This is a genomic window from Sporosarcina beigongshangi (assembly GCF_033485195.1).
Lineage (GTDB): Bacteria > Bacillota > Bacilli > Bacillales_A > Planococcaceae > Sporosarcina > Sporosarcina beigongshangi.
Genome location: NZ_JAWLIR010000023.1, coordinates 57,672 through 115,342, shown reverse-complemented (window position 1 = coordinate 115,342; position 57,671 = coordinate 57,672). Strand labels below are relative to the sequence as shown.

The 57,671-nt window shown below is 41.6% G+C and carries 51 protein-coding genes, 1 pseudogene, 1 riboswitch and 1 other annotated feature (1 of these 54 only partly in view); of the genes and pseudogenes, 12 read left to right on the top strand and 40 right to left on the bottom strand.

Features of this window, described 5'->3' with window-relative positions:
- The 17 genes from R2B77_RS11880 to R2B77_RS11800 all read right to left on the bottom strand — a co-directional run.
- On the bottom strand, positions 1-922 hold the 5' portion of the coding sequence (locus tag R2B77_RS11880) for a 5-methyltetrahydropteroyltriglutamate--homocysteine S-methyltransferase (protein WP_203248365.1). 191 nt of this gene lie to the left of the window's left edge; only the first 922 of its 1,113 coding nucleotides appear in the window; the start codon lies at positions 920-922; its stop codon lies beyond the left edge, outside the window.
- A 232-nt stretch (positions 923-1,154) separates the two neighbouring features.
- Positions 1,155-1,268: riboswitch (SAM riboswitch) on the bottom strand.
- 101 nt (positions 1,269-1,369) lie between these two features.
- On the bottom strand, positions 1,370-1,846 hold the full coding sequence (locus R2B77_RS11875) for an acyl-CoA thioesterase (RefSeq protein WP_203248364.1): 477 nt from the start codon (positions 1,844-1,846) through the stop codon (positions 1,370-1,372).
- 163 nt (positions 1,847-2,009) lie between these two features.
- A complete protein-coding gene (locus R2B77_RS11870; protein WP_203248363.1) occupies positions 2,010-2,816 on the bottom strand; it encodes an urease accessory protein UreD in 807 nt (268 codons plus the stop codon).
- Positions 2,809-3,423: an urease accessory protein UreG gene (gene ureG, locus R2B77_RS11865; RefSeq protein WP_203248362.1), complete on the bottom strand. Its 615-nt coding sequence runs from the start codon at positions 3,421-3,423 to the stop codon at positions 2,809-2,811. The genes R2B77_RS11870 and ureG overlap by 8 nt, the downstream gene beginning before the upstream one ends.
- An 18-nt stretch (positions 3,424-3,441) precedes the next feature.
- Positions 3,442-4,182: an urease accessory protein UreF gene (locus tag R2B77_RS11860; protein WP_203248361.1), complete on the bottom strand. Its 741-nt coding sequence runs from the start codon at positions 4,180-4,182 to the stop codon at positions 3,442-3,444.
- Positions 4,124-4,570, bottom strand: coding sequence for an urease accessory protein UreE (locus tag R2B77_RS11855; protein ID WP_203248360.1), 447 nt, complete (start codon positions 4,568-4,570; stop codon positions 4,124-4,126). The genes R2B77_RS11860 and R2B77_RS11855 overlap by 59 nt, the downstream gene beginning before the upstream one ends.
- A gap of 18 nt (positions 4,571-4,588) precedes the next feature.
- On the bottom strand, positions 4,589-6,304 hold the full coding sequence (gene ureC / locus R2B77_RS11850) for an urease subunit alpha (protein WP_203248359.1): 1,716 nt from the start codon (positions 6,302-6,304) through the stop codon (positions 4,589-4,591).
- Entirely contained in the window at positions 6,301-6,669 is a 369-nt protein-coding gene (locus R2B77_RS11845) for an urease subunit beta (RefSeq protein WP_203248358.1), read from the bottom strand. Before R2B77_RS11845 ends, ureC begins: the two co-directional genes overlap by 4 nt.
- A gap of 15 nt (positions 6,670-6,684) precedes the next feature.
- On the bottom strand, positions 6,685-6,987 hold the full coding sequence (gene ureA / locus R2B77_RS11840; RefSeq protein ID WP_203248357.1) for an urease subunit gamma: 303 nt from the start codon (positions 6,985-6,987) through the stop codon (positions 6,685-6,687).
- Between the two features lie 379 nt (positions 6,988-7,366).
- Positions 7,367-8,275: a C40 family peptidase gene (locus R2B77_RS11835; RefSeq protein WP_203248356.1), complete on the bottom strand. Its 909-nt coding sequence runs from the start codon at positions 8,273-8,275 to the stop codon at positions 7,367-7,369.
- Positions 8,276-8,385: 110 nt separating this feature from the next.
- Entirely contained in the window at positions 8,386-9,309 is a 924-nt protein-coding gene (locus tag R2B77_RS11830; RefSeq protein ID WP_203248355.1) for a S66 peptidase family protein, read from the bottom strand.
- Positions 9,310-9,526: 217 nt separating this feature from the next.
- Positions 9,527-11,377 carry an oligopeptide ABC transporter substrate-binding protein gene (gene opp4A, locus R2B77_RS11825; RefSeq protein WP_203248354.1) on the bottom strand — a complete coding sequence of 617 codons (1,851 nt, stop codon included), beginning with the start codon at positions 11,375-11,377 and terminating at the stop codon, positions 9,527-9,529.
- Positions 11,378-11,395: 18 nt separating this feature from the next.
- On the bottom strand, positions 11,396-12,298 hold the full coding sequence (locus R2B77_RS11820; protein WP_212391716.1) for an ABC transporter permease: 903 nt from the start codon (positions 12,296-12,298) through the stop codon (positions 11,396-11,398).
- 35 nt (positions 12,299-12,333) lie between these two features.
- Positions 12,334-13,299: an oligopeptide ABC transporter permease gene (gene opp4B / locus R2B77_RS11815; protein WP_203248352.1), complete on the bottom strand. Its 966-nt coding sequence runs from the start codon at positions 13,297-13,299 to the stop codon at positions 12,334-12,336.
- 5 nt (positions 13,300-13,304) lie between these two features.
- On the bottom strand, positions 13,305-14,237 hold the full coding sequence (locus tag R2B77_RS11810; RefSeq protein ID WP_203248351.1) for an ABC transporter ATP-binding protein: 933 nt from the start codon (positions 14,235-14,237) through the stop codon (positions 13,305-13,307).
- Positions 14,224-15,240 (bottom strand): ABC transporter ATP-binding protein, encoded by a 1,017-nt coding sequence (locus R2B77_RS11805; RefSeq protein WP_203248350.1) that lies wholly within the window; start codon positions 15,238-15,240, stop codon positions 14,224-14,226. The genes R2B77_RS11810 and R2B77_RS11805 overlap by 14 nt, the downstream gene beginning before the upstream one ends.
- Before the next feature lie 303 nt (positions 15,241-15,543).
- On the bottom strand, positions 15,544-16,518 hold the full coding sequence (locus R2B77_RS11800; RefSeq protein WP_203248349.1) for a DUF4003 family protein: 975 nt from the start codon (positions 16,516-16,518) through the stop codon (positions 15,544-15,546).
- Positions 16,519-16,659: 141 nt separating this feature from the next.
- Between R2B77_RS11800 and R2B77_RS11795 the strand changes: the two genes are divergently transcribed.
- Entirely contained in the window at positions 16,660-17,493 is an 834-nt protein-coding gene (locus tag R2B77_RS11795; protein ID WP_203248348.1) for an aminoglycoside N(3)-acetyltransferase, read from the top strand.
- A gap of 140 nt (positions 17,494-17,633) precedes the next feature.
- On the opposite strand, the gene trpA is transcribed toward R2B77_RS11795, so the two are convergent.
- The 6 genes from trpA to trpE are packed head-to-tail and all read right to left on the bottom strand — an operon-like array spanning position 17,634 to position 23,455.
- Positions 17,634-18,422: a tryptophan synthase subunit alpha gene (trpA, locus tag R2B77_RS11790; RefSeq protein ID WP_203248347.1), complete on the bottom strand. Its 789-nt coding sequence runs from the start codon at positions 18,420-18,422 to the stop codon at positions 17,634-17,636.
- The gene (gene trpB / locus R2B77_RS11785) at positions 18,419-19,612 is read right to left on the bottom strand and encodes a tryptophan synthase subunit beta (protein WP_203248346.1); all 1,194 of its coding nucleotides are present in this window, start codon (positions 19,610-19,612) and stop codon (positions 18,419-18,421) included. The genes trpA and trpB overlap by 4 nt, the downstream gene beginning before the upstream one ends.
- Positions 19,612-20,229 carry a phosphoribosylanthranilate isomerase gene (locus R2B77_RS11780; protein ID WP_203248345.1) on the bottom strand — a complete coding sequence of 206 codons (618 nt, stop codon included), beginning with the start codon at positions 20,227-20,229 and terminating at the stop codon, positions 19,612-19,614. The genes trpB and R2B77_RS11780 overlap by 1 nt, the downstream gene beginning before the upstream one ends.
- On the bottom strand, positions 20,226-21,014 hold the full coding sequence (gene trpC / locus R2B77_RS11775; protein WP_203248344.1) for an indole-3-glycerol phosphate synthase TrpC: 789 nt from the start codon (positions 21,012-21,014) through the stop codon (positions 20,226-20,228). Before trpC ends, R2B77_RS11780 begins: the two co-directional genes overlap by 4 nt.
- Entirely contained in the window at positions 21,011-22,042 is a 1,032-nt protein-coding gene (gene trpD / locus R2B77_RS11770; protein WP_203248343.1) for an anthranilate phosphoribosyltransferase, read from the bottom strand. Before trpD ends, trpC begins: the two co-directional genes overlap by 4 nt.
- 39 nt (positions 22,043-22,081) lie before the next feature.
- Positions 22,082-23,455: an anthranilate synthase component I gene (gene trpE / locus R2B77_RS11765; RefSeq protein ID WP_203248342.1), complete on the bottom strand. Its 1,374-nt coding sequence runs from the start codon at positions 23,453-23,455 to the stop codon at positions 22,082-22,084.
- Between the two features lie 82 nt (positions 23,456-23,537).
- Positions 23,538-23,768: a binding site (T-box leader), on the bottom strand.
- Between the two features lie 312 nt (positions 23,769-24,080).
- On the opposite strand from trpE, the gene rluF reads away from it, so the two are divergent.
- Positions 24,081-24,785, top strand: coding sequence for a 23S rRNA pseudouridine(2604) synthase RluF (gene rluF, locus R2B77_RS11760; RefSeq protein WP_203248341.1), 705 nt, complete (start codon positions 24,081-24,083; stop codon positions 24,783-24,785).
- A gap of 54 nt (positions 24,786-24,839) precedes the next feature.
- On the opposite strand, the gene dacB is transcribed toward rluF, so the two are convergent.
- The 3 genes and pseudogenes from dacB to R2B77_RS17990 all read right to left on the bottom strand — a co-directional run.
- Entirely contained in the window at positions 24,840-26,258 is a 1,419-nt protein-coding gene (dacB, locus tag R2B77_RS11755; RefSeq protein WP_203248340.1) for a D-alanyl-D-alanine carboxypeptidase/D-alanyl-D-alanine endopeptidase, read from the bottom strand.
- A gap of 219 nt (positions 26,259-26,477) precedes the next feature.
- A complete protein-coding gene (locus R2B77_RS11750; RefSeq protein ID WP_203248339.1) occupies positions 26,478-28,187 on the bottom strand; it encodes a methyl-accepting chemotaxis protein in 1,710 nt (569 codons plus the stop codon).
- Positions 28,188-28,861: 674 nt separating this feature from the next.
- Positions 28,862-28,951: pseudogene (locus tag R2B77_RS17990) on the bottom strand (LytTR family transcriptional regulator); the annotation flags it as partial.
- A gap of 114 nt (positions 28,952-29,065) precedes the next feature.
- Between R2B77_RS17990 and R2B77_RS11745 the strand changes: the two are divergent.
- Positions 29,066-29,695, top strand: a complete 630-nt coding sequence (locus R2B77_RS11745; protein WP_203248338.1) for a CBS domain-containing protein — start codon at positions 29,066-29,068, stop codon at positions 29,693-29,695.
- Positions 29,696-30,441: 746 nt separating this feature from the next.
- Here R2B77_RS11745 and R2B77_RS11740 read toward each other — a convergent pair.
- The 5 genes from R2B77_RS11740 to R2B77_RS11720 form a co-directional block, all read right to left on the bottom strand.
- A complete protein-coding gene (locus R2B77_RS11740; protein WP_203248337.1) occupies positions 30,442-31,032 on the bottom strand; it encodes a hypothetical protein in 591 nt (196 codons plus the stop codon).
- A 62-nt stretch (positions 31,033-31,094) separates the two neighbouring features.
- Positions 31,095-31,544, bottom strand: coding sequence for a GNAT family N-acetyltransferase (locus R2B77_RS11735; protein ID WP_203248336.1), 450 nt, complete (start codon positions 31,542-31,544; stop codon positions 31,095-31,097).
- 72 nt (positions 31,545-31,616) lie between these two features.
- On the bottom strand, positions 31,617-32,879 hold the full coding sequence (locus R2B77_RS11730) for an MFS transporter (protein WP_203248335.1): 1,263 nt from the start codon (positions 32,877-32,879) through the stop codon (positions 31,617-31,619).
- Between the two features lie 69 nt (positions 32,880-32,948).
- Positions 32,949-34,250, bottom strand: coding sequence for an alkaline phosphatase family protein (locus R2B77_RS11725; protein WP_203248334.1), 1,302 nt, complete (start codon positions 34,248-34,250; stop codon positions 32,949-32,951).
- A 130-nt stretch (positions 34,251-34,380) separates the two neighbouring features.
- Complete coding sequence (locus R2B77_RS11720; protein WP_203248333.1) at positions 34,381-35,667, bottom strand: RNA-binding domain-containing protein; 1,287 nt, start codon at positions 35,665-35,667, stop codon at positions 34,381-34,383.
- A 160-nt stretch (positions 35,668-35,827) separates the two neighbouring features.
- Here R2B77_RS11720 and R2B77_RS11715 point away from each other — a divergent pair, with 160 nt between their 5' ends.
- On the top strand, positions 35,828-36,742 hold the full coding sequence (locus R2B77_RS11715; RefSeq protein WP_322555699.1) for an AraC family transcriptional regulator: 915 nt from the start codon (positions 35,828-35,830) through the stop codon (positions 36,740-36,742).
- 1 nt (position 36,743) lies between these two features.
- Here the strand turns inward: R2B77_RS11715 and R2B77_RS11710 are convergent, their stop codons facing one another.
- The 3 genes from R2B77_RS11710 to R2B77_RS11700 form a co-directional block, all read right to left on the bottom strand.
- Positions 36,744-37,976, bottom strand: coding sequence for an MFS transporter (locus R2B77_RS11710; RefSeq protein WP_203248331.1), 1,233 nt, complete (start codon positions 37,974-37,976; stop codon positions 36,744-36,746).
- A 180-nt stretch (positions 37,977-38,156) separates the two neighbouring features.
- The gene (locus R2B77_RS11705) at positions 38,157-38,897 is read right to left on the bottom strand and encodes a pirin family protein (RefSeq protein WP_232843494.1); all 741 of its coding nucleotides are present in this window, start codon (positions 38,895-38,897) and stop codon (positions 38,157-38,159) included.
- A 75-nt stretch (positions 38,898-38,972) separates the two neighbouring features.
- The gene (locus tag R2B77_RS11700) at positions 38,973-39,149 is read right to left on the bottom strand and encodes a hypothetical protein (protein ID WP_203248329.1); all 177 of its coding nucleotides are present in this window, start codon (positions 39,147-39,149) and stop codon (positions 38,973-38,975) included.
- Positions 39,150-39,268: 119 nt separating this feature from the next.
- Between R2B77_RS11700 and R2B77_RS11695 the strand changes: the two genes are divergently transcribed.
- Both R2B77_RS11695 and R2B77_RS11690 read left to right on the top strand, forming a co-directional pair.
- On the top strand, positions 39,269-41,209 hold the full coding sequence (locus tag R2B77_RS11695) for a GTP-binding protein (protein ID WP_203248328.1): 1,941 nt from the start codon (positions 39,269-39,271) through the stop codon (positions 41,207-41,209).
- A gap of 420 nt (positions 41,210-41,629) precedes the next feature.
- Positions 41,630-44,059, top strand: a complete 2,430-nt coding sequence (locus R2B77_RS11690; protein WP_203248327.1) for a sensor domain-containing protein — start codon at positions 41,630-41,632, stop codon at positions 44,057-44,059.
- Between the two features lie 37 nt (positions 44,060-44,096).
- Here the strand turns inward: R2B77_RS11690 and R2B77_RS11685 are convergent, their stop codons facing one another.
- Positions 44,097-44,711, bottom strand: coding sequence for a class I SAM-dependent methyltransferase (locus tag R2B77_RS11685; RefSeq protein WP_203248326.1), 615 nt, complete (start codon positions 44,709-44,711; stop codon positions 44,097-44,099).
- Positions 44,712-44,797: 86 nt separating this feature from the next.
- Complete coding sequence (locus tag R2B77_RS11680) at positions 44,798-45,658, bottom strand: Cof-type HAD-IIB family hydrolase (protein WP_203248325.1); 861 nt, start codon at positions 45,656-45,658, stop codon at positions 44,798-44,800.
- Between the two features lie 324 nt (positions 45,659-45,982).
- Between R2B77_RS11680 and R2B77_RS11675 the strand changes: the two genes are divergently transcribed.
- Positions 45,983-46,711 (top strand): hypothetical protein, encoded by a 729-nt coding sequence (locus tag R2B77_RS11675; RefSeq protein WP_203248324.1) that lies wholly within the window; start codon positions 45,983-45,985, stop codon positions 46,709-46,711.
- A 14-nt stretch (positions 46,712-46,725) separates the two neighbouring features.
- The gene (locus tag R2B77_RS11670) at positions 46,726-48,006 is read left to right on the top strand and encodes a polysaccharide deacetylase family protein (protein WP_203248323.1); all 1,281 of its coding nucleotides are present in this window, start codon (positions 46,726-46,728) and stop codon (positions 48,004-48,006) included.
- 45 nt (positions 48,007-48,051) lie between these two features.
- Here the strand turns inward: R2B77_RS11670 and R2B77_RS11665 are convergent, their stop codons facing one another.
- The 3 genes from R2B77_RS11665 to R2B77_RS11655 form a co-directional block, all read right to left on the bottom strand.
- Complete coding sequence (locus R2B77_RS11665) at positions 48,052-49,689, bottom strand: hypothetical protein (protein ID WP_203248322.1); 1,638 nt, start codon at positions 49,687-49,689, stop codon at positions 48,052-48,054.
- Entirely contained in the window at positions 49,682-50,482 is an 801-nt protein-coding gene (locus R2B77_RS11660; RefSeq protein ID WP_203248321.1) for an ABC transporter ATP-binding protein, read from the bottom strand. Before R2B77_RS11660 ends, R2B77_RS11665 begins: the two co-directional genes overlap by 8 nt.
- Positions 50,483-50,608: 126 nt before the next feature.
- The gene (locus tag R2B77_RS11655) at positions 50,609-51,499 is read right to left on the bottom strand and encodes a LysR family transcriptional regulator (RefSeq protein WP_203248320.1); all 891 of its coding nucleotides are present in this window, start codon (positions 51,497-51,499) and stop codon (positions 50,609-50,611) included.
- 150 nt (positions 51,500-51,649) lie between these two features.
- On the opposite strand from R2B77_RS11655, the gene R2B77_RS11650 reads away from it, so the two are divergent.
- The 4 genes from R2B77_RS11650 (at position 51,650) to R2B77_RS11635 (ending at position 54,923) form a co-directional block, all read left to right on the top strand.
- Positions 51,650-52,840 (top strand): coenzyme F420-0:L-glutamate ligase, encoded by a 1,191-nt coding sequence (locus R2B77_RS11650; protein WP_203248319.1) that lies wholly within the window; start codon positions 51,650-51,652, stop codon positions 52,838-52,840.
- Between the two features lie 144 nt (positions 52,841-52,984).
- A complete protein-coding gene (locus R2B77_RS11645) occupies positions 52,985-53,356 on the top strand; it encodes a GntR family transcriptional regulator (RefSeq protein WP_322555698.1) in 372 nt (123 codons plus the stop codon).
- Entirely contained in the window at positions 53,353-54,237 is an 885-nt protein-coding gene (locus tag R2B77_RS11640) for an ABC transporter ATP-binding protein (RefSeq protein ID WP_203248318.1), read from the top strand. The genes R2B77_RS11645 and R2B77_RS11640 overlap by 4 nt, the downstream gene beginning before the upstream one ends.
- Positions 54,237-54,923 (top strand): hypothetical protein, encoded by a 687-nt coding sequence (locus tag R2B77_RS11635; protein ID WP_203248317.1) that lies wholly within the window; start codon positions 54,237-54,239, stop codon positions 54,921-54,923. Before R2B77_RS11640 ends, R2B77_RS11635 begins: the two co-directional genes overlap by 1 nt.
- A 59-nt stretch (positions 54,924-54,982) precedes the next feature.
- Here R2B77_RS11635 and R2B77_RS11630 read toward each other — a convergent pair whose 3' ends face one another.
- Positions 54,983-57,340, bottom strand: coding sequence for a bifunctional diguanylate cyclase/phosphodiesterase (locus R2B77_RS11630; RefSeq protein ID WP_203248316.1), 2,358 nt, complete (start codon positions 57,338-57,340; stop codon positions 54,983-54,985).
- Between the last annotated feature and the right edge of the window lie 331 nt (positions 57,341-57,671).

The following is a 57,671-nucleotide window of genomic DNA, read 5'->3' as shown; positions in this document are numbered from 1 at the left end:
CGTCTTTCGATGTGACAACACCAAGGACGACATTTGCACCTCCGTTTGGTATATGGTCCAATGGTTGAAAGTCTCCTGAACGCTCATCGTCATATTCCAAGAAGAAGCCATCTACTTTTTCCTTCGCGAATAATGTTGGTGCAATCAGTCCATAGCTACCTTGGAATGCCCACGTCGATTGGTAATTTCCACGGCATAAGTGCGTTGTGACGATTAAATCTTCCGGCTTTCCTTCCAACACACCGTTGATGACACGTAAGGCTAGATCTATAAATTGTTCTCTTGTATAGCCTTGATCGCCGAACTGAAGATCAGGCGAAGAAAGTGCCGCAATGTAAACATCATCCAATTGTAAATAACGAACGCCCGCATCGTAAAAGGCTTTTAACGCATCTTGATAAGCTTTGATGATATCCACCGCATATGCTTCGTAGTCGGGATATACCGCTGCGTTGAAAATATCAGGATGGAATAATTGGTTCGGGCTCGGAATCGTTTGTTTGGCAACCGCACGACCATCGACAATTTTATTGAATTCGACAAAGTCCTTAATGAAAGGATGATCTGAATTAAATGAGATTTTTCCCGTTGTACGAATGTTGTAGCGTTCAGTTTCTACACCATCAAACTCATAGCCCGTTTCTGGCACATAACCTTCGATGCCATTTAGATGCTCCAAGAAGTCCAAATGCCACCATGTACGTCTAAATTCACCATCCGTCACAAGCTCCAAGCCGACTTCAATTTGCTTATCGACAACACGCTTAATTTCCTGCGTTTCAACTTCACGTAATTGTTGTGCTGTAAGCGTACCTTCTTTGAATTCTTTTCGAGCTTGGTGCAAATTATCTGGACGTAGTAAACTTCCTACGTGATCTGCTCTGAATGGCGCTTTCGTTACAGTAGTTGATGTATTTGTCATGGTAAATTCCTTCTTTCTATTTTTAGTAGTAAATGATGATCTTATAGTAAGAGCACAAATGAGTGCTGCTACTTGCTTATCTTGGGGCAGTATCGCGAATGAGCGTACTGTTTGATTAATCCATTCGACATAAATTCCCTCCCTATTTCCTTGAAGGTAACAGTCTCCAGATAGAACAAAAAAACCTCTTCTACAATTCAAGAAGAGGTTTTGGCAATTTCGCTTTTTGCTCTTCTTATCTTCAAGCTACAAGCAAAATGCTTCGGCTTCTGGAATTAGCACAGTACTAAAAAAGTCTGTTGCTGAGGTATCAAAGGGCCAGTCCCTCCACCTCTCTGGATAAGAAAGTTACGTATTCAGTTGGTAGCTCATACTTTACATGCCCCTAAATAGAATGTCAACAGGTAAAGTGAAAACTATTTTAAATTGACATACTATTCGTTCAGATTAATGCTTCATCTCACTCCGCAATTTCCGATGTTCACGACGTGCTGGTGCCGTGTCGAACAAGCTCTTTTCAACTTCCGTTTCCGGATAAATACCCGGCACTGGCGTAGGTTTATTGTTTTCATCCATAGCAACCATCGTCAAAAAGGATTCTGTTGTCAATTTCGTTACACCCGTTAATAGATTCATTGAATGGACAGATACGAAAACCTCCATCGACGTTCTTCCCGTTGATGTGACAATTGCTTCAAGCTCTAGCACATCACCGACACGTGCAGATGACATGAAATCAACTGAATCAATTGAGGCAGTAACAACTGCCGTATTTGAGTGTTTCATTGCCGTAATTGCAGCAATTTCATCTATATAGGCGAGGACCTGTCCCCCAAAAATCGTCTGAAGGTGATTGGTATCTGGCGGTAAAACTAGTTTCGTCTGGATTGTGCGCGATTGGCCCATAGGTCTATTTTCTATCATCGAATTCTCTCCCTAGTAACATTACTTGAATACAGTATACACCTAATCAGGCATTTTCCACGAACTGAAAACTGAAAATCGATTAGGGAGCTTTTAGTAACTGTCAAGATAAATCAACATGCCTTCCACCGCCAAAAAGGACACCCTTCGCAAGGGTGTCCTTTTAAACCATATCCGCCAGCAACGCATACACGCGCTTCATTTCTTCTTGCATCTTCCACTGGTCGACCGCCAGCCATCTGCAGTGAATTGCATTGCCTTCAAGCCTCGTTATACCGGCCTTCAATCCCTCTTCAATCCGCAACGTTTCCTGCAATGCGCGCACATCAACATCCTTGGCATTCGGCGAAACAAGCCAAATGGAACCGACATACATCGCTCCCTCAAGGACACCTATGCTACCAAGGTCAACATCCTGCGGTGCAAAATGTAGCGAGTCAAAAGCGATCAACTCATCCTCAACGAAAATCTTAAAATTCGACCGAAATGATTGATAATCAAATACCTCACCACGTTTTTCACGTCCAGGCGCGACAATCTCGCCCCATAATATCGTCGCATCATCCGCAACTCGTAGCGTTGTGTCCACTTGAAATTTCGCGTCAACAAATGGAATAAGCACCTCAGGCATCCACTCCAAACGCGAACGTTCCGCAAGGTCGACCTCGATTGTAAACAGGCATATATCACCCGTATGCGACGGATAGATTTTCAACGCCGATTGCTGCGTCAACCGTACTCGACTATCTGGTCCAAGCTTCACTGTAATATCATTGCGATCCCCCGATACCATCCCGCCAGACGACTCCATAATATAGACGGTCGCAGTCGGATCTTGTCCTTCGTACAATTCCCGACTCGCCTTCAACGGAGGCTGTTGGTAAACATGCGGCATCCGTGTAAAGCCTCTCCTTAATTCGAATGCCATATCCAGTTTCCCGTGATGGATGGCGCGGGTTGGTTTAAGCACCTGCACCTTCCAACAGCATACTGTGCTTGATCCAATCGACTACTTTATCAACATTTTTCTGCGTTCGTACATCCGTGAAAATATATGGACGACCATTACGCATTTTTTTTGCATCACTATCCATCAATTCAAGATCCACGCCAACATACGGAGCTAAATCAGTTTTATTAATTAATAATAAATCTGAGCGCGTTAATGCTGGACCGCCTTTACGCGGAATATCCTGACCTTCTGCAACATCAATGACATAGATATAACCGTCAACAAGCTCAGGGCTAAACGTCGCAGACAAATTATCGCCGCCACTTTCCACAAAGATAATATCCAAGTCGGCAAAACGGTTTTTCAGTTCATCTATTGCTGCAAAGTTCATCGAAGCATCTTCACGAATGGCTGTATGCGGGCAACCTCCCGTTTCAACACCTAAAATGCGGTTCTCTTCCAACACACCACTATTTATTAAAAATTGAGCGTCTTCACGTGTGTAAATATCATTCGTAATGACCGCCACATTATAGTCTTTATGCATCACACGTGTAAGTTGGTCGACGAGCGAAGTTTTGCCCGATCCAACTGGTCCACCGATGCCAATACGTACTGGTTTCATAAAATAACTCCTTCCAAATCAAGAAATAAACAACCTCGAAAACAAATATTCATGCCGCATTGAAGCGAGCTCAATGCCAAGTGCATTATTGCTAATATCGGCTAACTTCAACGTTGACACTAATTCCGCCGCCTTCGTCACCTGTTCAATCAAAGCATATGTCACTTCCACGCCCGTCGTTTGCCCGAATGGCACCGCGCGGACTGCATTTTGAACAAGTCCATTAAGTGTGGCAAACAAATACATCATCACTGCCTGATGCATACTGACGCCAGTTGTCGCGCTATAAATCCCATAGAGAATAGCGTAATGTCCTTTAATCTCTTTCCTTTCAATCCGAGCTTGCCACTCAGCAAGAAACACATCCGTGCCAAGTGGAGACACAGTTTTAATGAACTGTCTGCCAAGATTGACACTCGCTTCGCGTGATTCCTTCGCCAGCTTCATGGCTCCGCATAATTGCTCCAAATAGAGAAGCTGCTCAACATCTTTTTTCTGAGCTGCCGCATATGCTTCCTGTATTAAAATCGCATCCCCACGCACCAAATTATGAAAGAGAAACGAGGTACAATAAGCAATCAAATCCTCTTTTGTTCGGATGATATCTTCTTGGATGTACGTCTCCATTCCATACGTCTGTGTAAAAGACCCAATTGGAAATGCAGAATCGTGAATCTGCATTAACCGTAAAAGGGCAAGATCAGTGGGAATGTCCGCGATATTTGAATGGTTGTTTGAAGCGTCTTTCCGTTGTTTCATATGCAACACCCACTTCATCTAACAATTTATTCAATGTGTGGTCTGCCCGCACAATGACTTCGTTTTCTTCAATTAATGCTGGAGTATGGCGATTTCCAAGTTCGAAAGCCGTTTTCCCCATCTCCGTCATATCTTTCGGGCTAATAACGATGACTGGCTCCATTTTTGTGCGAAGTGCGATACGACGGTCGTCGTCTTCAAATAAGATATCACCATATTGAAGTGGCTCTTCCTGGTCAATTCTCAGTGCGATATCTGTCCCTTGATCCGTTTCAGTACGCAGAATGCGCTTGCTCAATTCCTCCCAGTCAAGCTCAATCCACTCCGTCTTTTTTCCTTCAATTTCTTCGTGATGTCCCACATTACCAATTATTTTTTCAATAAGCATTTGTTAATCTCCTTTTACTTAAAATAAGAAGTATCGCTGCGCCATCGGAAGTACACTTACCGGTTCGCAAGTCGCCAAGACACCGTCAATTTTCACTTCATATGTCTCTGGATTGACGTCGATTTCAGGTGTTTCACTATTATGCTTCATGTCTGCTTTTCCTATGTTACGGCAGTTTTTCACCGTACCAATCATTCGCTGTAAACCGAGTTTTTCTGGAAGACCTTCTTCCACTGCAATTTTCGGTAAAAATGTCATTGCTGCATTTTGTGGCCCTTTACCATGAAAACCATACATACGACGACCCATCATCGGTTGCGGTGTCGGAATTGAAGCATTCGGATCACCTGTCATAGCGTACACTGCGATTCCGCCTTTAATCACAACTTCTGCTTTGACGCCAAAGAATGCCGGATCCCATAAAATAATATCCGCAAGTTTTCCTTCTTCAATAGAACCAACCTCATGACTAATGCCGTGAGCAATCGCTGGGTTAATGTTTAATTTTGCAATATAACGTTTCACACGATAATTATCATGATCTTTTCCTTCGTCTTGTGGAAGAGGACCACGCTGTTTTTTCATTTTATCAGCCGTTTGGAACGTACGAATCGTCACTTCACCGACACGGCCCATCGCTTGTGAATCTGAGGACATAATACTGAGAATCCCCATATCCTGCATGATGTCTTCCGCCGCAATTGTTTCAGGACGGATACGCGAGTCAGCAAATGCCACATCTTCTGTTACATCGTGTTTCAAATGGTGACAGACCATCAGCATGTCTAAATGCTCGTCTATCGTATTTGTCGTAAACGGTTTTGTTGGATTCGTCGATGCGGGTAAAATGTTCGAATATCCCGCCAATTTCAGCTGATCCGGTGCATGTCCGCCCCCTGCTCCTTCTGTATGGAAAATATGAATGACACGGCCGTCAATCGCCGCAATCGTATCTTCCACAAAACCTGCCTCGTTGAGCGTATCAGAGTGAAGCGCGACCTGAATATCATATTCATCCGCCACCGTTAGACTCTGATCGAGTGCAGCGGGAGTCGCACCCCAGTCTTCATGTATCTTCATGCCGATTGCACCAGCCTGAATTTGTTCAATAATCGGCTCAGGAACAGATGCACTTCCTTTACCAAGAAGACCGACGTTAACTGGTAAATCTTCAACCGCTTGCAACATCCGGTGAAGATGCCATACACCCGGCGTGACACTCGTAGCCTTCGATCCCGCTGCCGGGCCCGTCCCACCACCGATAAATGTCGTCGTTCCAGCATTCAGTGCTGTTTCAACCTGTTGAGGACTAATGAAGTGAATATGTGTATCAATGGCACCCGCTGTCGCGATTAAGCCTTCACCCGCATACACTTCCGTTCCCACGCCAATAATCATATCCTGATCAACGCCATCCATCGAATTCGGATTACCAGCCTTACCGACCCCAATGATACGACCATCTTTAATTCCAATATCTGCTTTGACAATCCCTGTGTAATCAATAATCATGACGTTCGTAATGACCGTGTCTAGCACACCTTCATCACGTGTGTTTTTACCATTCTGCCCCATCGATACACGCAGAGATTTTCCACCGCCAAAAACACCTTCATCACCGTAAGTCGTATAATCTTTTTCAATTTCAATCCACAAGTCTGTATCTGCAAGACGGATTTTGTCACCGACTGTCGGACCGAACATTTTTGCATATTGCTCATGTGTAACCTTCATTTGTCCTCCGCTCCTTTAAAACCGCCCTCTATTGCCTTGTCCAAAATTTCATCCTTATTATGCGTCGAGCCTTCCGTCAACTTATTCAACCCAAACACATGGCGTTTTCCGCCGAACTCCGTCAGCTCAACTTCCTTCTCTTCACCTGGTTCAAAACGCACGGCTGTACCAGACGGAATGTTCAAGTGCATCCCAACCGATTCCTCACGATCAAACGTCAGGTATTTATTGACCTCAACAAAGTGAAAGTGGGAACCCACCTGAATTGGGCGATCGCCTGTATTTGCGACGCGAACCGTTTTTACTGGACGCCCAACATTAATTTCAATCACGCCTTCTGCTGGCCTAATTTCTCCTGGAATCATGGATGAATCCTCCTTTTATTGAATTGGGCGATGGACCGTCACAAGCTTCGTCCCATCTGGGAATGTACACTCAATCTGCACGTCGCTAATCATATCGCCAACGCCTTCCATAACATCGTCAACCGTCAACACCTGTTTGCCTTCACTCATCAGCTGTGCAACCGTCTTACCATCGCGCGCGCCTTCCATGATGAAATGGCTAAGTAATGCCATCGATTCTGGGTAATTTAACTTAACCCCTCGTTCCTTCCGCTTAAGCGCGAGTTCTCCCGCCACGTGAAGAAGCAATTTCTCCTGTTCAACTGGTGATAGTTTCAATTCAAAGCACCTCATTTTTTTGTGTGATAAATAAACCAAACTAATTCAAATTAGACAGGCTTCCTTATTGCGTATTCCTAACTCTCTTTGTGTTTTATAATTACTGCAAGAACATACAGCGTAGGACGAGCGTCCCATCGGTTGGGGCCCATTTACAGTGGGCGGAAGAAGTTTTTTGTCGAATGATGTCGGAGGTTGTCGTTGACTATCTAATTATAAAGTATTTCATTTGTTTCTTCAACATTCCAACAATTCGAGGCGAAGTTACAAATAAATAAAGACACTAATTTTATGGATTCATACTTTATTAATCTACCCATAAGCGAAATTTTTCAAACAAAAAAAGCCATCTCTATATGCTGGAAATGGCTTCAAAAAATCATATTTCATAACGGCGAACTGCACAAAGATTACTCTCTAGGCTCGATCCTTTTAGCTTAATCACTTCCACTGATTTCCCCGTGCAATGTGAATGCAGCAATAGGCCATTTCCCGCGTAAAACCCGACGTGTCGAACATCTCCTTGTCCTTCATCAGCGAAAAAAAGAAGATCTCCCTTTACCCAACATGCTGGATTATCCATCGGAATTCCCTTGCCTCCACACACTTGATCACTAGCATCTCGCGCAATTATATAGCCACAAGCCCTCAACATATTGTAGGTGAAACCGGAGCAGTCATAGCCGTATGAAGATGTCCCGCCCCAAAAATAGGGTAGATCGAGGAAAGCAAAACCCTTATGTACCGCTTCGGCCGCGGACCTTTTAGGAAATCGGTGAATGGACGGTGCTATCTCCACATCATGCTTCGACAACAACGCATCGCCGTCTGGTGTACTTACACACACATACTCACCTGCTTCATCCTTATAAGGCAACACTGTATTGAATGCAATCACGCTAGTTGGTGAGCCATCTGTATGCCAGAGCTGCGCTTTCCCAGCTATCACTTTGGCAAATCCTTGCGCATGAATGGGTTTCGCTTCCTTCAATTGCACAAGTGGCACCCATCCCGGATAACCACGTACATCCTTTTTCGACGGCTGCCAAACAGCAATGATTTTCGCCCAATCTCCGTGAATACCTTCGACAATAACCGGCTCGCCATATAACAGCTGTGTCTGTACACGATTTCCTTCAAACAGGTCTAGCCGTACTTCAAATGTCAGCTGCTCCAGCCATTTTGTTAATTGAACTGGATTCCCTGTCCCTGCCTGGTCAATCGTTCGCGATGATTCAGGTGACGTCCACACTGTCGCTACCGGGACCGCACAATACCACGTGTTCACTTTCTCCGCTCTCCTCTCAATGAACCCTCATACCAGTGCCGTAAAGCCAGTTTCAATCAGCTGTCAAAAGCTAATCAGTAATCGATAAAATTCACTCCGCCTATTACTTATCACTCTACGCCTGGCAAAATGGTCAACGTCCGATTATCCGCGTCGAGCCTTGCCTCCACACCAAGTGGTATCGCAAAATGCGGCTCGCAATGACCGATTTTGAACCCTTTCACAACCGGCTTACCAAGGTCTCGCAAATAATGGTCAATGACGTCATCAAGTGTTAGTGATTCGTCCTGATCTTGTGGTGCGGCATCCGCAAAATCACCAATCATAAATCCTGCTGCAGCCTCTAATTTACCCGCCAATCGCAGCTGATTGAACAAACGGTCAACTTCATAGGGCTCCACACCCACATCCTCCACCAGCAGCAATTTACCTTTCGTATCCACTTCAAATTTCGTACCAATGCCACTTGCCAATAAAGACAAATTTCCACCAACTACTTCACCTTGTGCTATACCACCAGATACTGTCTCAAGGGGTCCAATCGCTTCTGTGTAATGAAGTTCAATTGGCTCAAATAACTGTTGAAACATTTTCGCAGACAATTCATGGAACGAGTCTTTCGCAACATTCGTCGCCAGCATTGGGCCATGGAACGTCACAAGATTAGAATACAATCCCATCGCAGTATGCAAAAATATAATATCACTAAATCCCCAAAATACTTTCGGATTTTCCCGCATCAGTTGATAATCAATTTTATCGGCAAAGCGCGCTGAACCGTAACCTCCTCTTGCACAAAAAATCCCTTTAATCGTTGGATCGGCGAACATATCTTGCAAATCATTCAAACGTTCCTCATCCGTTCCAGCTAGATAACCGTTCACATTTTTCACGCTGTTGCCAAATCGCCATTGCAACCCTAAACTCTCCAAAAATGCCAACGAACGATTTAATCTTTCTTGATTCGGCGGACCTGCCGGCGCAATAATACCAATCGTATCCCCTTGTTGTAAACGCTGTGGTCGTATTTTCACTATCTTCTCTTCCCCTCTATATGACAAATCGTATTTCTTATGATAACTTAGCCATCTTAAGTTTATCATACGCAACATGCACACATCATTATGCCAACACTAAAATCTGTTACGTCCGCTGGAGGCTGACGCTTCGCTTTCCATTCAATCGAATTTGCTAAATAAAAATAAAAATCTGTGAGGGAAATACTCCCCCCACAGATTTTATAAAAACTTATTATTCAGCAATCGGTGCATCAGCAGTTACTTGAATATCATTTAAATATAGACCTGTTCCATCACCAATCGCATAGTTTTGTACGCGATTATTAACCGGTACAACTAGTGAACGGTATAGCGTCGGGAACACGGGAACTTCTTCAACCATCAGTTGTTGCCACTCATTGTAGATTGCTTTACGCTTTTCTACGTCAAATGCTTCTTCAGAAATACCTGCCGCTAGTAAACTAGCATTTTCCTCGTTTTCCCAACGTGAGAAGTTATACAAAGCATTGTTAGCGTACAATCCGTTTGGATCTACGTCAATACCTACACCCCAAGCACCTGCATAAATATCAACAGCTGGATCGTCATTACCTTTGTTACCTACGCGATCATAGAAGCTATTGAACTCATGTAAACGGCCATCTAATAGTTCTACTTTCAAGCCTACAGCTTCCCATGCTTGGATATAATACTGCGCCAATGGCTCAGCAATATCATCACCTGACATAGAAGCATAAGACATTACTAATGGGTTACCATCTTTATCTTCACGGATACCATCACCATCAACATCTTTGTATCCAGCATCTTCTAGAATTTGTTTTGCTAACTCAGGATCATACGCAGCGCCTGGGTTTGTTGCATCGTGGAACTCTGGGTGGGACGGTGGGATTAGAGTTGTTGCTGCCCAACGTAGCCCGTGATAGAATCTATCACCTACTGCATTATTATCTACAGCGTGCCACATTGCTTTACGAAGATTTTTATCTGCCATTTTCTTCGTCGGATCATATTTTACAACTTTATTTTCAGCATCCCAAGTACCTAGTTTAAATCCAACATACGAATACGCACGGTCAATTGCACCAAGGAATTCGACGTTTGACATGTCAGCATTGTCTGGGTATTGAGTAACTGGGAAGTCACTCACTGTGTCTACTTCACCTTTTTTCAACGCTTGCACAACAACGTTCGGATTGATAACTTTTAATGTAACTGTGTCAAGCTTTGGAGCACCACGCCAGTAGTCTTCGTTCTTCGTAAATGTAACAGATTCACCAGGAGTAATTGTGTCTACTTTAAACGGACCAAAACCAATTGGATTTTGACGTACTTCTGGAGAAGAAGAAATGTCTTTTACCGCCATATCTCCAAAGATATGCTTCGCAAGTGGATACGTCCAAATTCCACCTGTGATCAACGACGGCGTTGCTTCTTTATACGTAATTTTCAATATTTTATCACTCACAACTTCAATACCAGAAATCGTATCTGCTGTACCAGCAATATATTCATCCATACCTTCAATGTTCGTTACATCTCCAGCACGCGGACCATCATATTCAGGATGTGCTATAACTTGGTGCGCAAATAACCAGTCTTCAGCTGTAACCGGCTGACCATCATGCCAGTTAACATTGTCTTTAATCGTGAATGTGAATGTTCTGTTGTCTTCGGATGTTTCATACGTTGCAGCACCATCATTTGTGTACACGTAGTTTTCATCCCATGTTAAGAATCCTTCGTCAAACCACTGAAGAACTTGTGCATCAGGATTACCTGAATAGAAGTTAAAGTTCAACGTTCCTTCAAATGCAGTATCGGAAACGAGTCCAAATGTAAATGAACCACCTTCGATTGCTGTTCCCTCATTTGTTTTAATGTTACTGAAATCATCAATTGAATAGAGTTTTTCGCCGCTATCCTCTTCTTTTTCTTTCTCCTCTTCTTTCGGCGTATCTGCCGGCTTGTCACCTGAATCTGCTGGCTTTGCATCATCAGTCTTATTGCACGCAGCTAAAGCGAGCAGCAAAACAAGTAGCATTGCGAACAAAATTTTACTTGCACTTTTCTTCCCTACCATATCAATCTCTCCCCTTTCTTATCCTCTTCTTTGCCTTGCGTCAGTCGCACGTTTTAACGCTTGACCGACATTATTTATACTCAACATCAGTACTAAAATTAGTAAAGATGCAGGCAACCAAATCCACCATCTAAATTCCAACGTTTGCGGGTTTCTTGCATAACTAACGAGTGTCCCGAGACTCGGTGTGCTTTCAGGAAAACCAAATCCTAAAAACGATAGGCCTGATTCCAATCCAATATTTGCTGCTAAATTCAAAGTCATAGAAACAATAATAATGGAGCTTAAATTAGGCAGCACTTGCGAAAACATAATTTTAAAATTCGAGGAACCAAGTGTCTTGGAAGCTTGAACATAGTCCAGCTCTCTTTCCTGCAATGCTTTCGATCTTATTAACCTTGCTTTTCCCATCCACAAAAAGGCCGTCATGATCAAGGAGAATGACAAAATCGAATATTTTGGCATAACAGATACAAATACAATAACAATCATCAAGAACGGTAAAATCATGAAAAAGTCTACTGTTCGCATTAAAACATTATCGACCTTCCCGCCATAATACCCCGAGATCAAACCAACCAAAATCCCGATGACGCCTGTCATGACTGTCACGAGAATCCCAATCGTCAGTGAATTCCGCGTCCCTATAATCAATTGTCCGAAAACATCGCGCCCACCATGATCCGTCCCCAGCCAAAACTGCTCGGATGGAGGCTTGTGAATAGAGAACAAATCAACTTTAACAATTTCACTTTGATCTAAAAATAGCGATATACCATAAACGAACGCCATAATCAGTATAAGAAAAACCAATGACACAAAGGCTAATTTATCGCGGACAATTTCACGCCAAATTATATGCCAACCAGATGGACTTCTATCATCACTATGGGTATTATCAGGTAATTGAGCAATTTTCATTTCCAACCTTAATCACCTCAAAGTCTATCGAGTTCTTATTTTATGCGAATACGTGGGTCCACAATACTTAAGATAATATCCGAGAGCAATGCACCTAAAATCGCAGCAACCCCAAATATGATAACCACGGCGGTCACTACGCTAAAATCGCGTAATGTAATAGATTCCAAAAATAGCCGGCCCATCCCTGGATATCCAAAGATACTTTCAATAAAGACCGTCCCGCCAATTAAACCCGTAATTTCATAGCCAAAGAATGCAGCAATTGGCAACAAGGAATTCCGTAAAATATGGCGGTTATAAACACGAGATTCAGATGCACCCTTTGCCCTCGCAGTGACAACAAATTCCTTCTGTTTTGTATCAATAATTTCACTGCGTAAATACTGAACGGTCGAAACCGTTGCAATCAGTGCCATTGACAAGGAAGGCAGCATTAAGTGCTGAAGTTTACTTACAACATATTCGAATGTCCCTGGTGTAAGACCAGGCTTTACACTCCCTCCAGTAGGGAACCAACCAAGATTAAAACCAAATATCCAAAGCATCACTAATGCAAATATGAATAATGGAGCAGCAAATCCTAAGTACGTATAACCCGTTATTAAACGGTCACCCCATGTATCATTAAAACGACCACTCGTAATCCCAAGAGGAATTGCGATCAAATACGTCAAGAATAATGTCATAAGTGACAACCAAAATGTATTGGTCATTCGTTGAGCAATTAATTCAGTAACTGGCATTTTAAAACGAAACGATTGTCCAAAACTTCCGTCTAGCACGATTCCTTTAATCCAATCCATATATTGGACATACCAAGGATTATCCAACCCCAGCCTTACGCGCTGAGCTTCCATCGCAGCTGGATCAATACTCGGATCAATCAAACCACTTAACGCATCCCCAGGCATCATTTTTGCCATTATAAAGACCAAAATACTTAGCAACGCTATTTGTGGAATCATAATTCCAATTCGACGTACAGTGAATTTCCACATACTATTCACCCTCTCCCAGGCAAAGCCACTAAATGTGTGTCCGATACCGGCTGTAAGTTATAGGCCAAGCCCAAGTCATCGAAATAATCGTTATAGGACTGCTCATACTCTTGTTTTACTTGTTGGCGGAACTGTGATTGTTGCGCACGTTTCCGAGGGTCAATATCGGGAATCGCCGCAACAAGCCGTTTTGAGTAAATATGCTGTGGATCGTTGAAGATATCATCTGGTGTGCCTTCCTCAACATAGCGTCCCTTATACATAATGCCGATGCGGTCACACATATGCCTAATAATTCCAAGGTCGTGACTGATGAAAAGATATGTTAGACCTAATTCCTTCTGAATCTCCTGCATAAAATTCAAAACCTGCGCTTGAACAGATACATCGAGAGCTGAAACAGGCTCATCCGCAATAATTAGTTTTGGTTTTAAAGCAACTGCCCGAGCAATTCCAATCCGTTGGCGTTGCCCGCCCGAAAATTCATGCGGATATTTATGTATACTTTCGGGACTTAACCCAACCAGTTCCAACAACTCTTGGACTCGCTTCTTTTCTTCACCTTTTGATAGGTTTTCATAGTTTCGAAGTGGCTCGGAAACAATATCAAATACACGTTTTTTAGGATTCAACGTAGAATAAGGATCCTGGAATATCATCTGGATATCACGGCGTGCATCCATTTTTGAACGACGTAAATCTGTAATATCCTGTCCTTCAAAAAGTACCTTGCCCGAAGTTATTTTATTCAACCCGATGATTGCCCGTCCAGTCGTTGTTTTTCCAGATCCCGATTCACCAACAAGCCCATAGGTTTTCCCCTTTTCAATCGAGAACGACACACCGTCAACTGCCCGAACGTGGTCGACAGTCCTGCCAAGTATGCCACCATGAATAGGGAAGTGGACTTTTAAATCTTTGACTTCAAGAAACGACATGGTGATGATCCTCCTTGCTGTTTTCAGGGAAGCTAAAATGCTGATAACAAGTACAACGTACAAAATGACCTGGACTGACTTCATGTAAAACCGGATTTTTTTCATGAGCTGAGCTATCAATCCATGGAATTCTCGGACTAAATCGACAACCTTCACGTTCCAGCTTCTGCAAGGAAGGAACAATCCCCTCAATGACATGGAGTTCAGATTGTATTTCATTCGCATGTGGAACAGAGTTCAACAATGACCTTGTATAGGGATGTAGAGGATTTTCGAATAATGTATAAACATCTGCCAGTTCAACAATCTGTCCTGCGTACATTACCGCTACACGGTCTGCCATTTCAGCAACAACTGCTAAGTCATGTGTAATCAGAATAATTCCCGCCTGACTGTCCTCTTTTAACTCCTTCAACAAATCAAGAATTTGCGATTGAATCGTGACATCCAATGCAGTCGTCGGCTCATCTGCAATGAGCAACTCTGGCTCATTGGCAATCGCCATTGCAATGACAACCCGCTGCCTCATTCCACCTGATAGTTCATGGGGAAATTGGTCATACGTAAATTCCGGACGGACAATTCCAACCTTTTGTAACAAGCTGATGACTCGCTCTTTCCGATCCTTTTTCGAAAGCTTCGGATTGTGAATATAAATAATTTCACCAATCTGCTCACCGATAATCATTAATGGGTTCAATGCGGAAAGTGAATCTTGAAAAATCATGCCCATTTCCTTACCACGCAATTTATTCAATTTAGCGGGTGAGATATTCGCAATGTTATGATTTTTGAAATGGATATTCCCTTCGACTTTCGCCTTGTTATGCAGACCCATTATCGAGAAAGCCAATGCACTTTTCCCACAACCTGATTCTCCAACGATTGCCAATAGCTCATTTTTTTCAACCGTTAACGATACGCCGTCAACCGCCGCATAATAGTCATCTTTAATCCGAAATGATGTGCGGAGATTTTCAATTTCCAATACTGGGTTTCCCAAGATGACTTCCTCCTTGCATTACGTTAACCACAAACTGTTAATAGCAAATTTTCTGATTAAATCATTTGCCCCAATATACTATACAAATTCTTGTATGACAACACTGTTTTTGTAGAATACCAAATTCATAAAATATTTCATATATGACAAACCGGTTACAAACCTTGCCATGAAAGCGTTTCACAAACCGTAATAATTCAAATAATACTTCGGAAAATAAATTAATTTTTTATTTTGAGGCACAAAAAAAGACTCCTTTTCGATTTGAAAAGGAATCCACTCGCCTGTTTTGGGATATAACATCTATCCATTTGTTGAGTTAGTTGCAGATGATGCTGCCATAGCCGCCATTGTCGCAGCCATCACAGCTTGTTGCGCCTGTAAAATCAATTCCACAGATGTTGCAAGGCTAACCATTGCCTCATCTACATTTTCCGTTAATTCATGCATGCTGTAGCCAATTCCAATCGACAAGGCCATCTCACGATTCCATCTAAATAACTTAGATTCTTCCAACGCCTTCGTCAATTCAACGATATTTTTTAGTTCAGTATCCGCAACTTCAAATACAGTCAGAAAACCAATCATCGGATAATGAACAGGGCGTACCTTAGTTTCTTGCTTGAAAAAAGCAAGTACCTCTACCGCACGGGATACAAGCATTGGATTAAATTCATTGTGTACATACGTCATAACCTGCGATAACCATTGTAGTTCATTGCCTGAACGGAATCCTTCCGTACGCAAAGCATCGTAATAGGTTCGCATCGACCTGGCATGTTCAACCGGATTAGCACCTCTTTTGCCGAGCAATACTGCATAAGCATAATCATCGTCAGACGTCAGAAAGAAATGTTGCTTTTTCATAGCATCGTATAGCTTCTTAGCTTGCCTTGCTTCAGTGTCATAGAGGTCTTGGTCGTTTGTCATCAGAAGTGCTGCCAAATACGAATGGATGGTGTTGCGAAAACCGACACCCTTTAATACTTGCTGCTTCGCAAATAAACGATCTACCTCTTCGTCTATCACGGTTCCGGGTTGATTGAGAAATGCGGCCATCATAGGAAGAAGATTGCCACGTAACGGAGAAAGCCAGCCCGTCCTACTTTTCAGTGCATCCATCGTTCGGTTTAAGCTAACCGCATCGAATTCGCGCTCGGACGTGACGTAATACGATGTAATTGTCAGTACAACAGCCTTATCTACCGACCAACCTGCCAATGATTTCACTTTGTCATATGTCGTTTCGACATCCTGCCTAATCACATACGCATCCAATCGGACCAACTCCTTTTATATATGTACGGCTCACAGAGAAAAAAGTTTCAACTAGAATCCTTGGATATTCAAATTTCTCTTGGCGAATGCAGTGATAATTGCTATGCTAACGATACTTTAAATGAATAGGATGATGTTAGAATGAGCGAGCTCAAAACAATTCAACGTACACATTCTTTCCAATCGAAAGCGATGTTACAACAACAGCTTCAAACACTTGGGATTCAGGCAGGTGATAACATCATCGTTCACGCTTCACTCCAGTCGATGGGCTGGATTGCCGGAGGCGCGCAGACTGTCGTTGAAGCATTGATGGAAACAGTCACTTCCGACGGAACAATCATTATGCCCGCGCAATCCGCTGATAATTCAGAGCCGTCTAATTGGAAAAACCCTCCTGTTCCAGAAGAGTGGTATGAGCACATCCGCCAATCTCTTCCAGCCTATGATCCACATCTTTCATCTTTACGCGGTATGGGAAAAATCGCAGAGTGCTTCCACCGTCATCCCGCAACCATTCGAAGTGCTCACCCTACCCACTCCTTTATGGCGTGGGGCCAACACGCAAAAGACTGGATGAACGGGCATTTCTTACATGACTCGTTCGGGATGACTTCTCCACTCGGGAAGATGTTTGGCACGGATGTAAAAATTGTGATGATTGGTGTCGATTACGATACTTGTACCGCCCTTCATCTAGCCGAATATCGTGCACCCGGGCTAACGACTTCCCCTGATGGCGCGGCTGTGTTGCTAAATGGCGAACGGGTCTGGGCTACCTACGACATGGCGCATTTGGACTCAGACTTTTTCCCAAATCTTGTCGAGGCGTTCACGGAGGTAAATCCTGAAGTAGGTATCGAGGGTTTACTAGGACTTGCCACCTGCAAAATTATGCCGATGACACCACTGATTGAATTCGGAACGGATTGGATTGCGAAGAAAAGAATGGCAGATGCTGCAGTTGAAGGTTAAAGTCGAGTGGGAACTGTGAGTTACACAGGGAGTGAACTCGACTACCTTTTTGACAAACTGGGCTACATCGAACGAAAACACAGCTACGCTCAAATTATTCCCAATAAGAAACGCCTCTCCATATACGGAGAGGCGCACTATCAACTATAAATTTCTTTTTCTGCCGCCTTCACCAAAGCTGCTACAGTTGGTAAATCACCACGGTGAAAAGCATCTACAATGGCACTTCCTACAATAACGCCGTCGGCAAAAGCACCAATCGACTGAACCTGTTCAGGTGTCGAAATACCAAACCCAGCCAGCACCGGGACCGGACTTACTGCTTTTAATTTTTCTAAATGAGCTTGAAGATCATCACTGAAGCCGTCTCTAACACCCGTAATGCCATTGACCGTCACTGCATAAATAAAACCTTCGCCCACGGCTGTAATTTTCTGTATCCTCTCCGGTGGACTCGTCAACGATACAAGTTGAATAAGCGCAATGTCGGAGTTTTCCAGTGCATCCTGTAGCAAATCACTTTCCTCGAGTGGTAAATCCGGAATGATAAGTCCACGAACACCGCTGTTGCTACAATCCTTGACGAATTCAGGAATTCCATAGCTTAAAATTGGATTCAAATAGCTCATGATGACTAACGGAACTGTCACTTCATCGATAAACAAAGTAAGTTCTTTCAACACCTTGCGGAGCGTTACTCCAGAGCTGAGTGCCCGTTCTCCCGCCTCTTGAATGACTGGCCCATCCGCCACTGGATCAGAAAACGGAATACCAAGCTCAATCGCCGTCACGCCTGCTTCCTGGAGGAATAAAATCTGCTCCTTCAAAGCCGTAAGTCCACCGTCTCCCGCCATAATATACGGAACAAACGCTTTATTTCCACGCTCGACACAAGCATTGATGGCATCCGATAGAATCGTTTTCGTCATTTCGCTCCACCTCCCAAAGCATCGCGCACTGTTTGAACGTCTTTGTCACCACGTCCCGATAGACAAATGACGAGTATTTCTTCCTCACTCATTTGTCCTGCTAGCTCAACCGCATATTGCACAGCATGTGCACTTTCCAAGGCAGGAATAATTCCCTCCAACTTTGACAGCAGCTGTAAGCCTTCCAATGCACCTGCATCCGTGACCGCGGTATACTTCACGCGTCCAATATCATGCAAATGACAATGCTCAGGACCCACAGCTGGATAATCGAGCCCCGCGGAAATCGAATGCGCTTCCTGTATAAATCCATCCTCATCCTGCAGAATATACATATACGCTCCATGCAAAACCCCTTCTTTGCCATCCGCAATCGCTGCCGCATGAAGCCCTGTTTCCAGTCCACTGCCTGCCGCTTCCACTCCATACAACGCTACTTTTTCATCGTCCAAAAATGGATGGAACATACCAATCGCATTGCTCCCCCCGCCAATACACGCTACAACTGCATCTGGCAGACGACCTGCTTTCTCTATAATTTGTCTTCTCGTTTCCACACCAATCACACGCTGGAAATCACGGACAATTTTCGGGAAAGGATGTGGCCCTAAAGCTGAACCCAAAATATAATGCGTATCCTCCACATTCGCCACCCAGTAACGCAATGCGTCATTGACCGCATCCTTAAGTGTTCCGCTGCCTTTATCAACCGAAACGACCTTCGCGCCGAGCAATTCCATTCGGAAAACGTTCAATTCCTGCCTGCGAATATCCTCTGCCCCCATGAAAATGACACACTCGAGGTCAAACAATGCACAAACCGTCGCTGTCGCTACTCCGTGCTGTCCAGCTCCCGTTTCCGCCACAATCTTCTTTTTGCCCATACGTACGGCAAGCAACGCCTGCCCGATGGTATTATTAATTTTATGGGCACCTGTATGATTCAAGTCTTCCCGTTTCAAGTAAATCTTGGCGCCACCTGCCTGCTTCGTCAGTCTCTCCGCGAAATATAGTGGTGTCTCCCGTCCTACAAAATCCGTTAAATAATGATTCACTTCATCCATGAAAGCTGGATCTGCGATTGCCTCGTCATACGCCTGCTCCAATTCCAGCAACGCCGTCATTAATGTTTCCGGCACAAACTGCCCACCAAATTTGCCGTACCGTCCTGCCTTCAATTCCTTTACCATCACAATCGCCCCTCATCCCTAACCGCTTGAATAAATGCACGAATCAAGTTGCTATCTTTTCGCTTCATAATTTCGACGCCACTCGACACGTCCACCATATACGGCTGTACTTTTCGAATTGCTTCTCCTACATTTTCCACATTCAATCCGCCTGCTAGAATAACCCGATCTGCCTGTATGCCGACATTGTTCATGAGCGCCCAATCGAAGGTCATGCCGCTGCCACCCTTATAATCCGTTCCAGGTGTATCAAACAAAAAATAATCCGCTTCATATTGTGTCGCCCGCCTCACATCTTCATCACTGTGAACTGATAGTACTTTAATAGAAGGAAGTCCGATTTTTTTGATGAATTCTGCGCTTTCATCTCCATGAAATTGGATAATATCGAGCGGTACTTGACGATGCGTTTCCTTGATTTCTTCAACCGATGCATTGACGAATACGCCAATTTTTAGAACCCCAGGTGGGATATCATGCGCCAACTTTTGCGCTTCCTCAATCGTCACGCGTCGACGACTCGGAGCGAATACGAAACCAATCGCATCTGTTCCTGCATCAACAGCTACTTTGACATGCTCCTGCTCCATCAATCCGCAAATTTTTACTTTCGTCATCGAACCACCCCTTGCGTAGCCACTTGTAAGGACTGAATAGCCTCCGCGACCGAGTCACTACGCATCAATGATTCACCAACAAGCACTGCGTTGGCACCAGCTTTCGAGACGCGTAATGCGTCTTCTGCCTGCCAAATACCGCTTTCACTAATGAGGACACGCTTTTCATGGAATGGAAACAGCGCTGCAATTTCTTCTGTCCGCTGCAAATCCACCTCAAATGTACGCAAATCACGATTATTGACACCAATTAGCTTGGCATCTAGTGCAAGCGCACGTTTCAATTCCATCTCGTCATGCACTTCTACGAGCACTTCGAGATCAGCTGCCACAGCATAGGAATATAGTTCGGACAATTTTTCGTCAGTAAGTGCCGCAACAATAAGCAAAATTACTGAGGCACCCGCATTTTTCGCCTGATCAATCTGTACAGTGTGGATCATGAAGTCCTTACAAAGCAGCGGAATTGAAACAGCATCCGCAACGGCCGCCAAGTCTTCAAATGAACCCTGGAAGAAGTGAGCATCTGTTAGAACTGAAATACATGCTGCATCGGATTTTTCGTAAATAATTGCTTGTGCCACAGGATCAGCACCCTCAGCAATTAACCCTTTCGAAGGAGAGGCACGCTTCATTTCCGCAATGACCTGCAAATGCTTTGAGTGATATAACTTGTCGAATAAAGATGGACGTGATGGACGGCTTACTTGTTGGATAGTTTGTTGTGTCAGCAACTGCTGCACTTCATGCTGCTTTTGTTGTAGAATTTTATCTAAAATAGTCATTTCGCCATCGTCCTTTCCCCAATTTTTTCGCTAAATGCTACGACTGCTTGTAATTTTTCTAGCGCCCTGCCCGATATAATGCTATCCGTCGCCAGTTTAACGCCTTCTTGTATCGTTCCTACTTGCCCATTCGCAAACAAACCGATGCCGGCATTGAAGACAATCGTATCGAAATGTGGACCGCGTTGCCCTTGAAAAACAGTACGGATAATGGCTGCATTTTCTTTAGCATCTCCCCCACGAATAGCTGACGCAGGAGCGGATGTCAATCCAACATCCTCTGCAGTTAATGAAAACGGAATCAGATCTCCCTTATCCAGTAGCACGAAAATATTTTGTCCTGCGAGCGACGCCTCATCCATACCACCTGCACCCGATACGACAATCGCGCGTTCCCTACCAAGCATTCGTAAAACCGTTGCATAATCCATCGTGAAATCTGGACGATTAATGCCTGTAAATTGTGTTTTCAACGGAATCGGATTGGTCAAAGGACCGACCAAATTGAAAATAGTTGGCTTACCAATTTGTTGTCGAATGGCGCCAATTCGTTTCATTTTCGGATGAACTTGTGGCGCATGAAGGAAAGTGATACCTTCTTGGCGAAGCAATTCAGCCGTTTCTTCCTTACTGAAATCAGAACGAATTCCGAGTTCTTCTAGCACATCAGAACTGCCCGCCGCACTGGAAATTTTTCGATTGCCGTGCTTGGCAACCAATGCACCTGCGCCCGCTAATACAAAGGCTGATGCTGTACTAATATTAAAGCTGTTCAAACCGTCTCCACCTGTTCCACAGTTATCCATGTAGACACCTTCAGGAACGGACAGTTGAACAGCGTGTGATTTCATCACAAATGCAAGAGCCGCCACCTCATGGGCTGTCTCTCCTTTACGTGACAACGCTACGAGGAAGTCAACAATATCCTTTGAATCCGTCTGTTCATCAAAAATTAGGTTGGCAGCATCCAACATTTCTTCATACATCAAATGGTTCCCCAACTCAACTTTGCTTACAATCTCTCTCATCTCAATCTCTCCTCTACTCAGCTAAACTCGGTGACTAGTTCAATTTACAACTTCTAACAACGAACGGGCTTTATTGACCGTCTCCATGTATTCTGCCGTCGGATTTGACGCTGCAACAATGCCTGCACCTGCCTGCACATATGCTTTGCCATCCCGTACAATCATCGTACGAATCGTTAACGCAAAATCCATGTTGCCATTAAAACCGATATAACCAATAGCCCCCCCATAAATGCCTCTATCCATTTGCTCTAATTCATCAATCAATTCCATCGCGCGTGTTTTCGGCGTTCCTGTTACTGTGCCCGCCGGTAAACATGTACTTAATGCATCTAAAGAATGAAGCACTGGCGATAAGGTTCCTTCTACTTCAGACACTAAATGCATGACATGCTCATAACGCACCACTTCCATGTAGCTCGTAACGGCAACCGAGTCTGCCACACATATTTTCTCCAAATCATGGCGTCCCAGCTCCACCAGCATATCGTGTTCCGAAACCTCCTTTGGATCTGCCAGCAATTCTTTTTCAAGTACCACATCTTCAGCCTTGTCTTGACCTCGTCGCCGTGTCCCCGCAATCGGGTTCGTCATCACTTTGCCATTCGACACACGGACCAGGCTTTCTGGCGATGTCCCCACCACGACATGATCATCGAATTCCATATAGTACATATACGGAGATGGATTGCGCTTTCGTAGCTTGCGATACAGTGAAAATGGATCTCCTTTGAAATCCGCTACCATTCTTCTCGACAACACAACTTGCTCGACTTCACCGTCTTCGATATAGCCTTTTGCCCCGCGAACTAAATCTTCAAACTGCTGTTGCGTTACAGAACTGGTATAGTCAGAGATTTCAAAAGTAGAATCCTCCTTTTCCGGACCCACCAACATACTTTCTGCTAACGCATCCAAATCGGGCACGCTTTGTACCTCATTAATTTCCGTATGCAACAGCGTCACCTCGCTCAACACATGGTCAAACACAATGATTGTTTCGTAGACATTAAAGTTGACATCTGGGAATCCCAAATCCTCTTCTATACGACGGCCACCTTCCCGCGCTGCCCCATAACCGACATAGCCAACCGCTCCACCCGTAAACGGAAAGTCGATATCATCCGTAATCTGCGGCATCAAGCGTTTCAACAGCACAAACAAATCGCCCTCATGGCTATATTTCTTACCCGTCGCGTAGACATGCTCTTCAATCCTGCCGTCCCGTCCGCTATAGCACTTCAACGGATCCATACCTAGAAACGAATAACGCCCAGATCCTTCATGCTTCGAGGAGCTCTCCAGTAAAAACTTACGCTTACCCTGCATTTTTCTAAAAATCAAAATCGGTGTAAGCGAATCACCATTCAACTTCTTCATCGTCGTCCGTAAACTCTTCTGCCCTGTACTCATCTCAACTCATCTCTCCTTAACTGTTTCTAAATTCTTTATGAAATAAAAAAAGTCCTCTGCAAAAGGACATAAAAGTCCGATTGCAGAGGACGGAATAAACCGCGTTGCCACCTCTAATTGAAGCATAACTGCCTCCACTTAGCGTGCCTTAAACTCTAAGGCACATCCCCTAACGCGGGATATACGTCTCCCTTGAACATATTCAAGGGAACTCTCATAAGTCCATTCACATCGACTGCGAATCAGTTCACACCACCCACTGACTCTCTTAAAATCGCGCACCGATGCTACTCTTCTTATTCAACAATTTCTCAGCTATGCTCTTCTCATCTCGACTCATCTATCCGTGGGCGGCACCGCTCTCGGTACCTCCTGCCCGTCTTTGAACAAAAAAGTTATTCTTATCTTAGTACGCGATTGATTAGTTGTCAACCTTTTCAGAATTAATTATGTATCCGAAAGAAATTAGGTCCACCACTTCAAAAGTTTTGTTTAGTATCAAAATGATATTGGCTTAACAGGATCTTACTACTACCCAATTCTCATCCCCACACACCTAATTTTGAACATTCCCCGCCAACGCGCTACAATAGAGAAAAGAATTTTCCTGGATAGGGTGACAGCAATGAGAATTAATAAATATTTAAGCGAAGCGGGAATCGTTTCCCGCCGCGGTGCAGATAAATGGATTGAAGATGGACGTATTACGATCAATGGGCAACTAGCAGAGCTCGGCAGTAAAGTCCAGGAAGGTGACGACGTCCGTGCCGACGGGAAACCCGTTAAAACGGAACAACAGCTCGTCTATATCGCGCTTAATAAGCCGGTTGGCATCACCAGTACAACGGAACGCCATATCGAAGGAAATGTCGTAGACTTCATCAACCATCCCCTCCGCATTTTCCATATCGGACGACTCGACAAAGACTCGGATGGATTACTTCTTCTAACAAACGATGGCGATATCGTCAATGAAATACTGCGCGAGGAACACGGTCATGAAAAAGAATATATCGTCACCGTCGACCATCCCATCACAAAAGCATTTATCGATAAAATGGAGTCAGGTGTCAACATACTCGGCACAACAACAAAACCATGCAAAGTAAAACAACTTGGCCCACGCAAATTCAATATCACCTTAACCCAAGGTCTGAACCGCCAAATTCGCCGCATGTGCTCTGCACTCGGCTACAATGTTCAAAACTTACGGCGCACACGCATACTTAATATCCATTTGGGTAATTTGCCAAATGGACAATGGCGTGATTTGACGCAAGAGGAACTCGCAGAAATGTTTAGCATGATGAACTATAAGCCGAAACGGTAATAGAACAGCACTACACCTAAAATCTGCGGTGTGGTGCTGTTCTATTGTGTTTACTTAATAATTCGCAAGCGTAATGGCGATTTTATCCAAAACCTCATTTATGCTGTCACTCAAATAATTATTAACCATTATCGAAAAAATAAGCGTTTCTCCACTCTTCGTTTCGACATACCCCGACAAAGCTGCCACACCATTTAGTGAACCTGTCTTAGCTCGGACATTCCCTTCTGCCGCGGTACCTTTCATCCGACTGCGTAATGTTCCGCCGACAAACCGTTCCTCATTGCCGGCAACCGGGAGTGAATGCAGGAATGCAGGATACCACGATTTCGATTGGATTGCATACAGTAAATGGGTCACTTCATTCGCCGTGACAAGGTTTTTATGCGACATGCCTGATCCATCACGCAGTAGTAGCGTTGGCGTATCAATCCCCATGTCAGCAAGCGTAGCGTCCATGACGGCAAGCCCTTTACCCCAACTGCCTTTGCCGCCAACCACTCGCCCCATCTCTTTGACGAGCACCTCGGCATGTCCATTATTGCTCAACTTCATGAATGGAATGAACAGCTCACTGAGTGATATCGATTGTTTCGCTGCCAATAAAGTCGCCCCTTCAGGAATTGTTCCGCGTTCAATTTTTGGCGTTGCGGTAAATGTGATGCCTCGTTCTTCGATTGTCTGCTTGAAGAGGCTGACCGTATAATTCGTCGGCTCCCAAACGGAAGTCCAAGAGCGTGTTTTTTTCGCTCCAACGGGAATCGTTCCTGAAACAATAACTGTATTCGAGCCATGCGCGCGTTCAACTGTCAAGTGTTTCTTTTCATCCTTCGCTACCGTTTTCGTATGATTAACGATTGTCATGTAGCGATTCGTAGGGGCCATACTAACCCTCCCCGCCTGTCCTGACTTTTTAGCCGGATTCACTTCAACAATGACGGTTCCCGCGTCATAATCGTTGTTCGGAGACAATGTCAGTGCCGACACTTGTGCACCTGTATGAACCAGCTCATCCGACCAGTTCAAATCTTGTGAAAGCCTAACATCGTCATACCATGTGTCGTCCCCATATACATTGCCGTTGATGACCCGCACACCTTTCTTTTTTAATTCAGATACGAACGCAATCAAATCTGTTTTCGTCAGCGTTGGGTCACCTTGACCCCGTAAATAGAGATCGCCATGAAGTACACCGTCTCGGATTTCCCCATCCATGTACAATTCCGTTTTGAACATATGGTCTTGTCCAAGTGTTTCAAATGCCGCCGACCCCGTCAATAATTTCATAACAGATGCCGGATGGACCCGCGTATCGCCAAATTGCTCGTAAATCAACTCTCCACTTGCTGCATTGCGGACACTGATTGCGGTCGTCGCTCCTTGTAGTCTCGGATCCTTTAAAATGTCGTGAAGTTCGCTAAATTGGTTAAGGTCGTGGATTTTACTGCTAGGCTGCATTATCTCGTTCGACACGGTAACTAGCTCCTCCGTTTTCCGTTGGTCAAACCACAATAGCGTAAGTGCTATGCTGAAAATAAGTGCAAAGTATCCAAAGTGGTTCTGCTTCAGTACATTCACCCCGTTCATTCCTTGTGTATTCACTTAGTCTGCCCGAATTAGCACCAGCCCCAACCACAAAAAAGAGTTGAAACGATAATAACATCGCCCCAACTCCTTGTGATTCCAATCCTTTTACACTTTAAAGAATTCAATTTGCTCCTGCAAATCGACAGCCAGATGGGACAGTGACTCCGCAGATGCTGCAATTTCTTCCATTGAGGCTAACTGTTCTTCAGTAGAGGCTGCGACATTTTGTGTGCTAGATGCTGCGTCTTCAGCAATTCCCGCCAATGTTTCCTCTGATTGAAGTACTCGATCAACTCCAACCGATATTTGTTGAGCAGTAGCTGAGACACTCTTCAACTGACTCGCTACATCATCGACAGACGTACGGATTTGTGCAAATGATTCGCCCGCTTTGTTGACAACCTCTATACCGCCCGTAACCTCATTTGTTGCTTGTTGCATCGATTGTACAGCAACTTGCGTTTCTTCTTGAATCAAAGCAATCATTTGGGCAATTGTTTGAGCCGAGCCTGCCGATTGTTCAGCTAATTTACGAACCTCATCTGCTACAACCGCAAAGCCTTTGCCGTGCTCTCCTGCTCTCGCCGATTCAATCGCTGCATTTAACGCTAACAAATTGGTCTGCGTGGCGATATTCGTAATTTCTTCGATAATATTGCCAATTTCTCGAGACCGTTCGCCTAATCCTTCTACTACACTCGATAGTTGAGAAACTGTCATATTAATAGATCCCATTTGTTTAATAGTCGATTGAATCGCTTCGTTTCCTTCCAATGCTTTTTGTGATGTCTCAATCGCATTCGCAGAAATCTCCTGCGTATTCGATGCAATTAAATGAATACTTTCAGTCATCTCTTCAACGATTCTCTTACTCTCCTTCGTCTCTTCCACCTGGCGCTCTGCACCATGCGCTACACCTTGAATCGTCTGGGCAACCTCTTCACTCGCCTTTGTAGATTCTTCAGCACTAGCGGTCAATTGCTCGGACGAGGCTGCCACTTGTTCTGACGTATTATTGACTCGCATCATTAATTCCCTTAGCCTAGACACCATACTATTAAAGGATGTCATTAAAACCCCAATCTCATCTTTTGAGCGGTACTTCCCTTCTACCGTTAAATCACCATGTTCAGCCTCGACCATCAATGTTTCAATCTCTTTCAGCGGATGAATAATCATACGCGCAATGACAATTCCTAATGTAACTTTTAACACAAGTGCTATAAAAATAACGATGATAACGATCATGTTACTTCTTTTTACACTTGCTGTAATACTTCTATCCAACTCATCTGCATATGTTTCTAAATAGACTTCAATATCTTGCATCAGTGTATTTGCAACTTCTAATGATTCCTTAAGCTCTTTCTCGTATTTTGTATAACCAACTTCATTTTCCCCTTCCAAAGCTAGGTCTATAACTTTTTGTAATTCAACTTTATAGCGTTCATATTCATCTCTAAATTGATCCATTTTTTCTTTTTCCGTAGCAGATAACAGACTTTCTTCTAAATTAATTTCTAATTCCTTACTCTCTTCGATTCGTTCAGAAATCAACGTCTCCAATTCCTGTTTCATCTTTATATCCATTGATAACAGCATCTCCAACGTATAACCATCGACAGCCCGACTATTTGTACGAATTTGAGACTGCCATTTAATAGGAAGTAGCGCATCCCGGTACATTTGTTCTGAGTTTCCCTTCATTTGTTGCATATAATAAAACCCAGTCCCACCGATTAAGAAAAAAATAACGACTGATAAAGATATTAAAATAAATAACTTTTTACCTATTTTTGCGTTTCGTAAGCCCATTTCTATTCCCCCTTCTTTTCGAATCTTACTTGACATTACCCATGATTGATCCTTGCTCAAACCTACCTAAATTCTTAGTGATTTTTATTTTATTTCAATGAAAAACCGCATTATGTATATATCTTTAACAAGCTAGCCAAGTATGTCAGAATTGATTTCAACAGTGTAAAACACCTATGTATTATTCTTTTTTCAACCATGACTTTAGCTCGTAATCAAACTTTATAGAATGTACGATTTTTAGGGAAGGATGAAACCTTAATGCAGAAAAAAGAGCATCAAAGCCAAAGAACCATAAGCGTGATTAAAAAAGGTATTAGTTTTGGATCTTGCCTTGCCATGATTATCTCGTACACTGCCTATCAGTCTATCGGATGGGCGATACTTCACGGTTGCTTGAGCTGGTTTTATGTGATCTATTACTTCATTGCATATGAACCTAGCTTATTCTAAGATGAAAAAGGAGCCAGGACGATGATAATTCGTTCCAGCTCCCTCTTATTTAGTCACTTAAACTAACTCCGCAATGTAATCTCGCATTACGGCCATTCTATGCTAAATTCGTATGCCATCAAATTGGTAATAGAACCAATGCAAGACTATCCACTTCCATTTCGGTAGCAGCCCGCGGTAATAAAAACTCAAAATTCTGCAACGAGTTTTTTATGGGTGCACGAAAAGCCATCTACCATCCCATGATAAAAAACACCAAACACATCCCGATTGATGAATTCCGAGACTTTTTGCCGTTGATGAAGTGCCTTTATAAGCGATTGTCGATGAGGATACCGAAATAGCTTGTCTACCCGTCAATCATTCTACTATAATAGTATATAATAACATCCAAAAAATTTCGTTAATTTAAAGGGGGAAGTCACATGCTAGTCAGAGATTTATATTTACCAAAACAAGATGTAGTCGTTGCGAATAACAAGCAAACCGTTATGGAAGTGTTAACGAAAATCAAAGAAAGTGGCTACCGATGTATTCCCGTTGTGGACAGTAATGAGAATTACAAAGGAATGATCTATAAAGTACATTTGATTGAATATATTTATGAAGACAGCGGTGATAAAAATAAGACGGTTGAGCATTTATTGATGCACCAGGATGCTTTTATATCCGAACGATCTTCTTTCTTAAACGCGTTGATTGATATTAAGTCTTTACCGTTTCTAAGCGTTGTTGAAAATGGAAAACTAATTGGTATTCTAACGCATAACAAAGTTGAAAGCGTATTGGAGGATGCATTTGGTCTGAAAACAGGTGGTATTAATATTACGATTTCTTCAACCGAGGCAAAAGGCATGATTGAAAAATTAACAAAAACGCTACGTGGCGAAAATATCGAAGGTATGTTTACATTGGATAATGGTTCCGTATTGGCACGAAGAGTTGTGATTACGCTTGAGGATGGAAAGACAGAAGAGGACATTGAGAAACTAAGCGACAAACTGGAGAAGAATGGTTTTAGAATTTTGCATATCGATCATATTGAAAAAAAGTAATTGAAAAAGAAAAAGGATAGATAAGGCGAAGCGCTTCGCTTTATCTATCCTTTTTGTACTCTAAATAACGTTTAAAAGCCCAAATCAACATTTTCTTCAAACCCACTTCGGCGCTAAGGTAGCCTACGCTCAGTTTATACACTGTCCGAGAGGAACATCCATTATGACAAAAAATTGAACTAACGTTTACTCTTGATTAAATTTATTAAATAATACATCTGTGAAATCAAAAATGAGAGCAATATAACAATTAGTGTTCCGAATATATAAATGGCAGTTTCGGCGTAATTTCCTCCATCAAATATAAAAGCCAACGGAAAAAAGACAAATGCACTCGCTAATAAAACCAAGAAAAATATACTAATATACTTCGACACGATTTATCCCACCCTATTTGAATTGTACAAAACTACCTAAGCAATCTACCAGTAAATATAATGTAAATTAGTACTATTAAAAAACCTATTGTAAAAATAATAGTAAATATACTTCTAGCCATCGCCTTCCATTCCCTTACATTCTTTAAACCGATCAATCCAAGAAAAAATGTTATCACCGTCACACCCAAGACCATATCTAAAGGATGAATACCTATGACCTTGGTAAAAAAGCTTAAAATACTTGTAGACGTTGCCGCAATAAAAAATAAAGGGATGCAACATAGAGAAAGTATAAAAGACCATACATTAATATTATTTCTCATATGCACCTCGTTCTTAAAACCTAGTTTTTCCACTCAAGAGCTTTTAGACGTCAAATGCCAAACTAATTATTTTCCATTCATTGTTAAACATTTTAAAAGATAAACCTAAGAATGTTGGTGGGCTATCAGGCTCCCCATTTATATCTACATAAAACTCTCTTATATGAATATGAAATGTGTCATTTTCGCTATCATATTGATACCCTTGTATAACCCAATCATCTAATTGAACCTTTCTTTCACGAGAAAATAAGAGCCACTCATATTCATCCTCACCATGTTTTGCAAATAGCTCATTATCTCTATCCACAAGAATGATGTCCTCCGACAAAAGTTCCTGTAGTTTCTCTTTATCCCCCGACGTATGCGCACGAACAAATTCCCGTGATAGATTACTAATACCCGGAAAAATATCTTTTTCCTTTTTAGTGGCGTCTATCTGTTTTTCTAGCTCCGCAATATTTTGGGTTAGTTTTTCTATCTTGTTTTCTTGATTATCTAGGTTTTCCGATAACACTACTTTATCCGCTTCAAGTTGACTCACTTTTCCTTCTAAAGGGTCCACTGTTTGAGAACACGCTGCTAACACCATCACAAAAACAAATAGCAAAGTAAAACGTATAATTTTTCTCATATTATCCCACCTCTATTAATAGACGTGAATAATTCTAAATAGTTACACAGCATAACGTCATTTCATTTTTTTTCAAATGAAGTGATTGATAAACCTTCCATTACTTTTGTGTCTCCAGTTTTTATGAATCCCCGTTTTTCATAGAAGTAGATGGCTGGTGCATTTTTAGAACCTGTTGAAACAATCAGCGTTTCATCACCTTCTCCGCAGTTTTCAACAAAGTCTAATAGCCTCCCAGCGATCCCTTTCCTAAAGTGTTTCGGATGCACCATTAACCGATGAATATCAATGAGTCCCTCTTCTACTTTTATTGAAGTAACTCCGCCCAACTCTCCATCTACATAACAGCCATAGAACGTTTCTCCACATCGTTGCAATGTACTAACCGTATCCTTTAACGGTGGAATATCATAGAAATCAATCAATTCTGCCTCTACCCGATACGAAAGGAGTTGAACACTTAACACCTCTTCAGCAAGTTTTGGATCTGTAATATCTATTTCTTTAACCATGTCATTCATCCTCCCTATTCAACACATACCAAAAAGCGAGGACACCTCTCACGGTGCACCTCGCTTTTCTCGTTATGCAGCGTTCACTCTATCATCTGGTTCTGGAACCTTCGCAAGTATAGCTAGCCCGATAACGAACAATACAACGAGGCTGAATACACCATTTGCGGAGCTTCCTGTCAGCTGCGTTGTTAATGCTACCAATAAAGGACCCATGACGGATGCAAATTTCCCGAAAATGTTATAAAAGCCGAAAAACTCATTTGCTTTTTCTTTCGGGACAATTCTAGCAAAATAGGAACGACTAAGCGCCTGGATGCCGCCCTGTGACGTTGCAACAAGCATCGCCAATATCCAAAAATCCATCGTTGTTTTCATGAAATACGCATAAATACAAACGATAATATAAACACAAATGCCAACATACAGCATCTTTTTCCCCGTAAACTTCTGTGCTAACTTACCGTAAAGAATCGAAAATGGCGCAGCCACTACTTGCGTGACAAACAAAATAATAAGAAGACTTGTCGAGTCAATCCCTAAATCAGTTCCGTAAGCCGTTGACATATTAATAATCGTTCCAACACCATCGATATAAAAGAAATAAGCCAGTAAGAATAAAAACACTGTCCGATATTTACGGATTTCTTTAAATGTCCCACCAAGACGTCTGAAACTACCACCGAGTATATTCGGCTCACGTTTCACGCCATGAAGCTGATGCACATTTTTCAGCATCGGAATTGTAAAGACAAACCACCAAATTGCCGTAATGACAAAAGCAAGCTTACTCGCCGTAGGCACAGCAAGCGGAATCAGTTCTTTTTGGGCCAATAGAATAATAGCAATACTAATAATAAATGGAATTGTGCTCCCGATATACCCTAAACCAAAACCACGTGCAGATATATGGTTCATCTGCTTTTCCGGCGTAACGTCAATGAGAAATGCATCATAAAATATATTTGCACCATGAAAACCCACTGCTGTAATAACGTAGATAATTAATAACCACAACCAATTATCCCCCGGAACAAATGCCAATGAAACTGTCGAGACTGTCCCCATGAGGAAAAAAAACAAGAAAAACTTCTTCTTTAATCCTTCGTAATCTGCAATTGCCCCTAAAATCGGCCCAATCATTGCCAATATGAATGTCGCAATGGCAACTGAGTAGCCCAAATACGCCGTCGAATTCGACAAACTCACGCCAGCATCTGTCGCAACCGCCTTATAATACAATGGGAAAACCGCCGTCGTAATAATGATGGAGTACGCCGAGTTTGCCCAATCATAGAAAATCCAACTATTCTCTTGTTTCGTATACTTCTTCATGCCCACACCCCTTCCATTCTCTATGAATAGTTTACACGAAAGTAAATGTAAAAGTTGTAAAATTTCAATCTACTTAGATTTCAAAATCCCCTCAACTACCTTACCATCCGTCTTCCCCAAATCCAGCCCTAGCAATCTTGCAAACGTCGGTCCTTCATCAACCAACCGCATATGCTCGATTTCCACATTCTGTCGAATCCCTTTCCCTGTCGCCATAAAAACCGTCGAGTACTCCTCTTTTCCAGGTGAATAGCCATGAGAAGCATGTGTATACTTACCCGCCGCCACATCCTCCGCTATAATGACATCAATCGGCTCTCCATCTACATGCTCTGTGAAGTAAAAACCACGACGTGCCTCCACCATAAAAGCAGCCTGCTCGTCCGCACCCCTTAGTCCTGCCTCAGGGCCTTCCAAGACAAATTCAATGCCATTGTCTTCATTAACTACAAGGGAGTGCAGCAGTGCACGCACTCTATCCTTTGCTTGCTCATCCTTCACATAAATATAAGCCGAACCGTCATTACTTTTACAATATGCCTGCCAATCTTTCACCATACCCCGCCCATTCAACTGGATCAAACCGCTTTCCTTCAATAACACATTCAACTTAACAGCCCTCGAATGATCCAGTGAACTATGATCCCCCAGCGCGACAATTGTCGTCTGTTCGTATATCCCACTCTCTTTCAAAGCCGACAAAATCTCACCCAGCCGTCGATCATGGCGTTGAATAGCCGCATGCGCTTCCTCCGAAGAAAATCCGTGATGGTGACGTTGCGTATCAAGGTCTACCAAGTGAACTAGCATCAAATTCGGCTTTTTCGTTTGAATCGTATGTACAGTTGACGCCGTCACGAAATCATCCAGTTCTGGCTGAGCAATCCCCTTCCGCTGATGACCAAACTTACGATTCATCTCAAGCTGATAGCGCTTGCTGCCATTCATAAAAGAAACAGCAATTTGATGATGCCACGGACGATTCGCAAAAATCTCCGGCATATGATAATCAATCTTCGCCTTTGCCGTCACAGGCCATAGCAATGCCGCAGTCGACAAGCCGGCTTGCTTCGCTTCATCATATAACGTCGTCCCTTTAATATGACGACGATGCCAATACCAATCTGGTGACGGTCGATTCGGCTGCAGCAACGTATTCGTCACAACGCCATGCCGATTCGGAAAATTCCCCGTCACAATACTCGTATGACACGGGTACGTCACCGAAGGATAAATCGTCTCGACCTGTCTACAAATCGCTGCCTTGTCCAACAGCTCCTGAAAATGCGGTAGCGTTTCTAACATCGGAAGATCCAGCGACGATAAACAATCAAATGAAAGTACAAGTAAATGATCTGTTAAACGCGTCATAGTAAGCCCCCTTCTCAGACGATACAAACGCAACGATGATTTCAATCATATACGCACCCCGAATTCCCCGTCATTTACTTTCTTAAAGTACACTTCGATTAGACCGAGTACTTTTCCTCTATTTAGCTAGTCATAGTTTCGCACGATACTTTGTCGCACGCCCACGCCCGACGCGTTCAATTACATTGGAAGCAACGAGTTCTGTTATCAACTGACGAACGGATGATTTACTTCTATCAAGATGGTTTTCCAATTCTTTACTAGTGAAAGTCTCATGCTGCTTAATCCAACTCATCAAATTTAACGAAACACCTTGATTCTTTTTCAACGACACTAAATCCTTTTTCGGCAATGTAACAACGAAAGCATTTGGTCCTATCTCCCAAAATGGTTCTTGTTCCACGCCCGCATAACTTTCTCTTATCCGTTGTAACCCCGTTCCATAACTTTCAATCCATTTCAATCTATAAAAACAGTTCGCCAATTTGGAGTTGCGGCTTTGTGAAATCCCTAATTCAATATCCTCTACTGATAGGCCTTGAACCAAACCGCCTACCGAAACAATCTCGATCCGATCATCGAAAATATGGATTAAAATACTGCCACTAAATCCATAATCACGATGTACCACAGCGTTGATTAACGCTTCGCGTAGCGCATCGCTTGGATATTCTGACGTTTCGATTCGCTGTAGCCCATTAAATTCAGCCACACTTGCATTGTGCATTTGTAAATAGTCATATACATCGTTCACTTGCTTCAAAAGGGAACCACCGAATTCCTTACGATCCCGAAACTCCAATTTCGTAGTTCCTTGATAACGCGCGCATTTGACGGTATGCTCACACTGCTCCGATAACAGTAAACCAAGATTCGTATAATACCCTTCCTCATTCACAATTCCAAGCGTTCTTTGCTGCGTTTGCCCAAAAGACAATTTCTCTTCCGCAAACAACTTTTTTGCATAATCAAATGCCAACGTTTGATTCATACAACGTATATTTTCAAAACTTGTGCCATCCGACTCCATAATCATCTTACGAATTGCCTCGTTTGATGCTGGATTTACAGTCGTCCCATGACGCACAAAAACCCTGGATGGCTTAATCCCTTTACTAGCTAGATGATAGGGTCTCCTTGTTCCTCTGGCAATCTCAATTTCAATAACATCCTTCCCTTCTATCGATATGATTTCAGCCTTTGTATACACAAGCACATCGGGTTTGATGCTATCACGTAACATGCTACTGATCGACTCAAGATCCTGCCGTGCATGCGGAAGCCCTATCACGGAGCCGTCATCCTCTACACCGATAACAATCGTTCCACCATTTGTATTCATAAAGGCGATTACTTCTTTTTTCAACCCATCCGTTACTTGGCGCTTCAACTCAATTGTCGAACTCTCCTCATACATGTCTAGCCCTCCTTATAAATTATCCATTAAATCGATTATAATCGATTAATTTCAATATGATTTAGTTTTCAGTTTGCCCTTCCCATGATAATGTTTATTCAAAACCCTTTATTGGATTGCAACAAAATAATCCAATAGTATTATTTGAAGTAAAGAGGCGATAGCTATCCAACAGTTACCACTACTGCAACAAGTCATCGATTATATTGAGAACCATATTAAAGAGGAAATCAAACCTGAGGAACTAGCTAAACTAGTTGGCTATTCTCCTTATCATTTTTATCGAATTTTCGATAAAAATATTGGGTATACCATTATGGATTATGTCTTAAAGAGAAAGCTGCAATACGCATTATATGATTTAGCGCAGGATAAAAAAATCATTCAAATTGCCCTGGACTATGGCTTTGAGACACATTCTGGCTTTACAAAGGCTTTTAAGAAATGTTTCGGTAGCCCGCCAAACCTATATCGACTTCACTGTCCCATTTCATTACCACAAAAACTTAATCTAGTAAGCCTACAAGAAAAAAGGGTAGGTGGCATTGTCATGCAACCGAAAATTGTGCGGAAGCCCGCTTTCCGTATTGCCGGCAAAACATTTGAGAGCACTATCGAAAATATTTCCTACACAAGAGACGCACCCGCCTTTTGGGATCAACGAATTTCTTCAGATGAAGCAATCGAAAGCACATTGTATGAAGCGTTGTCTCCCGAAAAACATGGAGAGTATTGTATCAACCTAAACAGCGAAGACCAAGGAGATAGATTTACGTATTTATTTGCAGTAAATTACGATCAAAACGTCCAGTTACCTACTGGACTGACAAATCTACAAATTCCAGAGACAACCTATGCAGTTTTTAGAACCCCACTCATTGCAGTAGAACAATTTGTCTCATCCATCAAAGGGACATGGCAATACATTTTAGAAGATTGGCTGCCCAATTCCCTTTATGAAGTCGATGAAACCAGTTATGACTTTGAATACTATGACGAACACTGCCATGACTGGGAATACAAGAAAATCTATATGGAAATTTATCTACCGATTAAAGAAAAATCCAAGGAGTGATTCATTCCTTGGATTGTCTCAAGATCATCTTATATAAAAATAATACTGGTGCTAATAACACTGCACTCACAATGATTGCAATTTTTATTGTAAAGCCTGATGCGACAAAGCCAATTACCGGCCCTCCGCCAATTTGCCCAATAGCATCCACTTGGCCTTTCACCGAAAAGAAGGTTGCGCGTGTAGAGGAATCGGGAATAATTTTATTGAGCCAAATGTCTTCCAATGGATACATTACTTGCCTTGTTACTTGGATAATTACATAGAAAGCTAGTAAACCAATGAGATACGATGACAACGCAAAGCCTATCAATGAAATGATAATTAGTAAGCTTCCGATAAAAAGGGCGATATATATATGTCTAAGATTTTGGTGGATAACACTTTGATTCATCCAACGAAGCGCCGCAAAGGAAACGAGCACGACAATAAATTGAATTCCCCCCATTAACACAACTAATTGTTCATCCCCTAAGTTCGAAATATTGGAGACCTCTAAAAAGTGAGATACCCATAAACGATCAAAACCCTCACTGTAAAATCCAACAAACAAAGCAATAAGGAATAGTATTCTCATGATGAAACTCGCTTTAGAATGGGAAATAATTTTGCCTATGTTCCCCTTCGTACTTCCCCAGGTAGACGTTCCTTCTGCTTTATCCAATGGTTTGAAGTTTTCTTCTGTCATAAAAATAATCAAATAGACGGCTAACCCCACCATACATAGTCCACCAACGATGATTGGTAAATTAATCATAAAGTAACCCGTTAAAATACTTAATGGAATTGCGATAACTTGCCCAAGATTCCCCACCTTTGCACCTCTTATAAAGGCTAGCGAAGCACGTTCTTCTCCTATTTCATCCGCAATCCACGCTTGCCGGGATCCACTTGTAAACGTATAACCGATCCCCCACGCCACCTGGGCCAGTAGAACAGTGATAAAGAACGGGAACAACCCCTCGATTAAAAAGCCAATTCCTATTAAAAAGTAACCAATGATGATCGAAAGCTTCCGACTTTTCAAATCCGAAACGACCCCCGTTGGAATTTCAAAAAGAAAAACGGAAAGTTCTAATACAGTTCCGACTAACACAAGCTGTAGCGGACTAAGCCCGACAACCTTCACATGATATAACAAGTTTACTGTAAAGATAAACGTGAAAAATAATTGCGATAAAAAACAAGTATAAATATAGACTCGATATGGATCTTTTGTTAGTAATCTGGTCATTTCACTCCCCCTTAGATTGATTATAAGGAGATAGACAGCCAGTTTCTTGTCCATATTTGCGATAATGAAGTGTCTGTATATTTCATTTTTAAATAACAATGGTTCACATGAAACTTCATTTATTAAAAAACGGTCTGCAAGCGATATGTATTCGATACCGCTTGCAGACCCATTTGTTCCTTACCTTCGTTTACTCATTCCACTAATTGTTCCGCTGTTAGAGGCAGCTGCGTTCATATCGACAACGAACAAGACGACGGTTGTATCTTCGATTGCAGTGATTGGTGGTAAATCATCTTCCAGATCGGTCACAGCTTCTTGTTTATGAACTGTGTTATCGCCAATTTGAATCGAACCATCCAATACGTACAGAAAAGGTTTCATCCCCTCGTATTGCGGAACTTGAAGGACGTCGCCCGCTTTTGGATGCGCATCCAACACATAGCCGCTCTGTCTAACGACTAATGGTGCGTCACTTCCTTCAGGGCCGACCATCTCATACCAATCACGATTGTCCGTAGGTTTGTCATGAAATTGAATGTTTGAGGGCAAATCGGCAGTATGAGGACGGAAAAAGATTTGTAGCATTTCAACATACTCCTCTTTTACCTTTTCTTCGTGCCAAAAGCTCTTTCCGGCATTCATCATCATTAACTTGCCAGGCGCGATTGGTGCCTCGAAGCCCGCCGAATCCTTGTGATAAGAAGTACCTTCCCAGACATAGCTAAAAATTTCATCGTTCACATGCTCATGCATTTTAATCGTTAAACCTTTTTTCATAATAGCGTGGTCGATCGTACTAAGAGGTCCAAAAGCCGTATCATTCGTCTCCACATCCAAAATGTCACTTGGCTGGATCCGTGTAATGGTGAATGGTCCTCTAAAGGGTTGATAATGATTTCCTGCACGAAGTATTTGCATCAAGCCTATATCCCTCCCTCGTAGATTGAAGAAAGCGCGGAGATCCCACTCGGATTCTCCACGCTTCACGTCTAGTTACAGCTCCTGATAATCCTTCTGATACTTCCCGCCGTCTTTGACTACTGAGTGATACAACGCCTTTAAAGCGAAACTTTTTTCCAGGTCATGTTCCTTCATCACTTGTCTTAACCTTTTTGTCAGCTCCGCATCGTTCTTCACAAGCTGTTCCATCTTTGGTTTTGAATATTGCATAATTCAATCCTCCTTCACATTCATTTTATTTCTTCATTATACCACTGCTTAACGCTCATCCATCCGATTCAGATTTGCTATACTACTTTTATCAGCAGGAAATAGAGCGGAGTGACTTCATGTTTAAAACCATCGGTATACTTGCACACGTAGATGCAGGAAAAACAACATTTTCTGAACAACTTCTCTATCACACAAATAGCATTAAGCAGCGAGGACGCGTCGATCATAAGGATGCCTTCCTGGATAGTCATGCCATCGAAAGAGAGCGAGGCATTACCGTTTTCGCAGATCAAGCAGTCATCTCATACAACAATTCCACCTATACGATTATCGATACACCTGGACATGTCGACTTTTCGCCAGAGATGGAACGTGCCATTCAAGTCATGGACTATGCCATTATCATTATTAGCGCAAGCGACGGCGTCGAAGGTCATACCGAAACCGTCTGGCAGCTACTGCGTAAACACCAAGTCCCAACCTTTTTCTTCATCAATAAAATCGATCGTGAAGGAAGCGATGTAGAAAATATTTTACAAGAGATTCGCATCAATTTATCAGAAGATGTTTGCGACCTTACAACCGCCTTCCACGAAGGCATCATGCAAGAGGAGCTCATCGAATTTATCGCAGAGCGTGACGAAGCGCTGCTGGAAACCTATATGGACAATGGTTATGACGAGACGCTATGGTTCCAAACATTCAAGACGATGATCAGGGACAATAAAGTGTTCGCCTGCGCTAGTGGTTCTGCACTAAAAGACATTGGTATCATAGACTTTTTCACAAAACTCGATGCCCTAACGGAAACCTTCTACGATAACTCCAGTGAGTTTGCTGCACAAGTGTATAAAATTCGTCACGATGATAACGGCAACAAAGTAACATTCCTTAAATCAGTGAGTGGTACACTTCGCGTTCGCGAAGAGGTCCATTACGGGGAGCTGACCGAAAAAATTACCCAAATCCGCATATATAACGGCAGTAAATTCAAGGCTGTTGACCAAGTCCACGCTGGCGAGCTATTTGCAGTTACCGGCCTAACCAACGCCTCCATTGGCGACGGCATAGGTGCACTGAAAGAAAAAGTGACATTTGACCTCATTCCAACCCTAAAATCGAAAATCATTTTTGATGCATCTGTCCATGTCAAAGAAGTGCTGCGCTGCTTCAATATATTGGACGCAGAAGATCCTTCCCTGCACGTTTTTTGGGATGAATATTTTCAAGAAATTCACGTGCACGTCATGGGCATTATCCAACTCGAAGTCTTGAAGGAAATTGTCAAGGAACGATTTCAATTTACCATCTCTTTCGGCGAGCCAAAGATTCTTTACAAAGAAACAATCGACACAACCGTTAATGGCTACGGTCATTTCGAACCACTACGGCATTATGCAGAAGTCCATTTAAAAATTGAACCTGCCGAAAGAAATAGCGGCATCTCTTTCAGTAATGTCTGTCACGCCAATGACCTGTCTATCGGCCATCAAAACTTAGTCCACCATCATTTATTTGAACGCGACCATCACGGGCTATTAACCGGTTCTGCCCTCACTGACGTCAAAATTACGCTGCTGACAGGACGAGGACATAACGAGCATACTTCTGGCGGCGATTTTAGAGAAGCCACTTACCGCGCTTTACGCCAAGGATTAGAGCAAGCAAAAAACACAGTGCTCGAACCCTTCTACGATTATAAAATCAAAGTAGAATTAGATCATATTGGGCGTGTACTATCGGACATCCAACAAGCACACGGCAGCTTTGAGCCCCCTGAAACGATTGGAGACAAGATACTCGTCAAAGGAAGGGTGCCTGTTGCAACCTTCATGAACTACAGTGCCACGTTTGCCTCCTTCACTCATGGAAAAGGAACGCTAAGTCTGCAATTTGGTGGCTATGATCGTTGTCATAACGAAGAGCAAGTCATCGAAATGATTGGCTACAACAAAAATGCAGATGCTGAATACACTTCTACCTCTATTTTTTGCGCCAAGGGGAAAGGCTATCCAATCCCTTGGAATGAAGCAGAGGCGGCCATGCATTGCCTATAGAACTATATAAATTACTCAAATCTATGACATTTGCCTAAAAACCACTACAAAAGAATTATTATTATCATTCTAACTAGTAGATAAGATGCATATTAAATGTTAATATTGATGAATACCTAGGGAAAACTGATTGTTTATCCTTACTGACTTACTACAACAGAACTCTTTTTTCTTCCTTCAGCAAATATGTTTGTATTGAAAGTGAAGCGCCAGTTACAGAAGACTTTGTTCTTGATGGCGCGGTGAATAGTTTTGTTTACTATTAAGCAAGTGTTCAAATGCCTGCTGAATGAAGATAAAGCCTCCGGTGGATGTCCTAGATTTTGAATCAAGCCTACTCGATTCAAAATCTGGACACAATTACGCCGAGGCATAATTGATTTTTGTAAGTATAAAAGCATGGAGAGGAATTGTTTCATCATGTTGACGGGAATTAAAGATATGGCATCTATTCTTCGACTAGTTGGAGATAAATTCTGTCTATCTATTACAGATTCAAATGGAACCATCACATACGTAAATCAACTATTTTGCGATCTTTCACAATACAGCGAAGAAGAACTAATTGGTAAAGATTATGGACTGTTGAATCCAGACTATACAGCTGAAAAATTTGCAATTGAAATGAAGGAAGTCTTTACAAAAACTAACGTATGGCAGCAACAATATAACAGCTTCGCAAAGGACGGATCCCCTTATTGGGTGTCTGCCACAATTATCCCGATACACGGCGACGACGGGGACATTGTTCAATACGTCTCTTTAGATATCGACGTCACCGCGAAAGTCATCGGCAATGATTCCCATAAACAGACCCTTGATAGACTGCTAACAATTGAAAATGCACTTGACCAGTCTTCCGTTGTTGCTGTCACCAATCAACAAGGTGTGATTACATACGCCAATGATAACTTTTGCGAACTATCCCAGTACACAGCCGAAGAACTCATCGGGCAAACACATCGAATTGTCAATTCAGGCTTTCATCCAAAAAGCTTTTTCAAGGATTTGTGGCAAACTATCGGCAACGGGGACATTTGGAAGGGCGAAATTAAAAATCGAGCAAAGAATGGTAGAGAATACTGGGTCAATACAACGATTGTTCCTTTCTTAGGCAAGGACGGAAAACCTTATCAATATATTGCAATCCGAACAGATATTACTGCTCGAAAAGAAGCCGAACACGCTTTAGAGCTAGCCTTAAAAAATGATTTTCGCCAAACTGTTAAAAATCTTCATAATGCGATTTTCAAGTATACTTCAGCTCCAGATGGTGGTATTACCTTTACAATGCTCGAAGGAAAAACGGCCGAAAAACTTGGAGTTACAATAAAAAAATTACAGACCAACCAGCTTCAACACGTTTATACGAAAGATGAAATCGGACGGTTTCGTCATTATTTAGAGGCGGCCTTACAAGGTCAAGTGACACAATTCGAGCTACACTTTCTGAGCCAAACATTTTTAGTCTATTTATCGCCGATTTTTGAAGACGATACTATTATTGAAGTTGTCGGTACCGTCACAGACATTACAGAGCACAAAGAAGCTGAGAAACTCGCCGAGCGTTTGGCCTATTACGACCATTTGACCGGCTTACCAAATCGACTTGTTTTCCAAAAGAAAGTAAACGAAGTGCTCAAATACTCGAAAAGAAAAAATGAAACATTTGCCATTATGTTCATTGACCTAGATCATTTTAAAAACATTAATGATTCCATGGGACACTCCATTGGGGATCAGTTGCTCATCCTAGTGGGCGAAAGGCTACGGCAATGTGTACGTAAAGACGATGTTGTCGCACGACTTGGTGGTGACGAGTATGTCATTTTATTACCTTCAGCACCAGCCACTATAACAGAGGCAGTAGCTTCGAGAATTGTCGAAGAAATGTCCAATCCTTTTAACATCCAAAGTCATGAAATATTTGTCAGTTCAAGTGTAGGCATCAGCCTATTCCCGGAAGACGGTAGTGATTACGATACACTGATGAACAACGCTGATTCAGCTATGTATGTCGTGAAGGATAATGGTAAAAATAACTTCCAATTTTTCACTGAGGAATTACACCGTGAAATGGTAGAAAAAACGTCGATTGAGCTTGAATTAAGGCAAGCATTGAAAAAGAACCAATTTGAATTGTATTACCAACCGCGATTCAACATTAGTTCAGGCAAACTGATTGGACTGGAAGCACTGATTCGCTGGCAGCATCCTAAAATGGGTATCATCTCACCCGCTCGTTTTATTCCAATTGCCGAAGAGGCGGGGTTAATGGTACCGATTGGTCAATGGGTACTCGAAACCGCTTGCGCACAGTTGAAGAAATGGCATAATGGAGGTTTTCCGCAATTAGCTATGAGCGTCAATATTTCTCATAAAGAATTTAAGCAAACCATGTTTGTCACACAGTTAACAGATATATTACGAAAAACCGAGCTACCGCCTGCGTCCCTTAACTTAGATATCACGGAAAGCGCAACAACTGATAAAGTGAATTGGCAAACTACTCTTCACCAGCTCAGGGACCTTGGCGTTAGCGTCAGCATCGATGATTTTGGAACCAGTTATTTTTCTCTTGGTAATTTAACGACGTTTCCAATCACTCATCTGAAAATTGACCAAGCTATTATTCAAAAGCTAGATTCAACTAACCAAATGATTGTCAAAACGATCATCACCTTAGCCAAAAGCTTACATTTAATCGTCATCGCAGAAGGTGTTGAAACAGTCGAACAGTTACATTTGTTACAGGACTTACAATGTGATGAAGTGCAAGGCTATTTATATGCCAAGCCACTTCCTGCCGAACAAGCCAACGAATTCCTATACAAAACGCTTCAGACATAAATAATAACAGGCACAGTCCCACAGACTGTGCCTGTTATTATTCATCTACAGCCAATCGAAAAACTAAAAAACGTTCATTATCATTTTGTTCATATAAACCGGGGATCTTCACTTCCAGTAACGATACAAAAGGGGTTACCGTTTCAAGAAACTGACTATACTCGATTGTTGGGTAGTATAGGATAATATCCACTGTCCGCTTCTGTTGCTCAACCGAACGTAAAATACGGGCTATAACTTTCATAAAAATTTGAACAGAAAACGGATTGAAAAAGTAAAAATAATTGTCCGTTACTGCCACTTCATAGTCCTCTGCCAAACAGCATTCAAAGGAAATCGTCCCTCCCATTTGCTTGGACTTCCCTCGATAACTTAGCTGGTTTTCAAGTGCCTCCTGATACAATTGTGCACTCATTTCAATCCCTGTCACCGATACCTGAAAACGGTGATGCAAGTAAAATGCCAGCCGCCCTTTACCGCATCCAAAATCGACGACCCCATCTGTTCTCTTTAGTGTATAGTCACGAAATAATTCATCCAGCGCTACATAAGGCGTCGCCTCGTAACGGTTATAATGTGACGACTGATTTTGCCACTCCCGTGTGCCACTGGTTTTAATACGCAGCAAGCGATCATAGTCTTTATCGTCCATGCATACCTTCCTTTCCAATTACAACTCTAACTAAAATCCCCTCCGAAATAGAACTCAGAGGGGATCTTTCTATCCATCTAGCTAGCTTACTGTTGTAAAATATATGTCCGTAAAGCATGAGCAACCCCATCTTCATTATGATGCTTCGTTACATACGTACTCATTTCCTTCAGCTGCTCTTCCGCATTGCCCATTGCTATGCTCATTCCAGCAATTTCAAACATCGATACGTCATTATAATTATCTCCAATAGCAACCGTGTTTTCCAAAGGAATATCTAAATGATTCGCCATGAATCGTAAAGCACTCCCTTTTCCTGCATCAGGATGACCCAGTTCTAAATTGAAGATGCCTGACGAAGTAAGCGACAGGTCAATCCTTTCTGACAACACCTTACTCAGCTCAGCTAGCTTGGCTTCATTCAATGACAGCACCAACAGTTTATAAACGTCCAAATGTTCAACATTTGGCATCCCGCTGGTAGCTGTTGATAGCGTTCCATTCAAATCATATTGTTTTTCTAAATAATGGCGAAGCATTTCTCCCGCCCAGCCCGTTACTTGCTGTTTCGTCGCATGGAGAATTTCTTCTTGTAAAACTTCCTTGCCGCCGTGTCCGTTATAAATACCATTTGCAGTGTAGAGCTCATAGTGAACTCCACTATGCTCAAGTACTTCAATGACTTCCTCAACAACTCCAGTTGGAATTGAAAAACGTTGAATCTCTTGTCCTTTATAATAAGAAACCGCACCATTTCCTGTCATAATCGGACAGACAATCCCCGTCGGCTGTAGAATTCTCTCCACGTCTGGCAAGGCACGTCCAGAGGATATCGCCACGATATCTCCCTGTTTTTGCACTTCCAAAATAGCTTCTTTATTGGCCTCACTAATGATGCCGTTTTCCGATAATAATGTACCATCAAGATCAATCGCGATTAACCTCAAAACAATCAATCTCCCTTCTAATCAGTTACACCCTATTCATTATACCTTAATCCTCTAGACACGTTTTAAATTCCTTAATTCTTTCGTTAATTTGTCAAGTCATTAGGTAAATATCCCGCCCTACCTTCCCGCCCTTGTTCGACAACAAACTAGTATTCTGTTGACATTATTCTACAGCGTCATACAATAGGATTAAGGTAGTATAATATTTTTCATTGTTTTTCCCTACATTAGAGAAAAACGAATCTTCGTCTTAGGTATATATAACCTTTTTATCGTTTGAATAAAATTAAAATCCAATCATATTATTTAGGAGATGAAGTAATGTCCAAAGATACCAAAAACAAATCAAAAGGTTGGTTTAAAGGTGTTCTATCTACTCAAAATCAATCCGAGCAAAATAGTTTTGAAGAAGATATCATTGAAATTGTCGAGGACGACGTCATGATGCAAGAAGAGCCTAATCACTTGGATTCATCTAGCAATAAAGACTTATTCTCTAAAGATAATCAGGACAAAATCGCCTTGGATATGATTGTTTCTCTAGAAAATATGCTCAATGACCGACAGTTAATTTTGTATAAAAAAGAAGGTCTCGAAAATCAATTACATACGGCCAATGAAACAATTAGCCGCCTCAAACATGACCTTATGAAGAAAGAGCAGCTAGCGCATGACAAGGATAAGGAAATTCGTTTATTGGAAAGTAATCTAACAAACAAACAGATGGGTTATGATCAGCTTCTTGAAGATTATAAGGATTATCAGAGTACCTCAAATAACGACTTCCAAAAAATATCAAATCAGCTTGAAAAAGAAATAAATAAGTATAATATGCTCAATGAAGAATCTACAAACAGTCAATATCAAAGCATGTTGACAATTAGGGAGCTCGAGGAAAAAATCAGAACTTTGGAAGTAGAAAATCAAAAATACGCAGAGCAATGTGCCCAAATTCTTAGTGAGAAAAATGAATTAATGCAAACAATTAATGACTTTACAGAAAGAATGTCATTTTCCTTTTCTGCAAAGGCAACTCCATCAGATGAATAAACGGTGAGTAGCGCATGAATCACTACTTTGGAAAGGAGCAGCTCATGCAAGCCTATCAGGGAAAATTACTTGAACTAGTAGCGATTGATACTGAAGCAAGTCAACCATTTCTTCAAATTAGGCTAACATTTGAACAGGATATTGAATTACTTTGGAAAATTGACGCTGACACAGCTAACCACCTGAAGGCTGTGACGGCACTTGGACAATCTCACAAATATAGATTATCCTTCTCTAGTTTTTGGGATGCAAACCACCATCAATATGTAAGCTTTTTAACAAGAACATATCGAGACCAAAGCGAAAAAGTTTATTTCCCATGTTCAGAAGCCTATGTAAACGGACTGAACGCTATTAAATATAGTGAGCAAATTAGCCATATTCAAGCGCTCCACTTTTTAACTAGTCATTCACAGTCCATTAAACCTGTCCAACAAAAAACGATGCCAAATAGGTTATTTCGTAAATTTTCTTGGATAGCAGTCGCAACGATATTGATTACAGCCACTATTTCATATGGTCACTCTCCTATGAATAAATTAGAGGTTATTCATAATATTACTGCAAAAGCTAACGGGGCCAATAACGAAATTCCTATAGATTTAACAGTTATAGAAAAAAGTCCGTTAGTGGACCAGCAGCAAACGGCTAATAGCTCTCCTGAAGATTCTAAACCTGAGCCTGTTGTTTCTGTAAGTGAACCAATTCTCCCCACAAGTGTGCTCGATGAAGTAATTTCCTATAGTATTCAAGCAGGTACCGTCGCCCTTACTTTCGATGACGGTCCCTCAAAATATACAAAGGAAATTACAGATATACTAAAGAACTATAAAGTAGGTGGAACATTTTTCTTTATTGGTAAAAATGTCCTCAAATATCCTAATCATGTTCAATACGTTCATGCTAACGGCTATAAAATCGGCAGTCATTCTATGAACCATACTGATTTAATAAGGCTTTCTTACGAAAAACAGGAACTCGATCTTTTGCATACCAATCAATTAATTGAGGATGTTATTCAAGAAAAGGTTACACTTTTTAGACCTCCTTACGGGTCTAATAACGAAGATACTTTGCAGATCATGAACAACAACCAAGCAAAAATGGTTCTTTGGAATACAGATACACAAGATTGGAAAAGTCATAATGCCGATAAAATTATGAATGCTGTACGAACATCTAAAACTTCCGGATCCATCATTCTTCTCCATGAATCCCAAGCCGTAGTCGACGCATTGCCACAAATCATCGACTACCTACAATCCCAGGATTTACAAATCGTAAACTTACAATAAAAACATTTGCCGCTACATAGGCAAATGTTTTTTAATGATCCATTACTACTTCGCTTTTAAACCATGATTCCGTGGGAACATTCTTCGCCAACCTAGTAAAATAGCTACGCAAAGCACTACAATATAGACGTAAATTCCATAATCAAAGATGCTAGCAATTAGATGGCCGACAACAAAGATACCGACCAGTAGACCAAGTAGCAGCATTTTTGCTGTCCCTGCATCTTGGGCAAATTCAAATGACTCGGAAAAAGGATACTCCCCAGCCTTCAAAATCGTATATGTTATGAGCATTTGTACAATTCCAACCAAGAAAATTACGAATAGGTCTGGCAAAATTCTTACTGTGAAAATCCAAGTAAACACAAAGCCAAGTACTAGAAAGATAGGCACATACAATTTCACTAAAAAAGCTTTTAATGCTCCACTGTAGGCAGCAGATGGTTGTTGAATAGGCGCAGCCTTAAATAGCCAGCTTCCTTTATAGCTTCCCGAAAACTTTAGCATGTGAACAATGTTAGGGATCATCAGGTTACAAAAGTACATGAATAAAAACATATTCCCCGTCGCAATATCAGACAGCGGTCGCTCACGCAATTCATTGAAAATAAAAACGAACGGAAAAACAAGCGACATCCCAAGCGCCGGATATACCTTCAACTTAAACTCGCGCTCTTTCTTCATCATTAGCACAGCAAAACGGAAGAATACTCTTTCTTCAGCATTCCAACAGACCATTTTTGCCCACGCCTCATCCCACCAATTGCTTTTCCGCTTCCTTTTTTTCGTATCATTCATTAACTTCTCTAAATTCCGTTCAAAAGAAGGCATCAAACGAGCGTAGCTGTACATGGCGAGCAATGGAACACAGAGGGCAAGAATCGCAAAAACAAGCATATAATCGCTTACATGATGGGCTAACAGCAATTCGAACAGTGCGCCATACCAAATCGGCGGTATGAAAAAGTGCCACCAGCTAAATAGATACGTAAAATCCAAGTCAACAAACTGAAATGACCGTATAAGTATTTGGTAGCCAATAACGACACCAACCGTTAAAATAATTTGCACGTAGTTAATAATATCCTTCAGTTTTTCACCGTCAAAAAAGCGAAGGATAAACAAGTATAGTAATGAAGTAAAGACGACGACAAGCAGGATTGTTAATAGTAACTCTACTAAAAAAATAAGCGTAAAAGCTATGCCATGTTTGAAAAGACCCACGATGAGTGGAATCGTCACAAATGAGCCCGTAATGAACGCCATATAGATCATAATATGTATAATTTTAGCCGCACTAATTGTTCTTCCACTTATCGGTTTTGTTTGTAAAATATTTTTATCTCTCACATCTAGCAAGACAGACGAAAAATCGGAAATCATCGACGTTGCTAAAAAAAACATAATGATACCGAAAGCAATACTCATTTGAAAAATGTAATTCCCGTCGAGCACCATAAATGGAATAAGCATAAGCCCATACAAGCCATAGATCCACAGTGATTTCAGAAATTGATTGCCATCCTTCTTTTTCCTAGCATCATTAAAAATCGTTGGTACCCTTCGCTCATCCATCGTCAGTTTGATGCGCAAGATTTTGTCCATCGCTTCGTAATCAATACCTAGCCTCTTACATACAGATTTAAATAACGCTAGAAATTTCAATGATTGAAAGTCACGCATATGTCTGCTCCTCTTGTACAATCGATACGAATTTCCCCGCCCTGTTTTTATGATCAGTAAAGCCCGTCAATTGATTGAAGATCTCAGCAAGCGTTCCCTCTTCACTCATTTCTTGTAACTCCTCAAAGCTACCATCTGCAACCACTTCACCTTCCACAAGTAGGACGATGCGATTACTAATTTTCTCGACGAGATCCATAATATGTGATGAGTAAAAAATAGTCTTTCCTTTTGCAGCAAGCTGCACCAAAATCTCTTGAATCACCATCATACTATTTGCATCTAGCCCACTTAACGGCTCATCCCAAAATAATAAGTCCGGATCATGCAGTAAGCTCGAAATGATTAAAACTTTTTGTTTCATCCCTTTTGAAAATGAGGATAGGCGCGTGTTTCTGACATCGCTTAAGTCAAATTCTTTCATAAGCCTTGTCGCTTTTTCTTCCGCATGTTCTCGACTCATCCCGTACAGCTCCGCAACAAAGACTAAATACTCAATTGCCGTCAAATTATCGTACGCTTCTGCATTTTCTGGAACGTATCCAATTTTCCGTTTATATGAAGGGTCCCCCGAAGCAATATCCTGTCCAAAAATCTCCACTTTCCCTTGGTAAGTATCAATTAGCCCAAGCATAATTTTAACCGTCGTACTCTTCCCAGCACCATTAGGGCCAATATAACCAATGATTTGCCCTTTAAAAACCTCCAAATTAATGCCATTTAATACGCGTTTCCCTCCATAATCCATCGTCACATTTTCAAGCGATAATACCCTTTCAGTAGCTGACTCCATACACTCACCCCTCCTCTATAATTATGTTATTATTCTAACATTTATTTACGGAAAAGGTGATGAATTTCCTTTTTCATTAGAAAAGTGGTAATGGTCACCGCCTTGCCACTTCCAGCCTATAAAAAGTCAAAATCGCTTGCTCTCTAAAATCTCCACAAATCGCGTAGAAGCTTGTGATAGAGGCACCGTTCTTAGAAAGCAGACACCAATACTTCTCTTGGGAATTTCTTCGAGCAATTGAACTTCAGATAACAGACCACTCTCCAAGTACTCTTTGGAGAACTCTTTTGTCACACAAGCAATGCCCAAATTAATTTTGGCAAACTCCAATAATAAGTCATGTGAACCCAATTCAAATTCTGGTGAAAACTGTATGCCACGTGCTGTCATAAAGTCCTCTACATATTTTCTTGAATTGGATTGTGGTTCAAGAAATATTAACGGTAATTTTACTAATTCATCCAAGCTCAGTGGCTTTGCTAGTATCTTTTTAAATTTCTCACCATAAACAAACGTATCTTGAACGTCAAAACAAGGTCTGACTTCCAACGTCGGATCGTCAATAGGTAGGTTGCAAATGGCAATATCTACTTCTCCTGATTTCAGCTTTGCACAGAGCTCCGCCGTTGTTCCATTAACAATTTTGAATTTAATGTTCGGGTAGCCATTATGAAAAAACTCTAAAAAGGGTAGTAAAAAATACCTTGAAATCGTATCACCTACACCGATTTTAAGTTCGCCTGCCGTTAAATTTTTAAACTCCAAAATCTTTTCTTCACCAACACGCAATAAATTAATGGCTGAATTGGCATACTCAAATAAAAGGCTTCCTTCATTTGTTAAAGATACGCCTCTTGGCGTCCGGTTAAAAAGACGTGTATCCAATTCTTTTTCCAACTGCATAATGGACTGACTGACGGCTGGTTGCGTCATATACAATTCTTTTGCCGCCTTGGAAAAGCTTTTATTGACCGCGACCTGACAAAAAACTTTATATAAATCTAGTTTACTTACCACATAAGCACCCCTTATACCCATCATTCGATATATTAATTTTACTTATACCATTAGTGTGATGTATATTACAAGTAGATAGTTAGATAATGATAATATCCGCCGGGGCTTGCCTTCGGTAAATAGACTTTATAATTATGAGGAGCGATTCTATTGGGAAGAGTAGTTGGAACAGTTGCGAGAGGTCTCCGTTGCCCGATTATCAATCAAGGGGATAATATCGAGGATATCGTTGTAGAGAGCGTATTAAAAGCTTCGGAAGTTGAAGGCTTTCAAATTAATGATAAAGATATCGTTTCGATTACAGAATCTATCGTTGCCCGCGCACAAGGGAACTATGCAACCATCGATCATATTGCCAAAGATATTCACGCTAAATTTGGAGACGACACAATCGGTGTCATTTTCCCAATTCTAAGCCGCAATCGTTTTGCAAACTGTCTTCGCGGTATTGCCAAAGGTGCCAAGAAAATTGTCATCATGCTGAGCTATCCTTCTGACGAAGTCGGTAACCATCTAATCAGCCTGGATCTTCTCGACGAAAAAGGCATTAACCCATGGACGGATGTGCTCACAGAGCAAGAATTCCGCCAACATTTTGGCTACCAAAAGCACACGTTCACAGGCGTCGATTATATTGACTACTACAAATCATTAGCTGCAGAATTCGGTGTTGAATGTGAGATTATCTTCTCTCAAAAACCAAAAACAATTTTACAATATACGAAGAACGTTTTAACATGTGACATTCACACACGTTTCCGTACAAAGCGTATTCTGGAAGAAAACGGTGCTGAAAAAGTGTACACGCTAGATGATATTTTAGCTGAATCTGTGGACGGTAGCGGCTATAACGAAGAATACGGTCTACTTGGTTCAAACAAATCAACGGATGACGGCGTGAAGCTTTTCCCACGTGACTGCCAACCAGTTGTCGACAATATTCAACGCATGCTACTTGAGAAAACAGGTAAAGTAGTCGAAGTAATGGTCTATGGAGACGGCGCATTCAAAGACCCTGTCGGCAAGATTTGGGAGCTAGCTGATCCAGTCGTTTCTCCTGCTTATACACCTGGACTTGCTGGTAAGCCAAACGAGGTAAAATTAAAATATTTGGCAGACAACAACTTTGCAGATTTACGTGGGGATGAGTTAAACAAAGCAATCTCCGCATTCATCAACAACAAAGATGAGGACCTTACGGGTTCAATGGAAGCACAAGGGACAACGCCACGTAAATTAACAGATCTTATCGGTTCTCTTTCTGACTTGACGTCAGGTAGTGGAGATAAAGGTACACCGATTGTCTTTATCCAAGGTTATTTTGATAACTTTACGAAATAAAATAAATGAAAACTATACCAGGCAATCGAAATCTACATAATTCGATTGCCTGGTATTTTTTATTTTTCAATTGAGCATTGACATTTCTTTTTCTAAGTTATATGGTTAATTACATAAGTAACTAACCAACATGGTGGTGAAGAAGTGAAAAACTTGATTGATGATGGTCGACCTATTTTCATTCAAATTGCAGAACGGATTGAGGATGACATTATTGAAAATAGCCTGCCGGAAGAATCGCAAGTACCCTCAACCAATCAGTTCGCTGCATTTTATAAAATCAATCCTGCTACTGCTGCGAAAGGTGTAAATCTATTGGTAGATGAAGGAATTTTATATAAGAAGCGAGGGATTGGAATGTTTGTGGCAGAAGGGGCGCGTGCAAAAGTAAAAGAAAAGCGTAAAGAGCAATTTTTCGAACAGTATGTAGTCACGATGATTCAGGAAGCGGAGAAGCTTGGAATTACAGCGGACCAGTTAACGGATATGATCCGGAGAGGAGATAACAAACGATGAACAAAGTGATTGAAGTTAAACAGCTTACAAAATCATATGGGCAGTTTAAAGCTTTACAGGACACCAGTTTCTCCATCCATGCAAATAAAATCTACGGACTTCTTGGTAGAAACGGTGCAGGAAAAACAACAATGATGAAAATGATTACAGCTCAAATTTTTCCGACTAGTGGTGATTTGAATGTATTTGGAGAAGATCCCTATGAAAATGCCAACGTTCTTAGCCAAATATGTTTTATTAAAGAAAGCCAACAGTACCCTGACTATTATAGTATTCTTGATATTTTGGAAGTCTCTAAATCCATTTTTCCAAATTGGGATGCCGACCTGTCTAGCTCACTAGTCGATGATTTCAATTTACCTTTGAAACGAAGAATTAAAAAGCTGTCGCGTGGAATGCTTTCAGCAGTCGGAATTGTGGTAGGTCTCGCAAGTCGGGCACCACTAACTATTTTTGATGAACCATATTTGGGGCTCGATGCAGTTTCAAGAGGGTTATTTTACGACCGATTAATGGAGGATTATTCAGAGCATCCTCGAACCATCATCTTATCCACCCATTTAATTGACGAGGTAAGTAACTTGCTGGAGCATGTTTTAGTTATTGACAATGGCAAGCTAATCATTGATAAAGATGCGGAGGAACTGCGTGGGAGAGCATTTACAGTCACAGGGCAAGCTTTGAAGGTGGAAGCATTCCTCCAAGGGAAAGAAACTGTGCATCGTGAGCCATTCGGCGGTTTGCTTTCAGCTACTGTCATTCATAGCGGGGATAGTTCAGATCGACAACAGGCGGAAGCAAGTGGACTTGAAATTTCTCCTGTATCTTTGCAGCAACTCGTCGTTCATTTGACAAATGGCAAAAAAGGAGTGTTTGTATAATGAATCGAATTTCCGGTGTCTTAACCCTTCATTATCGGGATAAATGGTCCTGGGTTTATATTCCTGCTATAATTCTATTCTCTAGTTTCGCTGTGAATCTCCTTGTTGGTTTCCTAGTACCAAGTCCAGAAGCCATTTATACAGGCGGAGTCTCATCCATTTTTATTTATCTTTTTGTAGCAGGAATTATCGTAGTGGCAAAAACGTTTCCTTTTGCAGTCGGAATGTCAATTAGAAGAGTCGACTATTTTATCGGGACTGTAGCGATTGGAACAATTTCCAGCTTCGTATTCACCTTACTGATTTTTTCAATGGGACAGTTAGAAAACCAGTTGAATGGTTGGGGAAATAGGCTCCACTTTTTCTATTTCCCCTATTTAAATGATGGTACGTTAGTAGAACAGTTTGGTATGTACATGATCCTATTTCTTCATTTATTCTTCCTTGGCTTTTTAATAGCAAGCTTTGCGAAACGTTTTGGGCGCAAGGGGATGTTCATTTCATTAATGGCTTTCCTGCTAATTGGAAGTATCGTAGTTTACCTCATACATTTTTTTGAACTTTGGAGTAATATCTTCAGTTGGTTTGTAGACAAAACAGCTGTACAAATTTCCTTCTGGCTTTTGCCTTTTGTACTGTTCTATCTACTTGCTTCGTTCCTACTGCTGCGGAGAGTAAGCGTATAAATAAAATGCCGAGTACCCGAATGATTCAACATTCGATGAGTACTTGGCATTTTGATTTATTATTCTTGTAAAAAATCCAACAATTTTTCTTCGTCCAATGGCCTGCTATAGTAATAGCCTTGCACGGTGTCGACATTCATATTACGTAAAATCTGGAGCTGCGCCTCTTCTTCTACACCCTCTGCAACAATATGAAAGCCCAAACTTTGTCCCAGCGTAATAATTGTTTGCAAGATGGCTTGTACAATCGGATCTTCTTCAATTTGATGGATGAAGGAACGATCTACTTTGACGCAGTCAATCGGCATCAGACGCAAATAATTCAAGGAAGAATAGCCTGTTCCAAAATCATCCAAGGCAATGTGGATACCCAATCGCTTTAACTCTTCCAACTTCTGGATTGTTTCCTCTTGATAATTAATGATGACGGACTCTGTTATTTCAATTTCAAGGAAGGACGGTTCAACATCATAATAGGCTAGCTTCTTTTGTACTTTTTGAACAAAATCCGCTTCACGCAATTGAAGTGCACTGACATTTACCGCCACACGCTGTATCGTAACATCCTCCTTGGCAAGCCGTTTGATCATTTGTAAACTCGCATCTAATACCCAATCACCAATCGTAATAATTTGACCTGTACTTTCTGCTAAAGGAATAAATTCCGCAGGCGAAACCATTCCTAGCTCTGGATGCTTCCATCGAATGAGCGCCTCAACACCAGTCGTCTCCCCACTACTAATATCGAGCTGCGGTTGATAGTGAAGGAAAAACTCTTCGTTCAACAGCGCTTGTCTCAAACCATCTTTCAGCTTGAGCTCCTTTTCAATTTGGCCTTTCATATCATTATTAAAGAAAGAAATACAGTTACGACCTTGTTCTTTTGCATGATAAAGAGCCGTGTCAGCATCTATGAGCAGTTCCCCTATCGTTTTTGCATCAGTAGGGTACAAGGACACACCCATAGAGGCTGTAATGTAGACATGCTGCCCGAATAATAAGAACGGATTCATGAATGATTCGTGAATTCTTTGTAAGACATTATCAAAATAGTCTACATCCTCTTTTTCAGCCCGCATGATTAATACAAATTCGTCTCCACCGAAGCGTCCAAAAAAACTAGTCTTCGGTAACATTTCGCCTATTCTTTTTCCTACCTCAATCAGCAACTCATCTCCGTACACATGCCCTTTTGAATCATTAACATGTTTGAATTGGTCCAAGTCGAGAAAAGTGACGGCCATCATTTCTTTATCGGTATTCATTTCGTCAAGCCACTGTTGCATTGTTTTTTCAATTGAATTCCGATTGGCTAAACTCGTTAGTGAATCATAGCTTGCTTGATAATCCAATTCTTCCACTTGATTTTTAATTTGCTGCGCCATTTGTTCGACGGCATGTGCAATTTCACCGACTTCATCTTTCCGCTTCATGCCCATTTTTATGCTAAGATCTCCATCTTTTATTTTATTAATTTGGCGAACAATGAAGGGAATGTCTTTCAATAAGTAATGCAAAACAAATGATAAAGTTGTTAACAAAACAAGGATAGCAATAGTCCAAGAAATAAATATCGACCTTTCGTATTTTGTAAGGGGGGCTAACACCACTTCTTCAGGTATATACACAGCAATTTTCCATCCTAGTTCATCCAGTTGACGAACCGAAGCGAAATGGATGCCCTCATCTGTTTGAAGTCGTAATATCTCTTCCTCTTTTAGAGGTATATCCCGAATCGTTTTCCAGATTTCCCCTGGATCGTATAAAATATCTCCTTGATCAGAAACTAAGGCTACTTTTTGTCCATCCGTCTCGAGTGGTTCTAATAAGTCTGCTAGACCATCCAGATGAATGTCTACACCTAGATAACCTAATTGTTCTTTTTCTACTATGACTGGATACGTTATACTGATCGTTAATTGATTTGTTGTATAGTCAATATAAGGTGAAGAAAATGCGAGCCCTTCATTTTCCAAAGCTTTTTTAAACCAAGGACGCTCTTCGATAAAATATAATGCATCCGTAACATAATCATCATTCGCAACGTAATAGCTATTCTTCGTATGAGCAAGCCAAACCATATTAACATCTTCATTGTTTTCTTTTGCTTGCACTAATGCTTTTTGGATCCAATCATAGTCTTTATTGGAACGAACATTTTCTCTTTTTTCATTAGTACTCATAAAGCTTTCGATGACTGGAATAGATGCAAGTTGATGAACAATTTCACCTTTTTGTTCAAATACAGAAGAAACAGCATCTTTTACATTATCATTTTTTATAGCGAGCTCCCGTTCAACTTGGTCGATCAAAATAGCTTTCGTCATAGAGTGAGAATAGAAAGCAATCGTCAACATCGTTGACAACACAACGACAAGCATCGCAATAACAACTTTACCGTTTATCCCCAATTTCATAGACTCTCCTCCACCCTATTTCCAATATCTCTTTTGACCTATCTATTATATATTCTCATTGTATCTACTTTTTTCCTGCTTATTCGGTAAATTTATCAGAAATATGTCGAATTTGATAAATAAATGACTAAAACATTTTGAGGTGTTTTGTTTTTGAACAATCTATCCAACAGAAAACAGATGATAGACACTTAAATGATTGAAGTTTTGATAAGTGAATCAATTTCATAATTGAACAATCAACAATAAAATCCGAACAAGGTTGATTTCCGCTTCAGTCGGACGCTTTCCGCGGGCACGGCTTCAGCCAATCGAACAGCGTAGGGTTCGA

Excerpts from the sequence above, each read along its gene's own strand:
- R2B77_RS11720 (WP_203248333.1), bottom strand. The coding sequence starts at position 35,667 with ATGTATGAGGAGAGTTCGACAATTGAGTTGAAGCGCCAAGTAACGGAT.
- opp4B (WP_203248352.1), bottom strand. The coding sequence starts at position 13,299 with ATGTGGAAATTCACTGTACGTCGAATTGGAATTATGATTCCACAAATA.
- R2B77_RS11875 (WP_203248364.1), bottom strand. The coding sequence starts at position 1,846 with ATGATAGAAAATAGACCTATGGGCCAATCGCGCACAATCCAGACGAAA.
- trpA (WP_203248347.1), bottom strand. The coding sequence starts at position 18,422 with ATGACGAAAACGATTCTATCGGATGCCATCAATGCTTGTGTCGAGCGT.
- R2B77_RS11670 (WP_203248323.1), top strand. The coding sequence starts at position 46,726 with ATGAATCACTACTTTGGAAAGGAGCAGCTCATGCAAGCCTATCAGGGA.
- R2B77_RS11630 (WP_203248316.1), bottom strand. The coding sequence starts at position 57,340 with ATGAAATTGGGGATAAACGGTAAAGTTGTTATTGCGATGCTTGTCGTT.
- R2B77_RS11685 (WP_203248326.1), bottom strand. The coding sequence starts at position 44,711 with ATGGACGATAAAGACTATGATCGCTTGCTGCGTATTAAAACCAGTGGC.
- R2B77_RS11860 (WP_203248361.1), bottom strand. The coding sequence starts at position 4,182 with ATGAAACAACGGAAAGACGCTTCAAACAACCATTCAAATATCGCGGAC.
- R2B77_RS11845 (WP_203248358.1), bottom strand. The coding sequence starts at position 6,669 with ATGATTCCAGGAGAAATTAGGCCAGCAGAAGGCGTGATTGAAATTAAT.
- R2B77_RS11675 (WP_203248324.1), top strand. The coding sequence starts at position 45,983 with ATGTCCAAAGATACCAAAAACAAATCAAAAGGTTGGTTTAAAGGTGTT.
- ureC (WP_203248359.1), bottom strand. The coding sequence starts at position 6,304 with ATGAAGGTTACACATGAGCAATATGCAAAAATGTTCGGTCCGACAGTC.
- opp4A (WP_203248354.1), bottom strand. The coding sequence starts at position 11,377 with ATGGTAGGGAAGAAAAGTGCAAGTAAAATTTTGTTCGCAATGCTACTT.
- R2B77_RS11730 (WP_203248335.1), bottom strand. The coding sequence starts at position 32,879 with ATGAAGAAGTATACGAAACAAGAGAATAGTTGGATTTTCTATGATTGG.
- R2B77_RS11780 (WP_203248345.1), bottom strand. The coding sequence starts at position 20,229 with ATGACGAAAGTAAAAATTTGCGGATTGATGGAGCAGGAGCATGTCAAA.
- R2B77_RS11640 (WP_203248318.1), top strand. The coding sequence starts at position 53,353 with ATGAACAAAGTGATTGAAGTTAAACAGCTTACAAAATCATATGGGCAG.
- R2B77_RS11635 (WP_203248317.1), top strand. The coding sequence starts at position 54,237 with ATGAATCGAATTTCCGGTGTCTTAACCCTTCATTATCGGGATAAATGG.
- R2B77_RS11665 (WP_203248322.1), bottom strand. The coding sequence starts at position 49,689 with ATGCGTGACTTTCAATCATTGAAATTTCTAGCGTTATTTAAATCTGTA.
- R2B77_RS11820 (WP_212391716.1), bottom strand. The coding sequence starts at position 12,298 with ATGAAAATTGCTCAATTACCTGATAATACCCATAGTGATGATAGAAGT.
- trpC (WP_203248344.1), bottom strand. The coding sequence starts at position 21,014 with ATGACTATTTTAGATAAAATTCTACAACAAAAGCAGCATGAAGTGCAG.
- trpD (WP_203248343.1), bottom strand. The coding sequence starts at position 22,042 with ATGAGAGAGATTGTAAGCAAAGTTGAGTTGGGGAACCATTTGATGTAT.
- trpE (WP_203248342.1), bottom strand. The coding sequence starts at position 23,455 with ATGAGTACAGGGCAGAAGAGTTTACGGACGACGATGAAGAAGTTGAAT.
- R2B77_RS11710 (WP_203248331.1), bottom strand. The coding sequence starts at position 37,976 with ATGACCAGATTACTAACAAAAGATCCATATCGAGTCTATATTTATACT.
- R2B77_RS11855 (WP_203248360.1), bottom strand. The coding sequence starts at position 4,570 with ATGCTTATTGAAAAAATAATTGGTAATGTGGGACATCACGAAGAAATT.
- ureG (WP_203248362.1), bottom strand. The coding sequence starts at position 3,423 with ATGAAACCAGTACGTATTGGCATCGGTGGACCAGTTGGATCGGGCAAA.
- R2B77_RS11740 (WP_203248337.1), bottom strand. The coding sequence starts at position 31,032 with ATGAGAAAAATTATACGTTTTACTTTGCTATTTGTTTTTGTGATGGTG.
- trpB (WP_203248346.1), bottom strand. The coding sequence starts at position 19,612 with ATGGTAAAGGAATTGAAGGCAGGACGGTACGGCAAATTTGGTGGGCAG.
- R2B77_RS11700 (WP_203248329.1), bottom strand. The coding sequence starts at position 39,149 with ATGCAATATTCAAAACCAAAGATGGAACAGCTTGTGAAGAACGATGCG.
- R2B77_RS11735 (WP_203248336.1), bottom strand. The coding sequence starts at position 31,544 with ATGGTTAAAGAAATAGATATTACAGATCCAAAACTTGCTGAAGAGGTG.
- R2B77_RS11745 (WP_203248338.1), top strand. The coding sequence starts at position 29,066 with ATGCTAGTCAGAGATTTATATTTACCAAAACAAGATGTAGTCGTTGCG.
- R2B77_RS11695 (WP_203248328.1), top strand. The coding sequence starts at position 39,269 with ATGTTTAAAACCATCGGTATACTTGCACACGTAGATGCAGGAAAAACA.
- R2B77_RS11660 (WP_203248321.1), bottom strand. The coding sequence starts at position 50,482 with ATGGAGTCAGCTACTGAAAGGGTATTATCGCTTGAAAATGTGACGATG.
- R2B77_RS11795 (WP_203248348.1), top strand. The coding sequence starts at position 16,660 with ATGAGCGAGCTCAAAACAATTCAACGTACACATTCTTTCCAATCGAAA.
- R2B77_RS11750 (WP_203248339.1), bottom strand. The coding sequence starts at position 28,187 with ATGGGCTTACGAAACGCAAAAATAGGTAAAAAGTTATTTATTTTAATA.
- R2B77_RS11725 (WP_203248334.1), bottom strand. The coding sequence starts at position 34,250 with ATGACGCGTTTAACAGATCATTTACTTGTACTTTCATTTGATTGTTTA.
- R2B77_RS11705 (WP_232843494.1), bottom strand. The coding sequence starts at position 38,897 with ATGCAAATACTTCGTGCAGGAAATCATTATCAACCCTTTAGAGGACCA.
- R2B77_RS11810 (WP_203248351.1), bottom strand. The coding sequence starts at position 14,237 with ATGTCGTTTCTTGAAGTCAAAGATTTAAAAGTCCACTTCCCTATTCAT.
- rluF (WP_203248341.1), top strand. The coding sequence starts at position 24,081 with ATGAGAATTAATAAATATTTAAGCGAAGCGGGAATCGTTTCCCGCCGC.
- R2B77_RS11690 (WP_203248327.1), top strand. The coding sequence starts at position 41,630 with ATGTTGACGGGAATTAAAGATATGGCATCTATTCTTCGACTAGTTGGA.